This is a genomic window from Desulfosarcina cetonica JCM 12296 (genome assembly GCF_001311845.1).
Taxonomy (GTDB): Bacteria; Desulfobacterota; Desulfobacteria; order Desulfobacterales; family Desulfosarcinaceae; genus Desulfosarcina; species Desulfosarcina cetonica.
In genome coordinates, this window is sequence record NZ_BBCC01000018.1 from 1 (window position 1) to 57,179 (window position 57,179).

The 57,179-nt window shown below is 57.0% G+C and carries 56 protein-coding genes, 1 tRNA gene and 1 pseudogene (1 of these 58 running past the window's edge); 29 read left to right on the plus strand and 29 right to left on the minus strand.

What is annotated here, in order from left to right; genetic code table 11:
• Positions 1–223 precede the first annotated feature (223 nt).
• The 5 genes from JCM12296_RS06180 (at position 224) to JCM12296_RS06200 (ending at position 6,934) form a co-directional block, all read left to right on the plus strand.
• Positions 224–997, plus strand: coding sequence for a toll/interleukin-1 receptor domain-containing protein (locus tag JCM12296_RS06180; RefSeq protein ID WP_054691037.1), 774 nt, complete (start codon positions 224–226; stop codon positions 995–997).
• A gap of 56 nt (positions 998–1,053) precedes the next feature.
• Complete coding sequence (locus JCM12296_RS06185; RefSeq protein WP_054691040.1) at positions 1,054–1,548, plus strand: hypothetical protein; 495 nt, start codon at positions 1,054–1,056, stop codon at positions 1,546–1,548.
• A gap of 14 nt (positions 1,549–1,562) precedes the next feature.
• Positions 1,563–2,543 (plus strand): AAA family ATPase, encoded by a 981-nt coding sequence (locus JCM12296_RS06190; RefSeq protein ID WP_054691042.1) that lies wholly within the window; start codon positions 1,563–1,565, stop codon positions 2,541–2,543.
• 81 nt (positions 2,544–2,624) lie between these two features.
• Positions 2,625–3,662 (plus strand): hypothetical protein, encoded by a 1,038-nt coding sequence (locus tag JCM12296_RS39655; protein WP_054691044.1) that lies wholly within the window; start codon positions 2,625–2,627, stop codon positions 3,660–3,662.
• Positions 3,659–6,934: a TIR domain-containing protein gene (locus JCM12296_RS06200; protein WP_054691046.1), complete on the plus strand. Its 3,276-nt coding sequence runs from the start codon at positions 3,659–3,661 to the stop codon at positions 6,932–6,934. Before JCM12296_RS39655 ends, JCM12296_RS06200 begins: the two co-directional genes overlap by 4 nt.
• Positions 6,935–7,053: 119 nt before the next feature.
• Here the strand turns inward: JCM12296_RS06200 and JCM12296_RS06205 are convergent, their stop codons facing one another.
• From JCM12296_RS06205 to JCM12296_RS06265, 15 genes are all read right to left on the minus strand, one after another.
• The gene (locus JCM12296_RS06205; RefSeq protein ID WP_054691048.1) at positions 7,054–7,560 is read right to left on the minus strand and encodes a hypothetical protein; all 507 of its coding nucleotides are present in this window, start codon (positions 7,558–7,560) and stop codon (positions 7,054–7,056) included.
• Complete coding sequence (locus JCM12296_RS06210) at positions 7,542–7,892, minus strand: hypothetical protein (protein WP_054691051.1); 351 nt, start codon at positions 7,890–7,892, stop codon at positions 7,542–7,544. The genes JCM12296_RS06205 and JCM12296_RS06210 overlap by 19 nt, the downstream gene beginning before the upstream one ends.
• Positions 7,893–8,013: 121 nt before the next feature.
• Positions 8,014–9,393, minus strand: a complete 1,380-nt coding sequence (locus JCM12296_RS06215) for a B12-binding domain-containing radical SAM protein (RefSeq protein WP_246804031.1) — start codon at positions 9,391–9,393, stop codon at positions 8,014–8,016.
• A gap of 58 nt (positions 9,394–9,451) precedes the next feature.
• A complete protein-coding gene (locus tag JCM12296_RS06220; protein WP_054691053.1) occupies positions 9,452–10,165 on the minus strand; it encodes a lysophospholipid acyltransferase family protein in 714 nt (237 codons plus the stop codon).
• A gap of 88 nt (positions 10,166–10,253) precedes the next feature.
• Positions 10,254–11,492, minus strand: coding sequence for a beta-ketoacyl-[acyl-carrier-protein] synthase family protein (locus JCM12296_RS06225; protein WP_054691056.1), 1,239 nt, complete (start codon positions 11,490–11,492; stop codon positions 10,254–10,256).
• A gap of 25 nt (positions 11,493–11,517) precedes the next feature.
• Positions 11,518–11,784, minus strand: a complete 267-nt coding sequence (locus JCM12296_RS06230) for an acyl carrier protein (protein WP_054691058.1) — start codon at positions 11,782–11,784, stop codon at positions 11,518–11,520.
• Positions 11,785–11,873: 89 nt separating this feature from the next.
• Complete coding sequence (locus tag JCM12296_RS37890; protein WP_157067409.1) at positions 11,874–12,050, minus strand: hypothetical protein; 177 nt, start codon at positions 12,048–12,050, stop codon at positions 11,874–11,876.
• Between the two features lie 28 nt (positions 12,051–12,078).
• The gene (locus tag JCM12296_RS06235; protein WP_157067410.1) at positions 12,079–12,801 is read right to left on the minus strand and encodes an LpxL/LpxP family acyltransferase; all 723 of its coding nucleotides are present in this window, start codon (positions 12,799–12,801) and stop codon (positions 12,079–12,081) included.
• Positions 12,782–13,519 (minus strand): glycosyltransferase family 2 protein, encoded by a 738-nt coding sequence (locus JCM12296_RS06240; protein WP_054691062.1) that lies wholly within the window; start codon positions 13,517–13,519, stop codon positions 12,782–12,784. Before JCM12296_RS06240 ends, JCM12296_RS06235 begins: the two co-directional genes overlap by 20 nt.
• Before the next feature lie 18 nt (positions 13,520–13,537).
• Positions 13,538–14,743, minus strand: a complete 1,206-nt coding sequence (locus JCM12296_RS06245; RefSeq protein ID WP_218187992.1) for an aldehyde dehydrogenase family protein — start codon at positions 14,741–14,743, stop codon at positions 13,538–13,540.
• The gene (locus JCM12296_RS41460) at positions 14,707–14,910 is read right to left on the minus strand and encodes a hypothetical protein (RefSeq protein ID WP_218187993.1); all 204 of its coding nucleotides are present in this window, start codon (positions 14,908–14,910) and stop codon (positions 14,707–14,709) included. The genes JCM12296_RS06245 and JCM12296_RS41460 overlap by 37 nt, the downstream gene beginning before the upstream one ends.
• A gap of 132 nt (positions 14,911–15,042) precedes the next feature.
• The gene (locus tag JCM12296_RS06250; protein WP_054691064.1) at positions 15,043–16,377 is read right to left on the minus strand and encodes a hypothetical protein; all 1,335 of its coding nucleotides are present in this window, start codon (positions 16,375–16,377) and stop codon (positions 15,043–15,045) included.
• An 8-nt stretch (positions 16,378–16,385) separates the two neighbouring features.
• Entirely contained in the window at positions 16,386–17,501 is a 1,116-nt protein-coding gene (locus tag JCM12296_RS06255) for an ATP-binding protein (RefSeq protein WP_054691066.1), read from the minus strand.
• Complete coding sequence (locus JCM12296_RS06260) at positions 17,479–18,189, minus strand: response regulator transcription factor (RefSeq protein ID WP_054691138.1); 711 nt, start codon at positions 18,187–18,189, stop codon at positions 17,479–17,481. Before JCM12296_RS06260 ends, JCM12296_RS06255 begins: the two co-directional genes overlap by 23 nt.
• 127 nt (positions 18,190–18,316) lie before the next feature.
• Positions 18,317–18,898, minus strand: coding sequence for a DNA-3-methyladenine glycosylase I (locus JCM12296_RS06265; RefSeq protein ID WP_054691068.1), 582 nt, complete (start codon positions 18,896–18,898; stop codon positions 18,317–18,319).
• Positions 18,899–19,043: 145 nt separating this feature from the next.
• Between JCM12296_RS06265 and JCM12296_RS06270 the strand changes: the two genes are divergently transcribed.
• From JCM12296_RS06270 to mtgA, 3 genes are all read left to right on the plus strand, one after another.
• Entirely contained in the window at positions 19,044–19,832 is a 789-nt protein-coding gene (locus JCM12296_RS06270) for a TatD family hydrolase (RefSeq protein ID WP_054691070.1), read from the plus strand.
• 98 nt (positions 19,833–19,930) lie between these two features.
• The gene (locus tag JCM12296_RS06275) at positions 19,931–22,030 is read left to right on the plus strand and encodes an HDOD domain-containing protein (protein ID WP_054691072.1); all 2,100 of its coding nucleotides are present in this window, start codon (positions 19,931–19,933) and stop codon (positions 22,028–22,030) included.
• 99 nt (positions 22,031–22,129) lie between these two features.
• A complete protein-coding gene (mtgA, locus tag JCM12296_RS06280) occupies positions 22,130–22,840 on the plus strand; it encodes a monofunctional biosynthetic peptidoglycan transglycosylase (RefSeq protein ID WP_054691074.1) in 711 nt (236 codons plus the stop codon).
• A 21-nt stretch (positions 22,841–22,861) separates the two neighbouring features.
• Here mtgA and JCM12296_RS06285 read toward each other — a convergent pair whose 3' ends face one another.
• Positions 22,862–23,254 (minus strand): NINE protein, encoded by a 393-nt coding sequence (locus tag JCM12296_RS06285; protein WP_054691076.1) that lies wholly within the window; start codon positions 23,252–23,254, stop codon positions 22,862–22,864.
• Between the two features lie 228 nt (positions 23,255–23,482).
• On the opposite strand from JCM12296_RS06285, the gene JCM12296_RS06290 reads away from it, so the two are divergent.
• Both JCM12296_RS06290 and JCM12296_RS06295 read left to right on the plus strand, forming a co-directional pair.
• Complete coding sequence (locus JCM12296_RS06290; protein WP_083455896.1) at positions 23,483–24,781, plus strand: sensor histidine kinase; 1,299 nt, start codon at positions 23,483–23,485, stop codon at positions 24,779–24,781.
• Positions 24,781–26,379, plus strand: coding sequence for a response regulator (locus tag JCM12296_RS06295; RefSeq protein ID WP_157067411.1), 1,599 nt, complete (start codon positions 24,781–24,783; stop codon positions 26,377–26,379). The genes JCM12296_RS06290 and JCM12296_RS06295 overlap by 1 nt, the downstream gene beginning before the upstream one ends.
• On the opposite strand, the gene JCM12296_RS06300 is transcribed toward JCM12296_RS06295, so the two are convergent.
• On the minus strand, positions 26,367–28,229 hold the full coding sequence (locus JCM12296_RS06300) for a methyl-accepting chemotaxis protein (RefSeq protein WP_172683786.1): 1,863 nt from the start codon (positions 28,227–28,229) through the stop codon (positions 26,367–26,369). The two genes, JCM12296_RS06295 and JCM12296_RS06300, sit on opposite strands and share 13 nt — an antisense overlap.
• Positions 28,230–28,481: 252 nt before the next feature.
• On the opposite strand from JCM12296_RS06300, the gene JCM12296_RS06305 reads away from it, so the two are divergent.
• The gene (locus JCM12296_RS06305; protein WP_213183994.1) at positions 28,482–28,832 is read left to right on the plus strand and encodes a type II toxin-antitoxin system RelE/ParE family toxin; all 351 of its coding nucleotides are present in this window, start codon (positions 28,482–28,484) and stop codon (positions 28,830–28,832) included.
• Positions 28,832–29,155 (plus strand): helix-turn-helix domain-containing transcriptional regulator, encoded by a 324-nt coding sequence (locus JCM12296_RS06310; protein WP_054691083.1) that lies wholly within the window; start codon positions 28,832–28,834, stop codon positions 29,153–29,155. Before JCM12296_RS06305 ends, JCM12296_RS06310 begins: the two co-directional genes overlap by 1 nt.
• A 694-nt stretch (positions 29,156–29,849) precedes the next feature.
• Here JCM12296_RS06310 and JCM12296_RS50240 read toward each other — a convergent pair.
• From JCM12296_RS50240 to JCM12296_RS06360, 10 genes are all read right to left on the minus strand, one after another.
• Positions 29,850–30,050 carry a hypothetical protein gene (locus JCM12296_RS50240; RefSeq protein WP_157067412.1) on the minus strand — a complete coding sequence of 67 codons (201 nt, stop codon included), beginning with the start codon at positions 30,048–30,050 and terminating at the stop codon, positions 29,850–29,852.
• A gap of 95 nt (positions 30,051–30,145) precedes the next feature.
• Positions 30,146–31,216 (minus strand): dGTP triphosphohydrolase, encoded by a 1,071-nt coding sequence (gene dgt, locus JCM12296_RS36020; protein WP_083455899.1) that lies wholly within the window; start codon positions 31,214–31,216, stop codon positions 30,146–30,148.
• Between the two features lie 3 nt (positions 31,217–31,219).
• On the minus strand, positions 31,220–31,891 hold the full coding sequence (locus tag JCM12296_RS06325; protein ID WP_054691091.1) for a primase 1D-like protein: 672 nt from the start codon (positions 31,889–31,891) through the stop codon (positions 31,220–31,222).
• Between the two features lie 174 nt (positions 31,892–32,065).
• The gene (locus JCM12296_RS06330; RefSeq protein WP_054691093.1) at positions 32,066–32,485 is read right to left on the minus strand and encodes a hypothetical protein; all 420 of its coding nucleotides are present in this window, start codon (positions 32,483–32,485) and stop codon (positions 32,066–32,068) included.
• Between the two features lie 110 nt (positions 32,486–32,595).
• The gene (locus tag JCM12296_RS06335; protein WP_054691095.1) at positions 32,596–33,150 is read right to left on the minus strand and encodes a hypothetical protein; all 555 of its coding nucleotides are present in this window, start codon (positions 33,148–33,150) and stop codon (positions 32,596–32,598) included.
• A gap of 507 nt (positions 33,151–33,657) precedes the next feature.
• Positions 33,658–33,733 (minus strand) — tRNA-Arg (locus tag JCM12296_RS06340).
• A 49-nt stretch (positions 33,734–33,782) separates the two neighbouring features.
• The gene (locus tag JCM12296_RS06345; protein ID WP_054691097.1) at positions 33,783–35,078 is read right to left on the minus strand and encodes a bifunctional folylpolyglutamate synthase/dihydrofolate synthase; all 1,296 of its coding nucleotides are present in this window, start codon (positions 35,076–35,078) and stop codon (positions 33,783–33,785) included.
• 303 nt (positions 35,079–35,381) lie between these two features.
• Complete coding sequence (gene rpsU, locus JCM12296_RS06350; protein WP_054691100.1) at positions 35,382–35,588, minus strand: 30S ribosomal protein S21; 207 nt, start codon at positions 35,586–35,588, stop codon at positions 35,382–35,384.
• Positions 35,589–35,891: 303 nt separating this feature from the next.
• On the minus strand, positions 35,892–36,566 hold the full coding sequence (locus JCM12296_RS06355; protein WP_054691101.1) for an adenylate kinase: 675 nt from the start codon (positions 36,564–36,566) through the stop codon (positions 35,892–35,894).
• 349 nt (positions 36,567–36,915) lie between these two features.
• Positions 36,916–38,322: a CCA tRNA nucleotidyltransferase gene (locus JCM12296_RS06360; RefSeq protein WP_054691103.1), complete on the minus strand. Its 1,407-nt coding sequence runs from the start codon at positions 38,320–38,322 to the stop codon at positions 36,916–36,918.
• Positions 38,323–38,919: 597 nt separating this feature from the next.
• Between JCM12296_RS06360 and rho the strand changes: the two genes are divergently transcribed.
• The 17 genes and pseudogenes from rho (at position 38,920) to JCM12296_RS06440 (ending at position 55,668) form a co-directional block, all read left to right on the plus strand.
• Positions 38,920–39,849, plus strand: coding sequence for a transcription termination factor Rho (gene rho, locus JCM12296_RS06365; RefSeq protein WP_479690852.1), 930 nt, complete (start codon positions 38,920–38,922; stop codon positions 39,847–39,849).
• Between the two features lie 38 nt (positions 39,850–39,887).
• Complete coding sequence (locus tag JCM12296_RS51315; protein WP_479690853.1) at positions 39,888–40,166, plus strand: hypothetical protein; 279 nt, start codon at positions 39,888–39,890, stop codon at positions 40,164–40,166.
• A 26-nt stretch (positions 40,167–40,192) separates the two neighbouring features.
• A complete protein-coding gene (rpmE, locus tag JCM12296_RS06370) occupies positions 40,193–40,402 on the plus strand; it encodes a 50S ribosomal protein L31 (protein ID WP_054691106.1) in 210 nt (69 codons plus the stop codon).
• A 185-nt stretch (positions 40,403–40,587) separates the two neighbouring features.
• Entirely contained in the window at positions 40,588–41,664 is a 1,077-nt protein-coding gene (gene prfA, locus JCM12296_RS06375) for a peptide chain release factor 1 (protein ID WP_054691108.1), read from the plus strand.
• Entirely contained in the window at positions 41,642–42,538 is an 897-nt protein-coding gene (prmC, locus tag JCM12296_RS06380) for a peptide chain release factor N(5)-glutamine methyltransferase (protein ID WP_054691109.1), read from the plus strand. The genes prfA and prmC overlap by 23 nt, the downstream gene beginning before the upstream one ends.
• Positions 42,539–42,688: 150 nt before the next feature.
• A complete protein-coding gene (gene rpsB, locus JCM12296_RS06385; protein ID WP_054691111.1) occupies positions 42,689–43,558 on the plus strand; it encodes a 30S ribosomal protein S2 in 870 nt (289 codons plus the stop codon).
• Positions 43,559–43,593: 35 nt separating this feature from the next.
• Complete coding sequence (gene tsf, locus JCM12296_RS06390) at positions 43,594–44,193, plus strand: translation elongation factor Ts (protein ID WP_054691142.1); 600 nt, start codon at positions 43,594–43,596, stop codon at positions 44,191–44,193.
• A gap of 83 nt (positions 44,194–44,276) precedes the next feature.
• Positions 44,277–44,906 carry a uridine monophosphate kinase gene (locus JCM12296_RS06395; RefSeq protein WP_083455900.1) on the plus strand — a complete coding sequence of 210 codons (630 nt, stop codon included), beginning with the start codon at positions 44,277–44,279 and terminating at the stop codon, positions 44,904–44,906.
• Positions 44,907–44,971: 65 nt separating this feature from the next.
• On the plus strand, positions 44,972–45,529 hold the full coding sequence (gene frr, locus JCM12296_RS06400) for a ribosome recycling factor (RefSeq protein ID WP_054691113.1): 558 nt from the start codon (positions 44,972–44,974) through the stop codon (positions 45,527–45,529).
• Positions 45,530–45,593: 64 nt separating this feature from the next.
• A pseudogene (uppS, locus tag JCM12296_RS06405) lies at positions 45,594–46,270 on the plus strand (polyprenyl diphosphate synthase).
• A gap of 41 nt (positions 46,271–46,311) precedes the next feature.
• Positions 46,312–47,118 (plus strand): phosphatidate cytidylyltransferase, encoded by an 807-nt coding sequence (locus tag JCM12296_RS06410; RefSeq protein WP_054691115.1) that lies wholly within the window; start codon positions 46,312–46,314, stop codon positions 47,116–47,118.
• Between the two features lie 38 nt (positions 47,119–47,156).
• The gene (locus JCM12296_RS06415; protein ID WP_054691117.1) at positions 47,157–48,320 is read left to right on the plus strand and encodes a 1-deoxy-D-xylulose-5-phosphate reductoisomerase; all 1,164 of its coding nucleotides are present in this window, start codon (positions 47,157–47,159) and stop codon (positions 48,318–48,320) included.
• A 10-nt stretch (positions 48,321–48,330) separates the two neighbouring features.
• Positions 48,331–49,695 (plus strand): RIP metalloprotease RseP, encoded by a 1,365-nt coding sequence (gene rseP / locus JCM12296_RS06420; protein WP_054691119.1) that lies wholly within the window; start codon positions 48,331–48,333, stop codon positions 49,693–49,695.
• 10 nt (positions 49,696–49,705) lie between these two features.
• Entirely contained in the window at positions 49,706–52,702 is a 2,997-nt protein-coding gene (locus tag JCM12296_RS06425; RefSeq protein WP_054691121.1) for an AIR synthase-related protein, read from the plus strand.
• A complete protein-coding gene (locus JCM12296_RS06430; RefSeq protein ID WP_306303974.1) occupies positions 52,699–53,559 on the plus strand; it encodes a phosphoribosylformylglycinamidine synthase subunit PurQ in 861 nt (286 codons plus the stop codon). Before JCM12296_RS06425 ends, JCM12296_RS06430 begins: the two co-directional genes overlap by 4 nt.
• Positions 53,552–54,499, plus strand: coding sequence for a DUF6625 family protein (locus JCM12296_RS06435; RefSeq protein ID WP_157067413.1), 948 nt, complete (start codon positions 53,552–53,554; stop codon positions 54,497–54,499). The genes JCM12296_RS06430 and JCM12296_RS06435 overlap by 8 nt, the downstream gene beginning before the upstream one ends.
• A gap of 26 nt (positions 54,500–54,525) precedes the next feature.
• Positions 54,526–55,668, plus strand: coding sequence for a glycosyltransferase family 4 protein (locus JCM12296_RS06440; protein ID WP_054691125.1), 1,143 nt, complete (start codon positions 54,526–54,528; stop codon positions 55,666–55,668).
• A 31-nt stretch (positions 55,669–55,699) separates the two neighbouring features.
• On the opposite strand, the gene JCM12296_RS06445 is transcribed toward JCM12296_RS06440, so the two are convergent.
• Both JCM12296_RS06445 and JCM12296_RS06450 read right to left on the minus strand, forming a co-directional pair.
• Positions 55,700–56,278: a hypothetical protein gene (locus JCM12296_RS06445; RefSeq protein ID WP_157067414.1), complete on the minus strand. Its 579-nt coding sequence runs from the start codon at positions 56,276–56,278 to the stop codon at positions 55,700–55,702.
• A protein-coding gene (locus JCM12296_RS06450) for a glycosyltransferase family 39 protein (RefSeq protein WP_054691128.1) crosses the window boundary here: on the minus strand, positions 56,278–57,179 show its 3' portion. Its footprint extends 106 nt past the window's final position; the window shows 902 of its 1,008 coding nt (coding positions 107–1,008); its start codon lies off the right edge, out of view; it ends in the stop codon at positions 56,278–56,280. Before JCM12296_RS06450 ends, JCM12296_RS06445 begins: the two co-directional genes overlap by 1 nt.

The following is a 57,179-nucleotide window of genomic DNA, read 5'->3' on the forward strand; positions in this document are numbered from 1 at the left end:
ATGCGGGAAAATCCGGAGATCGGCAAAGGCGCCAACGTGGTGAACGGCAAGATCACCTACAAGGCCGTGGCCGAGGCCTTTGGGCTGGATTACACCGCTATCGACGCGATGATATAGTAGTCAAGATAAAGAGTTGGCCGCCCCCGTTGCATCCGCTTTGGCGGTCAACCCAGCGGCATGGCCCCACGGGATCTCGTGTCACGTTTTTATCGGAGCTGAATTCATGACCGAGCCGAAACCACCCAAAATTTTCATCAGCCACAGTGCCAAAAGTAAGGCGCACGAAAGCCGGCTGATGCAATTTGCCGAGCAACTCTCTAACAGCGGACTCGACCCGTGGGTTGACCGCCAGCGGATCGGGGTCGGTGATGCCTGGAATCCGGCGATTACCAAGGCATTGCAGGATTGCCACGGCGCTGTGGTGCTTTTTTCCCAGGAGGCACTTCAAAGTGACTTCGTCAAGTATGAAGTCAGCTGTCTGGCTTACCGTAAGCGAACCCAATCCGGATTTGCCCTGTTCCCGCTGATCCTCGATGAAACGCCCATTCAAACCATCCTGGACGGGTTTTTCGGTGCCATCCAATTCGGGGATTACCAGATCGGTACCATTGATGAAAAAGAGCAGGAGGTTATTGGCAAGCTAAGAGCACTCGACCTAAAATCCTGCCGACCGGTCAGTGCTATCGAAGGCGCCTTGCTGGAAATTTTTCGGCGCATGGCGCCGGAAGCCATTCGCGAGGCAGCCGTGAATCTCGGTTGGGCGACATGGCCCCATGTAACCCTTGCGGATGCCGAATCACTCCACTTCGTCCGCAGACTACTGGCCGCGTCAATCCCCGACCAGATCAAAGCGCTTCGCTTCATCAAGAAATCCATTCCGCCAGATTGTTCCGCATTCAAGGTGTTTTCAATGATCTCCCCTTCTGGGTGGATGAGGATGCGGCTCGCATGCTTGCATCGGTCTCCTTTCGCGAACCCTCCAGGCGCGCTGCGGTGATCAACGCAATCCACGGGAATTTTACCTGTGACATGTTTTTAAGACGAGCCCGTCCAATGCAGGATCCGGATTTACTCGACCTTCAGGACGCCGCATCTTCCGATCCGGCACCATTGCCGTCGCTTGCCGTGGGCGCACGCAGTGCCGCAGGCCGTCAGGCGGGTGCCGACCTCGTCGAACAGCTGCGCCGGGCGCTGTGCCAGAAATACGAGGTATCACTTCAAGCCAGTGCCGAGGATATCGACAAGGCGATCGACCGGGAGATGGCCTTTGATGAAACCAACATGGATTTCAGACCGGTGGAAGCCGTGCAACTTTCTGAATTCGATCTGCCTCTCTTAAAGTCGCTGCTCAACAGCTTCAAAAGGATCACCTTTGTTGCCATGACAGGTGAGACCATCCCCGAAATTCCGGCCGATCTGGCCGATCGGGTTCAGGTGATCGAGCCGAAACTGCAGCACGATGAAACCCAAACCCGGCACAACGAGCAGGTGGCGTTTCAGTGCTGCGATCCTGCGCGACTGAAGCGGTTGGGGATTCGCACTGAATAAAGGAGACCCTTCCAATGCAAAAGAAAAAGGAGCTGTTCCGGCCGGAGGATTACAAAAAGGACCTACCCCCCGAATCCACGGTCGACTTCGGCGAGCGGGGCAAAGGACAAATCTATGTCTGGGACGAAAAAACCGTTTTCGCGGTCCAGGTGGCCCAGATTACCGAACGTCCCCTTTTGCTACGGGGTCCGGCCGGCTCAGGCAAATCTTCGTTGGCCCCATTCGTGGCCATCACCCTGGATCACGCGTTTTATCCGTTTACCGTGACAGCGCGGACACAGGCGCGTGACATGTTGTGGGGTTTCGATGCCCTGGGACGGCTGAACGACGCCAATGTCAGCCGCGTGGACGAGGACGCACAAAAGCGGGTGACCGATTGCCGCAACTATCTGACACCAGGCCCGCTGTGGTGGGCTTTCGATCCGCAGAACGCCAGCCGGCGCGGAACCACCGGTGCCGAGACGTCGCCGGTACCGCCGGCCAAAGACCCGGCCGGTCAGAAGCAATCCAAAGGCGCGGTGGTGCTCATCGACGAGATCGACAAGGCCGACCCCGACGTGCCCAACAACTTGCTGGAAGTCCTGGGATCGCACCGCTTCACGGTACACGAGACCGGCGATGTCATCCGAGACCGCCGTTCGCCCTTGGTCATCATCACCACGAACGAGGAACGGGAATTGCCCGGGGCGTTTCTGCGACGTTGCGTGGTCCTGCATCTGACGGAAAAGACTGCGACCAGCTGGTCACCATCGCTGAAAAGCATTATGGCGGTGAGCGCAGCGGGCTCTATGAGGCCGTGGCCCAGACGCTGGTGCAACTGCGCCACGAGGCAGAGGGCCAGGGGCATCGCCCGCCCAGCACGGCAGAATTTCTGGACGCCATCCGTGCCTGTATCGATCTCGACATCCAGGTGCGGCGGCCGGGGGCGGGCGAAGAAAACGCGGACGCCGAATCCGCACCGGCATGGAAGTATTGGGACGATCTGGTCGAAATGACCCTGACCAAAAGACCTGCCCCAAAACAGCAAACCCGCTGACATATTTTGGGTGTTTCACGCGCGTCCATGAAAGGCAACCATGCCCAATTCAGGAAATAGCGATCATCTCCGGACCGGCTATGGGGATATATGGCTCGGCGATCTTCTCGCTTCACTTGCGCACACCACGGTCGGGACCGACAGCGATCGTTGCCGGTGGGCGGTCGAATTGCTGACGTTTACCGATCGTATCCAGGCCGAAGCGGCGACGGACGAAGCAGAAGCGGATGAACAGCGGTTGTCGCCCATGGACGACGGCGTTGTGAAGCCTGCAGATCGGCGGACGATCAGCGTCCCCGGACCCGAGGACCATCTGCCAGCGGACACAACGATCCCCTACGCAGTGGTCGAAACCCGTCCGGCAACGGATCCGCATGGGGAGCCCGCATGGCTGGAAGCTGCGCCGGCCCTTCCCGATGCGACCGAAGATCAGGTCATGGTTCGTCCACCACTGGCACCGCTTTGGCACCCGCGGACCGCCAGGGCGTTGATCAGTACCGCCATGGCCACACCGCAGGGGGAAGGGGCCGTGGATATCCAGAAAATTCTCGATCAGGTAGCCCGTCTGCGACCGCTGGCCACATTACCCCATCTGACCCTATCGACCTTAAGGTTCGGGGTACAATTGTTGGTCGATCGGGGGGCGGGAACCTGGCCGTTTTACAGAGACCAGGAATTGCTGCGCCGCCAGATCGAAATGGTAGTGGGACGCGACCGGGTGGAAACCCTCTTTTTCGCCGACCTGCCGCTGCATGGGATCGGGCCGGGAAGCCGCCGGACCTGGCGGCGGCGTTACACACCGCCGGCCACCGGCACGCCGGTTGTCTTGTTGACCGATTTGGGTATCGCCGGGCGGCGTGCTTTGGGTGTCGGTGCTTCTGCAGAGACCTGGTCCGTGTTCGCCGACCGGGTCCGCGACGCCGGTTGTCCGCTGCTCGCATTGGTGCCCTATGGACCGACTCGCTGGCCGGCAAGCTTGGAAAAATGCATGACCATCTTGTCGTGGGACCGCAGTACCACCGTCTCCACCATCCGCAAAACCGTCGGCTACGGCCTTGTCGCCAGGAGGGTATCGTGAAGCGGCAAACCGCCTGCGAACTGATCGAAGCCGAACGGGAACTTTGTCCCGCGGTGGTTGTCCTCGCCCGTCACCTCTCCATCGCCGTTCGAATCGAAACCGAACTGATCCGGGCGATGCGATTGCGCGTGATGCCGGGGGAGGAGGCCGGCGTGGAGTCCGACCTTTTTTTCAGCAGCCTTGTACAGACGCGCGATGTCAGTGCCATCACGCTGATACCCGAGGTCCGTAGCTGCTTGCACGATGAGCTGTCCCACCGGCAGGCGGAACTGGACCTGGCTCACCATGTGATTGCGGCGGCGCATCGGGATATGGATGCCGTCATTTCCCTGGAAGAAGCGGTGGTGTACTACAGCCTGCGCGGCGACTGGGAGGCATACCGCAACATGCAGATCGAACTGGGGACGCTGTTTCAGGCGTTGACGCAGGATTCGGTCGATTCGGATCTGGTCCGCTGGACAGCCGGGGCGTTTCTCCGGTTGACCGATCGCGCCCGCCAGTCCAGGGCCGGACAAACGTTGATGCGGACACTGGACCACCACATCGATCTGCTGCGCGGTGGAACGCCATCTTCCGATCTGCCTGGGGTAGGGGGCCTTCCGTCGGCAGTGACCATCGGTTTCCGGACCGGGCCGAAAGGAATCGAACTCAGCTTCCCACCGGCGACGGGTTGGCTTGCCCTGGAGATGCCCGGACCGCTTCCATTGAGCATCGACGTGGGATGGCCGGTGCCGGGCGGCTGGCAGACCACCTTGGTCGAGGTCCGTGATCAACATCCTGCGGTGGAGATACCGGATGCGCCAGTGGGCCTGGTGCGGCTGCGTGGCACCAACGGCGATGAAATCAAACTCAGGGTCGACGGCCCCTTCGACCGGCTGCGGCCCCGGCTGTTGGGACTCAACCACGATCCGGCCGCTGCTCCCGGCGACATGATCGAGGCTCAACTGACGGACCTTGCCTGGCAGGCGCGCTGGGAGTCGTTATGGGTTGGATCGCGTCCCCTGGTCTGGGTGGCCTATGCTGCGGCCACAGGTTCCGAAGGAAAGGTTGTCGACGCCCTCTGGCATGACCTGCGGGAGGCGGGTTTCAATCCCTGGATCGACCGGCACTCACTCAGATCCGGAGATGACTGGTCGGCCGAACTGATACGGGTGATTGACGGATGTCATGCCGTGGTGGTCGTGTTGTCGGACGCATCGATGCAGAGCAAATGGTTTCCTGTCGAATTGAACCGTATCGCTCAGCGGAAACAAACCGACGCGTCGTTGCCGGTCCATGTGCTGTTGGCGCCCGGCGTCGATCCGCAGTCAGCGCAAAGCATGCTGACGGGCGAATTGGCGTGGTTGGCAGACATCCACTGGGCTGAAAATCCTGCGGACATTATCAGTGCACTAGGTAGCGCGTGGTTCGGGGATCGCACCGACGGGACCGCTGCCGCCGGTTTGCTCGTCTTCAATGACATTAAAAGCCTGCTGCAGTACCGAAAAGCCTTGGATCGGCTTGAGTGGAGCGATCAACGCCTCATGCCGGAACTTGATGTGCTGGTCGGTGCCGGCTGCCCGATCATGGCGCGGGTGGGTGATCAAATTCGACGGCTGGCCTACACGCAAGGGCCGATTACGAAATCGGATGCCAGCGACCCGGCGGTCGGGCGGTTTCACCAACTGGTCGATGCGCTCGATCGCCTTGTCGACAGCGCTACCGGAGAGATGGCCGAGGTCGCTGATTCCCGGCGGATTTTTCGGGAAGGGTTGCTCGACGGCGAGCGGCGAGCGGTATCGGTGTGGCTGTCCCGGTTGGCCGATGCAAAGCGGGCTCGCACGCCCAGCGATCCGCCCCACGCCATGGTCATGATCCAATGGGACGCATGGTTTCCCAAGGGGGCCGATGCACCGCGGCATTTCGACACCTATCGGTCCCGCCAGGAGCGGTTGGCCCGGCTCGTGGGCAATGGCGGGACGCTGTGGGTCGTCACCAGCCGCACGGATGCCGACGGGAACCGCCGCTATCAGTTGGCCTACCGTCTCGAAGCCGTCGAAATTGTCAGCCGCCCGATGCCTGTGGAAACGAAGGCGTCCATTGCCCGTGACTATGTCGTCCGCGCACCGACGGCACAAGACGTGCTGCAATTCCCCCTGCACGATGCCACGCAAACCCTGCTACAACTCACCTTCACCACCGGACGCCCCATGGAAGCGCCGGGGGATATCGGTCGACGTCTGCAAAGTATTCCCCAATTGAGTGCTGCCGACGTGGATCGGCTCAACGCTTTCACGGCCCAGTTCACGGAAGCGGCGAGTGATGGCGCCATTCGCCTGCGCTGCCGTTTTCGCGGCGATTCGCCGGAAGGCCACCGCGGAACGGTCCGTTCCATCGTTCTCGGGGCAGATGGAAAAATGGCGCTGACGGCGGGCAATTCGCATCCGGATCAATGTGTCAAATACTGGGATCTCGATCGCGGGGTGCTGGTGCAAACCTTCGAGGGGCAGGCCCTCCCGGGTGGACGCACACCCATCGCCTTCTCGCCCGATGACCAACTGGCCGTTGTCGGCTACGAGGGATTGCTGCGCGTTCTGGACCTCGGCCGCGGCAAGATGGTACATGAGATTCGCGCTACCGAAGAGGAAATCACCGCGGTGGCATTCTTCGATGATACCGGCGTACTGGTGGGTACGGTAGAGGGGCATCTGCTGGCCGTTGATCTGAAATCGGGCCAGATCTACTGGGACGGGCAGACAGCTGTTGCAGAGGGTGCGGTGCAGCGTATTACCCTCGACGAGGGAGAGGCCCTGATCCTGGGCGCTTCGGGGGTGGCAAATGTCTTCGTCGGCGGATCACCAAGCGAAATCCGAATCTCCTGGCGTCTTGACGCCACCATCGGTGAACCCGCACTGTTCATGCAGCGCACGCCCTTGACCTTAGATCGCAAGCACAGCATCGCCATGTTCGGAAATCCGCTGCAATTTCTCAACCTGCGGGAAAACACGATTCAGCAGACGTTGGAGACGGAATGGCCGGTGGCCGAGGCGGTCAACGGACGCGTGCTGACCACAGACGGTGAGTCCGCTTTCCGGGTGTTCGACGCCCCTTACACCCAGCCACTGGACGAGGTGCGCATCGCACCCGAACGGGCAGCGTGCGCCGCACTTTCAGCCGATGGTCGATGCCTGGTGATCGCCGATTACGAGCACAACCTGCACGTGTACGATCTGCCGCCATTGCCGCCGACACGAGAATCCTGGAGACCGAAAACCCGCAGTTCGATCAAATGATGGCCGCCATCGCTGAATTCGAAGAAGCCGTTTGAATCCTTATTCTCCGCTAAGAGCAGACTTTTAAAAAGTTGAGAAGTTTAAGGCGTTCCGCTATCCCGCGCGCTATCTCGCGACCATCATCGCGGCATGAGTTCTGCCGCCAGCCCATCGATGATTGAAGTAATGCGGTCCTGGGCATTCTCCAGTGCGGCCGCCGACGCGAATCCCGAATCGAGCTCGGCCAGGATCGTTTCAACAGGCGAGGCGGGGATGGCATCATTTTCCCGCCACACCCCCGGCCGCGGATAGCGCCCATCCTCGAAGAAGTAGTTGCCCGGCCCCGGTGCGCCCGTGCGTTTATGGGGCCAGTCGGTTTTCAGGGCGGCGAATTGGTTGAGCCATGTTGCCGCCCGGCTTCCCGCCGTAAACCGGCCCGCCTCGACCGGCCGGCCGAGTCGCTTTTCCACTGCCGTGAAAAATGCCGCCAAGAGCTTTCGTTCGGTGACGATCAGCCCGTGCAGGTGCCAGTGGTCCATGCTCTGACCCAGGGCGGCCAGCCAACGGGCCGGCAACTGGCGCACGCTGGGGCAGAAGTACGTGCGGCAGGCCATGCCGCCATAATAACTCAGACCGCGCCAATCCACGCCGCCGTTGCCCACGGCCAGGGGTGCAGCAGGCAGCCCACGCGTCGCCCGTCATCGATGATCAGGCCCAGATAAGGACAGTGGTGAAAATCCGGGAAGGGCCGCTCTTGGGGCTCGGATGCCTTCACCTGCGCGGCAAACGCATCCAGCCCGGCCACGGTGCGCGGCACCGCTGCAAACCAGCGCGTGCGCCGTTCGAGCATCGCTTCTATTCCTTCGGGGGAAGCGTCGGCCACGTTGTAGAGACCGCAACACGCCCCGCAGGAGACGTTGGCGCCCACCTGGCACAGGTAGACCGCCGGTTGTTGGGTGTCGATGGGGGAAGTCGTCATGGGGTGCTAACTTCTCAGTTCTCCAGATCGGGAAAATGGTTCATGCGGGCCAGCCGCTCCAACTCGCATTCATAGCGGCCGTGCCAGCCCTGTTTCTTGAGGACATGGTCGTAGTAGAGCTTCAGAAAGGGCTTAAAGGCATAGATCCAGATGGATGTCCAGCCTTGCCCTGGCTGCGCACGCGCTTTGAGGGGGTCCACCACCCGAGCACCTTTTGGCGGTGATACCAGAACAGGTATTGGAGCCGAGCCGGCGAGAGGTGTCGGGTGCGTACGTTGGCCCACAGGCCGCTGTAGCGGCTGAGGTTGTTGGGGTTGGTGACCAGCCCCTGATTGATGAGCTGCCGGCGCATTTCGGTTTTGGGGTAGGGGGTGAGAATCTGGCAGTAAGCCGCGTCGGCGTCAATGGTGTTGAGAAATTGATAATTGTTGACGATGGCGGCCTCGTCATCATCGGGGAATCCGAAGATCAGTCCGCCGATTACCATGATCCCATGGCGATGGCAGATTTCCACGGCTTCCTGGGAGGCGGTGACAATGTCGCCCTTGCGTGCCGCGGCCAGGTTCTTGGGGGAGACATTCTCGATGCCCAGGAAGACCGAGCGGAAACCCGCCCGGGCCATCTTCTCGACCATCGCTTCGTTGCGTGAAATCGAAATGCAATCGGCTTGCACCACCAGATTGAGCTTGTGGTAGCGGCGGGCGATGATGGCGTCGCACAAAGTCATGACCCGCTGGGGGTCAAGGACCATGTTGTCGTCCACGATGAAGACCCAGCGAACCTTTTTCCGGTAATAGATGTCGTCCAGGTCGGCCAGTACGCGCTCGATGGGATAGGTGCGAAAGGTTCGCCCGTACATGTGTTTCATGCTGCAGAAGGTGCAGGCGCGGGTGCAACCGCGGGAGGTCTCGATCAGCTCGATTTTGGAATTGAGAATGTGGTATCCCCAGGTGAGCCGCCGCTTATCCCGGATGGGCAGTTTGAGGGTGGAAAGGTCCAGCGGGCCGCCCCAGGCATTATGCACGAAAGTGCCGTCGACCTTGTAAGAGAGGGAGGGGATCTCCTCCAGGCGGTCCTTGCCGCAAAGGGCGTTGACCAGGCGCCGGCAAGCCTCCTCGCCTTCGCCGCGGATGAGGAAGTCGATCAGGGCCGCTTCGGGCGAGGCGGCGATCTCCTCGCTCATCAACGTGGCGTGGTAGCCGCCGATGACGATTTTTACTTCAGGCAGGATTCTCTTGATCAGGCGCGCCAGCTTCAGGCAGGTGTCATACTGCCAGGCCATGGCCGAGAGGCCCACCAGCTCCGGCCGGATGCGGGTCAGGGTGCGGGTCAGATAGCGACGGATGTTGCGGCGTTTGCGGATCAGGTCGATCAGGTAGACGTCGTGCTCCGCGTCGATATTGCCGCCCACGCAGGCGATGCCGTGACCGGGCATGTGGACCGCCATTTCGTGGATGATGATGGGGACGACATCCGGCATGGAGATCAGGACCACTTTCATGACGAAATCCTTCCTGGCTGAGGTTATGGGTTGACGATCCGCTGGGGCATCCGTTGTTTCAGGCTGTTTCGGCCGCCATTACCATACGCTCGCGAACCTCATGAATCAACCGGCTCAGGGAAAACGCCGGATCGTCGTAGTCGGGCATGATCCGGCCCACGGCGACGACCGATATCGTGTTCGCCGAAAGGGTGTTGAACAGGAACCGGCCGGGGGTGAACAACCGTTGGGAATTGCGGATCAGGATCACCTGGATCGGCAACCGGCAGCGTCGGGCGATCTTGAAGGCGCCGGCGTTGAACGGGCCGATGGCGCCATCCCGGCTGCGTGTCCCTTCGGGAAAGACGATCAGGTTGGCTCCCCCGGCCAGATCCGCGCACAGGGTTTCCATGCGTGCCACCATCACGCCGGCCAGCTGGCGGTCGGCGGCCGAGGGGATGTAGCCGGTCAACCGCAGCATGAGGCCGAAAATGGGAATCCGGAAGAGGCGTGCCTTGACGATGGTCGTGTGCCGGGCAAAAAGCGAGATCAAGAGGATCGGATCGATATAGGAAAGATGGTTGCACACGATCACCGACGCCCGCACGGCCTTTACCATGGGGTCGATTTGCCAGCGCTGGCGGGGCATCAACAGCCGGCAGAGCTGAAAAAAAGACCGGTAAAAAAAGTGATTCAGGGTCTGCCAGATGGCCATCCGGCGGCCGGGCAGGGCTGCGCTGAAAAGGTACAGGGGGGCAAAAAAATCAGGAACCCGATGGTGAAATAGGTCCACAGCAAAAGAGTGGTCCCAAGGTCAATGGACCATCGCCACCACCGGCCGGATGTCGGGCCTCGGCTTTTCTTTGCCTGGGAATCCGGGTTCATTCCCCGGCCCGCTTCAGGATCAGGCAGGTGTTGACGCCGCCAAAGGCGAAGTTTTGGACCGCGGCCAAGCGAATGGGCGCTTCCAGGAGCTGTTGAACATGGCGAACGCCGTTGCAGCGTTCGTCCACGGTCTCCAGGTTGAGGGTGGGGGCGATAAACCCTTCCTGCATCATATAGAGGGTCTGGATCGTCTCGATCACGCCGCAGGCGGCCATGGTATGGCCCATATAGCTTTTCAGCCCGGTCACCCGGGGACCCTTGCCGTAAATCTCGGCCATGGCCATGGCCTCGATGACGTCGCCCATCTTGGTGGCCGTGGCGTGGGCGCTGATAAAATCGATGGCTTCCGGCGGAACCTGGGCATTGTCCAGGCCCAGCCGGATGGTCTGCATGATGCCGTCCTTGTTGGGCAGAATCAGGTCGCCGCCGTTGTTGTTGCAGGAGAAACCGATGACCTCGCCGAGAATGGGGGCGCCGCGTCGCTTGGCCGATTCGTATTCCTCGAGGATCACCGCGCCGGCGCCTTCGCCCACCACCAGGCCGTCGCGATGCTGGTCAAAGGGGCGTGGCGTCAGGTGGGGCCGGTCATTGTAATCGGTGGAGCAGGCTAAAAGATTGTCGAACACGGCCACCGTGGTGGTGTCGTACTCGTCGGCACCGCCGCACAGCATGGCATCCTGCAGGCCGAACTTGACCGCTTCGTAGCCGAAGCCGATGGACTGGCTGCTGGTGGTGCAGGCCGTGGACGAGGAGATCACCCGGCCGGTGATGCCGAACATGCGCGTGATGTTCACCGCCGTGGTGTGGACCATGGATTTGAGGTAGTCCACCGCGCCCACGCTGGTCAGGCGGGCGCCCGTGGCGTCGAAGAAGACCTGGTAGATTTGGCGTTGGACCGACGGGCTGCCGTGAATCGAGCCGAAGGCCACGCCCATGCGTCCCGAGGTGATGAACGCCGTATCGAGGCCCGATTCGGCCAGGGCCTCCTTGGCCACCTGGCAGGCGTAGTAGGAGACAGGCCCCATGGTCTTGCGGTGGCTGCGCTTGAATTCGTATTCGATCGGGTAGTCCACCGTGCCGTAGACCCCGGAGTGGATATAGTCGGTGAGCAACCCGTCGCTGCGTAGCGGCTTGACCCCGGAGACACCGTTTTGCATGGCTCTGACGATATCCGCCTTGCCATGGCCGATGGGCGTGATGGCGGCACACCCGGTGATGACGACTCTTCTATTCATCTGCAACATCCATTGAACGCGGGCTTCACGCTTCGGCGGGGGGCCGGGTGGCGGCCAAATCCATGACATAGTCCACAATCTGGCTCAGGGTGCGGATATCCATGGCTTTTTTTTTCTCTTCGCGGGTCAGTGGATCGCCCAGCAGGATCTCGATCTCCCGCAAAAGCTCGATGGCATCGATGCTGTCGAACTCGTAGGCTTCCCGTAGATCGACGTCCAATTCGGGATTGTCGATCTCAAATTGCCGGGAGAAGATTTCCAGCAGTTTCCCGGTGACTTCGCTACGCGTCATGTCTCCTGTTCATCCTTTGAAAATGTGACCTTAATCGGCATTGCCTGCCGGGGTGATATACAGGAAAATGCATTTGGATTCAAAGTATTTCAATTTGCCGCTACATCCTTATGGGGATCTTCGAGAAAGCGGTCGAAGTGGTACCACTCGAACGGCGCGGATTTCAGATGGGCCTGCATCTGATCGGCGTAGGCCTGGGCCGAACGCTGGATCGCGGAGCGGCGGTCCGACCGGGACGCGGCGTTGACATGCATGGGGGCCGACACGCTGAAATGATAATCGCCATGGTCTCTTTTAGCGGCGAAGAAAAAAACAGGGCGCGCCGGATACCAGGGCCAGGGTGTGGGCCGTTTCGGGCAACCGGGCCGTGTGCCCCAGAAAATCGACCGTTACAGTACGCTCGTCGGCCTGCCAGGTGGTGTCGCCGGCCAGGGAGACGAACCCGCCGCTTCTGAGGAACGACAGGGCCTCCACCAGGCTGAAGGGCGATCCGGCCGTTTGGTCCACGGCGATGATTCGGATTCCCGAGGCGGCCAGATCCTTTTTCTGCAACCGCTCGATCTCGTCCCGGGCTCGCTGGCCCATGAGCAGCATCAGGGGCAGATCGGGAATGCTGCGGCGAAGCAGGTGGGCGGCGATCTCCCAGTTGCCCATGTGGGACATGAGGATGATGCCGCCGCGGCCATTTTGCAGGGCGGCCAGCAGATGTTCACGACCGGCGAAGGTGTAGGCGATCTCGCGGCCGGTCTGGAGCAGGAAGCGGTCAAGAAAGAGGGAGGTGAAATTCTGGAACTGCCGCCAGGTGCAATACCGGTGGTAGAAACGCCCGCGATGGGGAAAGACGGCCCGGTAAAAGTCCATGCCGATCCTAACCCGGCCGGGAAAAAGGATGAAATAGCCGGCGGCCACGCACCGGGAAAGGAGCACGAAAAACCAGTCACCGATGAATCGGGCGGTCAGGGACAGGAAGTGGTAGAAGAGGCGTTGCATGGGCGGATCAGCGGCTCCGTCGGGCACGGCCGAATACCCGTGCGACGATCAGGCGGGTGAAGGTTCCGGTGTTGCGCAAAAAATCGAGAAACGGGTGAAAATGGGAAATTCGCCCGCCGTCGGGACGGTAGATCACGCTGATGGGCGTTTCGATTACCGGGATCCCGCGCCAGGCGGCCTTGACCAGGATTTCCAGTTCGAACTGGTAACGTCTGGCGGCAATGTTCAGGGTCAGCACCTCGGGCAGGGGGTAGATGCGAAATCCGCTTTGGGTATCGGTTGTGGCCGGTCCGCCGGAACAGCGGATCCAGAAATTGGAGAAACCACGACCGAACCGGCTGGTCCAGGGCGCGCCGGCATCCAGCATGCCCATGCGCCGGCCGACGACAATCGGCCGGCTACCGGCCGGGATGGCCTGGATCAGGGCCTTGCACTCCTCGGGAATGTGCTGGCCATCGGCATCCAGGGTGATGGCCCAAGGGAAGCCGGCCTTGGCGGCGGCCCTGAAGCCCGTCAACAGGGCCGCGCCCTTTCCGCGGTTGACCCCGTGGCGCAGGAGCCTTGCCCCGCAATCGGATATCTGCGACAGTCGGCCGTTGTCGAGGTCCGTGGAACCGTCATCGACGACGAACAGGCCAAAGCCCAGCGAGGCGGTGCGGCGCACCACCTCGGCCACAGTGCGGCCGTGGTTGTAAACCGGGATGACCACGGCGAATGGGAAAGTGGAAATGGAGTTGTTTTTCATGGCGTCAATGAATCCGCTTTATGACAGAAATGACCGCAAAAAGCGAAGTTTCTGCTTGTAGGGCGGGTAGGCGACGCTGGGATTGAAGGCCGTGGTCTTTTCCAGGATCGCGCGGTGGTGGCTGAACGTGTCGAAGCTGAATTTGCCATGGTAATGCCCCATGCCGCTGTTACCCACGCCGCCAAAGGGCAGGTTGGGGTTGGACAGGTGCATGATGGTGTCGTTGATGCAACCCCCGCCCGAGGATGTCTCCCGCAAGAGTCGGTCGCGATCGGCCACCGTTGATCCGAAGAAGTACATGGCCAAGGGTTTCTCACCGGCGTTGATCATATCGATGACCTCATCCAGATGGGAGAATTCGATCACGGGCAACAGCGGCCCGAAAATTTCTTCCTGCATGATGGGATCGCCCGAATGGATGTCGTCGATCAGGGTCGGTTCGATATAGCGGTCTTCCCGATCGACCCGGCCGCCGTGGACGATGGCGCCGGCCGAGCGCATCAGCGTCACCAGACGGTCGAACTGCCGCGTGTTGATGATGCGGCAGAAATCCGCGCTCGCCTGGGGATCCGTGCCGTAGCTGCGGATGATCCAGTCGCGGATCTTCGCGATCAGGGGCGCCTTCACGGACCGGTGGACGAACAGGTGATCCGGGGCAACACAGGTCTGGCCGGCATTGATGAATTTGCCGAAGGCGATGCGCGGGGCGGCGACCTCGATCTTGGCATCCTTGGCGACGATACAGGGGCTCTTACCGCCCAGTTCCAGCACCACCGGCGTCAGGTGGCGGGCGGCCTTGGCCATCACGATTTTTCCCAGGGACGGGCTGCCGGTGAAAAAGATCAGGTCGAAGCGCTCTTCGAGAAGCGCCTGGTTGACCGCCCGATCTCCCGTGACGGCGCTGACATATGCCGGATCGAAAACCTCAACTATCATGGTCCGGATCAGTTCCGATACGTGGGATGCGTAATGCGCCGGCTTGAGCATGGCGCAGTTGCCGGCCGAGATGGCTCCCACCAGCGGCGCCAGGGCCAGTTGCAGCGGATAGTTCCACGGCGCCATGATCAGGACAACGCCAAAGGGCTGGTGATAGATGCGGCTTCTCGAACCGAAATTGAGCAGATTGGTGGGCACGCGGGTCGGCCGGGCCCATTTGCCCAGCTTTTTGATGTGATGCCGGATTTCCGTCAGTACCAGTCCGATTTCCGTGCCGAAGACCTCCATGGGCGGTTTTTTAAATCGGCCCGGAAGGCTTCGTAGAACCGGTTTTCATACCGTAGCAGGGCGTCACGCAGCGTTTTGAGCTGGGTGATGCGAAAATCGATGTCCAAGGTACTGCCGGTTCTGAAAAAGGCACGCTGGGCCTGTACGGCATCGGCAATGGCTTGCATGTCGGTGTTCCTCCGGGTGGGGCTGATTGCAAAGATGAACCGATTTGAAATTAACGGGTGAATAGCAAACTGATGATGAAATGCCAAGCTGGCTTTCCATATGGATGGACAGCGACCTGGATAACAAGGGGTTTACACGGAATCCGCCGGACGTCTGCTGCCGGACTTGTCCATGGCGGCCGATTGCCGGTACACCACATCCATTTCCGTGCAAGCTTGGTCAAAGGTTCGGCCGTAAATCAGCATCAGGGCCGTTTTCTTGCCCAGCACCCATCCCACATCGGCGGCGATCCCCGGAAGCGAGAATCGTTTCAGCCGGCGGTAGAGTTTCAGCGGCCATTTGATCCATCCGCGGGCGGCGACGGCGGTCTTTAAAATGCCGCGCACCTTGGGGGTCAGCACCCGGGTACTGATCTCTTTGGCCTGCAGCAGCGTCTCGATGCGCGTTTGGTAGAGATAGCGGACAAAGAAGATCGAATCTCCCTTTCCCAAGGTGCTCAGCAAGGAGCGGGTGCGGTTGAGCAGTGGGCCGATGGCGGCCTCTTCCAGGGGATGGTCGGCATTCGGAAAATGGCGCCGGGCGATCACCTCGGCGGCTTCCCGAACAGCCGTTCGCCAGCGCTGAAAGGTCGGATCGGAGAACATGACGGTCGTCAACCCCACCAGGTGATGCCGGATCGCGGCGATCTCCGGATCGTATCCCCGGGTCGGCGTGGGATCGGCATGGGAAAGCGCCTCCAGGGTTTCCTCGATATTTTCTGGGTCTTCCGCCGCTGGACGGTTGTTTGGCTGATCGAACGTATCGATGGCCAATTTGCCAATGTAGAGGGTGATGTCCAGCAAAAGGTTTTTCAATAAAATCAGAATGACGAGCTTACGCGAAAGAAACAGGACCCACGACACCGGATCGGGAAGGATAACCAACCTCAGCCAGAAGACCCGTCTTAACCGCTTTTGATGGGCGAGATACCATTTTGCCCAGGGCCCTTGGACCAGGCCATTGGACCAACGGTAAAGGGTTTGAACGGTTTTTACATTAAGGGATTGGAGCTGTTTCAGGCCAGGCCGGTGAAGGATTTGGTCGAAACGGGACAGGGAGGCGTCGAGGCCTTTAATCAGCTGTCCCAGGGAAACCTGCAGTTCCGGCCGCTCGCTATGGGGGAAAAAGCAAGCGGCGATGGCGCGGATAAAGGCAAACAAGCGTTCCGCGTCGATGACGTGTTCTGGGGAGAAAGAATCCGAGATTTCCCTGCATGTCCCGATAACGAGGCCGATGGCTTTCTGGCGGGCTTCGCCCGAACGCTCGGCTTCCAAGGACAGGGCCGCCATTTCCTTTTGAATCGCCCGATACCAGCGCACTCCCCCCCTGGCGCGTCCAAGCACGATCAGGATCACGCCAACGGCGCCTAACCCGAGACCTCCCCAAATCAATTTTAGGATAAACCACCAGCCCGGGGTGAGCAGCATGTCAAATCTCATTGCCGCGGGGTTGGGTTGGGCAGGGTGATCGCCATGTGAAGCAACCCGTCCTCCAGCCGGGCGGCGACCGTCCCCCCATGGGCCGTTACCAGTTCCTTGACGATGGCCAGACCGATGCCGGCACCGCCGTGATGCCGTGAGCGGGACTTCTCGCCACGGTAAAACCGTTCGAAGAGATAGGGCAGGTCCAGCGGGCTGAGATCCGGTGCCGGGTTGCAGACATCCATGTACACGGCCTGTTGGTCGATGTTGATTCGGATCTTTACCTCCGTTTGCGATGGGGCATATTGCACGGCATTGTCGAGGAGGTTGCGCAGGATTCGGGTCAGACGTTCCGGATCGGCCCGGAACGGGGGCAACTCCGAGGGCGTTTTTATTTGAATGGAGAGTCCTTTTTTCTCAATTGCCGGTGCAAAGGTCGCGAGAATGGCATCCAGCAGGGGCTCGAGGACCACGTCGCGGTATTGAAGCTTGCCGCCGGCGGCATCGGCCCGGGCCAGTTCCAGGACGTCTTCGACCAACTGGGCCAGCCGCAGGGACTCGTCTTGTAGCAGGGACAGCGTCTGCGGTGCCGGCGGGAGCACGCCGTCGTTGAGGGCCTCCAGATAGCCGCGAATGTTGGTCAGGGGCGTCCGCAACTCGTGGGCCACGTCGATCATCAGCGTACGTCGCAACTGCTCGATCTTCTCCAGATTCTCGGCCATGCGGTTGAAGGCCCGGGCCAACTGCCCGACTTCATCGGCGGTGGTCACCGGTACCCGGGCGGAGAATTCGCCGGCGGCGATTTTCCGGGAGACGATGCCCATGCGGGTCAAGGGGGTCAGGATGCGTCGATTGATGACATAGCTGAGAACGATGGCCAGGGCCATGGCGCCGGCAAAAGACCAGACGAGGTACCGGTGCACCGACCCGACAAACATGGCGTGGGCCGGTTCTGGAGAGATGTGGTACTTCTCCATGAGGGTGACGAAATAGCCGGCGGCCAGGGTGTCGATGGAGAGCCAGACGACGGCCATGGCAAAACCCGCCACGAGCAGATTGACGGTCAGCAGCTTGACGATCAGGTAGCGCTTGACCATGACGATTCCCTCATCGCGCCGGCCGATCGGCAAAACGGTAGCCAATACCGCGGGCCGTGAGAATATAGCGGGGCTCGGACGGGACCGGCTCGATTTTCTGACGCAGTTTTCCGATGTGGACATCCACCACCCGGTCGATAACCACCGCCTCACCGCGCGGATAGAGCCGATCGAGCAATTCATCACGGGTGAAGGTTCGGCCCGGCGTGGTCATCAGCGTTTCCAACAAGGTGTACTCGTGGGGGGTGAGGGCCACGGTGGCATCCTGGATGGTCAGCCGCCGCAGGGTCAGGTCCAGGCAGACCGGCCCGTGGATCAGGCGTTGCCCTGCCGGCGGAGTGGCAGGTTCGACGCGGCGCAGCACCGCCTTGACCCGGGCGACCAGCTCCCGGGGGCTGAAGGGTTTGACCACATAGTCATCCGCCCCCAAGGTCAGTCCGGCCACCCGATCGATCTCCTCACCGCGGGCGGTGAGCATGATCACCGGCACGGCTGAGTCTTGCCGCAGGCGACGACACACTTCCCACCCGTCCACCTTCGGAATCATCAGATCCAGGATTACCAGCACCGGGTGATGCCGGTTGGCCAGGGCCAGCCCCGCTTCGCCGTCGCCGGCGGTCACGGCTGAAAATCCTTCCCGTTCCAGATAGACGGCGATCAGCGCGGCCGTGTTGGGATCGTCTTCGATAATCAAAATCGTGCTGCCTTTTGCTGGGTGCATGGGCCTGTCGTCTTTCGAAAGGGTGTTTCCCATCTGTGCAGACTCTAAACTGCCCCATGGCTAAAAGCAAGCTGCAGGGGCAGGGGGATCGCCTTTGCGGTTTTTACGGTAACCGCCGGGCCTCGCCTCAAGATCCCCCCAATTCGCGGTGGCGGAAACACCCTGTCAGGTGGTCGTTGACCATCCCGGCGGCTTGCAGAAGGGCATAGCAGATGGTGCTGCCCACGAAGGTGAAGCCTTTTTGTTTGAGTGCCTTGCTGACCGTGTCCGAAAGGGCGGTGGTTGCCGGGACGGCATCTGGGGTGTGCCAATGGTTTTGAATCACGCGGCCGTCGGTGAACGTCCAAATGAAAGCATCAAAAGATCCGTGGGCTTCCTGCAGGTTCAGGAAGGCGTGGGCGTTGGTCACGGTGGCGCGGATTTTGAGTCGGTTGCGGATGATGGCGGGGTTTTGCATCGCCCGGGCCATTTCCGTATCGGTGATGCGGGCCACCCGTTGCGGGTCGAAATCGTGGAACACCATTCGGAAAGCCTCGCGCCTGTGCAGGATGGTGCGCCATGACAGGCCGGCCTGAAACGCATCGAGGATAATAAATTCGAACCACTTGCGGTCATCATGGACCGGTACGCCCCACTCGGTGTCATGGTAGGCGATCATCCGTGGATCATCGCCGGGCCAGGGGCAGCGGACCGGTGAATCGCTGGACATGGGCTTTCTTCCTTTCCATCGTCAGAACACTGGATAACGATGGTGGACGGTTAGATGCGCACTGGGTCTCGGCAGCATGGACTTTTTGATCAGACAGTGCTTTATTGTGGCATCCACATCTGCCGTTTTCAAGGAGGTTTCTTCCATGACGACAACGCCGCCCATCATTGACAGCCATGTCCACCTCGACCTGATTGTCCGGCATCATCCCCAACGCATCCCATGGCTCAAGGCCAACCATTGTACGGTGGTGTCATGGGCCTATTTTGAAGGTGTTGACTCCGTGGCGCGTTTTTCGGCCTGCCTGGATCAAAAGGCGGCCTGCGTGCACACCCAAGCGGCCGGCGGTCTGAATTGCTACTACCTTGCCGGCGTGCACCCGCGATCCATCCCACCAGACTTGACGCCGGAAGCGATCGCCGCCCTATTGGCGCGGGCCCTTGATGATCCGCGTTGTCTGGGAATCGGTGAAATCGGTCTGGAAACCGGCGATGTCCGGGAAAAGGAAATTCTTTACGCCCAACTCGAGCTCGGTCGCAGCAAGCCGGCCCGGACAAAGGTTGTCGGTGTGCACACGCCCCGGGCCAACAAACCGGCGATGACCGCCCAGACCCTGACCATGCTCGAAGATTTCAGCGATCTCAAAGAACGCCTGGTGGTCGACCATTGCACCCACCATACCATCGCCCAGGTACTGGATGCCGGATTCTGGGCCGGCATCACCCTCAGCCCGGTCAAGACCTCCTGGGATGAAATGAAGCGTATCGTGGCCGGCGAGTCTGCCCGCTTCGGGCGTATCATGGGCAACACCGATTCGGGCAGCGAATTCTTCGAGGACGTGGTTCGCTGCCGCCGCGGCCATGATTTGCCCGAACCCCTTCTCGCGTCGCTGTTTCACGATACTGCCAAACGGTTTTACCGGTTACCCGGGTAACGGTTCTCTCCTTATATTTTCAGTCAGTTAAATATCTGTTCAAGTTCACCGGAAAAGGGTCGAAATGAATTCCAGCGATACTTTCCAGTGAGGTAAAGATGATATTTAACGGCGACTTGAGCAAATACCACCCTGCCGATGCGATCATGTTCCTGTCACAGCTAGGCCTGAACGGGGTCTTCTCCATTGTCGTAGACCAGCGCGTGATTGCCCTGGGTTTTCAAAACGGTAATGTCATCAATGCACAATCCAGCCGCGGCGATGCCAAAATTCTCCAGGCCTTGATCTTCCGTCGCCACCTGACGGCCGCACAGGTCCAGCGCATTCGCCGGATCCAGACTGAGGCCGGAATTCCCATCCGGACGATTCTGGCTCAGTTGGCTTTCTTCCCCCTGGCCGACATCGCCGATATTCTCCTTTTGGGAATGCAGGAAGTATTGTTGGAGACGTTTTTATTGGAGCATGGCGCGTTTCATTTTACGGATACACCCATCGACCCGGATGGCGGCCAAACCTGTCTGGATGCAGGCGCCGTGGCCATTCGTTTCGCCGCCCAGTCCGACGAATTCCGTGATTTTGAAAAGAGCATCGTTTCCCTGGATCGCGGGTATACCTTGGTGGAAAGATCCGCATCCGAGCACCTTTCGGCTGACGCGCAGATGGTGCTGCGGGTGGCTGGCGGCTGTCGGAGCGTCCGCCAGTTGATCGAAAAAGTCCCTTTGGACAGCCATGCGGCCATGGAAATCGTCAGGGAACAGATCGAGCGCGAAACCCTTGTCCTCCTGCCGCCGGCTAATGAGCGCGCGCCATCACCTTCCGGGCTATCCCTGGATCCGCTTTTCGGGGCGTTTCGACAGGCGATGAAGAAGATGATGCTGACCAGCGATCCGCTTAAACAGCTTGAGGCGCTGGTCAACTTCTGCAAGGCGTTCTACGACGGCATGCTGATCCTCACCGCCCGGGACGGACAGGTGGTTCATTGCAAGAAGATCATTCGGCTGCCCGGCCAGGGGGCTGTTCAGCGTTCGTACAAAGGTCAGCTGGGTTCGCTGGCGCAGGATGCCGTGGCCCATGCGGTATCCCAGTCCGGCGTGGGGTTTATCGGCGAAACGTTTCCGTCCGTCTTGCTCGACCGCCTCTCCGGGGAATCCCCGGCCGGTGAATGCGCCTTGATTCCCATCATCAGCCAGGGCCAGGTCAGCGTTTTTCTTTATGCCTTTACCCGCAAGACGTTCGATGGCCTTTCTCCCCAGCACTATCTGGAACTGCTCTCCTGGATGCCCGGGGCCGGCGATCAGCGTACCCACCGCAACCGCCTGAAGAATGTGGTCGGTCGGCCTTTTGATGCCACCGATACGCCTGGGGTGGCACCAAAGGACGGATCGGCACCGGCACGTTTGGTGGCCATGGTCGAAGATTTGCCGCCGTTACCCACGCTGGTTACGCGGGCCCTGGACCTTTTGGCGGATCCGGATTCCTCTGTGCAGGCGCTTGAAGCGGTGATCGAAAAGGACCAGTCCCTGGTTTCCAAACTGATCCGCGTGAGCAATTCAGCGCTTTATGGGGGGCTCAAACGGGTCGAATCCCTGCAGCAGGCCCTAACCCGACTGGGATCGAAAACCACCAAAAGCCTGATTCTGGCGGCCTCCATGCAGAGCTATTTCCTGGAGACCCATCCCCATCTCAAAAGTTGGGGGCAGGCCCTGTGGCAGCATGCCGCCGAGTGTGGCTTGGCTGCCCGGCGGATCGCCACCGCCATCGAATTCGATGACCCGGAGAAAGCCTTTGTTGGCGGGGTGGTGCATGACATCGGCAAGCTGGTGATCATGCTTACCGAAAGTGATGCCTACCGGCAGATTCAGAATCTGCGACGCCAAGATGCATGTTCCAGCATCGCGGCGGAGCGGCAGGTCATTGGCGTGCTTTTGATGGATAAATGGAAAATGCCTGCCTCCGCCAAGTTGTGCGTGGCCTACCATCATACTGTCCAGCAGGCCAATGGAGACCGCCGTCTGGCCGCCATTGCCGCCTACGCGAATCTGTTGAGTCACTGCCACGGTGCGCAGGGGCAACCGGCGACACCGGCCATGCAGGCGGAGATTGCGTCGTTGGTTAACGAACTGAGCCTTACCGAAGATCAAAACGAGGCCCTGGTCGCCTCCACGACCGTCGATTTTCAGAATTCCGGATTTCTCTGATCGATACGATCAAGTGGCCGAATCGTGCGCCGTTTTTTTCCGGCCTGTTGATCCCTGCGGGCTTGATGCGTTATAGAAGAACCCGCAGGGAAGACGGCCATGGCAATACGCAAATCGAAAAATAAATCCTTCTGGATACGCCTGCGGCGGCGATTGATCCTTGCCGCAGGCGGCGTGTTTCTGTCCAGCGTGGCGATCACCCTGCTTTTTCGCTGGGTTCCCGTACCGACTTCGGCTTTTATGTTAAGGCAATGGTTTTCCGGCACCAGCGTCGATTACCGCTGGGTTCCCATGGCGCGCATATCGCCCAATGCCGCCCTGGCCGTCATCGCTTCGGAGGATCAGAATTTTTTTTCCCATTGGGGGATCGATTTCAAGGCCGTTGCCGACGCCATCGAGGAGAACCGTACGCGCAAACGCCCCCGGGGGGCGAGCACGATCAGCCAACAGGTGGCCAAGAACCTGTTCCTTTGGTCTGGCGCCAGCTATGTGAGAAAAGGGCTGGAGGTTTATTTTACGCTAATGGTGGAAATGCTTTGGCCCAAGCAGCGCATCCTGACCGTCTATCTGAACATCGCCGAGATGGGTACCGGCGTGTTCGGCGTCGAAGCGGCGAGCCAGCGTTTCTACGGGCGTCCGGCCAGTCGGCTCTCCCGGAGACAGGCCGCCACCCTGGCGGCAATATTGCCGGCACCCCGTCGCATGTCTGCGGCGCACCCTTCCCATTACGTGGTTCGCCGTACGTGGCAGATCATGGATCAGATGAATCGGCTCGGTGGCACAGCGTTTCTTCGTCGTCATGCGGATTGAGACCTAAATCAAGCGATAGCCCTATGCACCGTTGATCACCGTGATCTGATCGTTCAGCGTCCAGAAGTCGTACAGCACCCCCACACCGAAAATTCCGCCGGTGAGCAGGTAGACGATGCCGATCAGCCATTTCCCTATGTACATGCGGTGGATGCCAAAAAGCCCCAAAAAGGTGAGCAGTACCCAGGCGACGGTATAGTTGACCGGTCCGGACCGGAAGCGGATGTCGGCCTGGCGATCCATGGCCGGGATCAGGAACAGATCCACCAACCAACCGATGCCCAGCAAGCCCAAGGTGAAGAAATAGATCGTCCCGGAGATGGGTTTGCCATAATAAAACCGATGGGACCCGGTGAAACCGAAAATCCACAGAATATAGCCGATGGATTTCAAATGGGTATCGTTGCCCTGCATCTTTTAGGCCTCCATGCATCGATTGTTTCGCGATTCTTTTGAATCTATCGGATCTTAACGAAATTGCAGAATATGTCCAGGGATGAAATGCAGATTGGCGTGTGCCATAACACAGATGGGTTGAAATATGGTTTTGACTTTTTCTTTCCAGCGTCCATTGCGCACTCCAACCAACACCCATTTGACTAATTGACAGCCACACGATCATTTGCGAACATATTTTAGGATATGGACAGAGGCAACTCGATCACCATCCGAACGCGTATCACCTTCCGTTTTGCTGTCGTGCGTACTTCGCTCCTCGCGCCTGTTATCTGCTGGCTGAGTGCCCCGCAAGGGGTAGGCTGCTTTTTACGAGTCCATCAAGTCCTGGTGCTTGACAAATTTTGCAATGCAGAACGTCAGCACGTGTTGCCTCACAGCATTCACGGGAATTCAACCGTTGCGGGCGGACAGCCACGAAGGGCCATGAACCTCATTGAACTCCTACAGCATCAGTCCAAACGCCTGCCTCACGAATGGGCCCAGCGCATCCAAACGGCGGTCGGTGGGAGTTACGCCGATCGTCCATTTGAGGAATTGCTGACGACTACCTCAAAGGCCTGTGAAGCGAATTTTGACATCATCGTCAACGAGGACTATGGCAGGATCGATCAATTTATTGAAAATATCTGCAAGATGCGATTGGCGGGTGGTTTCACCCTGTCGGAGGTACAGCGGGCGTTTGAAATTTATCGAACGATTTTAACCCCATTGCTTGTCGCTGCCTTACACGGTGATGCGCTGACCGCCGCTTTCCAAAAGCTCAACGGATGTTTGGAATACACCATCAATCGGTTTAGCGAATACTTTCATAATGCCGCGCAAGAAGCATTGCAGAAGGCCAAAGATGAAGCCGAGACCGCTAATCTGGCCAAAAGCAGATTCCTGGCAACCATGAGCCATGAAATCCGAACTCCCATGAACGGTGTGATTGCTGCGGCCGAACTGGCACTCAACGAAAAACTGCCCGACAAGACCGTGCGTTATCTCAAAATTATCCACACGTCGGCCTATTCCTTGCTAGGCATCATCAACGACATCCTGGATTTCTCCAAAATCGAAGCGGAAAAAATGGAGCTGATAGCGCGCCCCTTCATGCTGGACGAGATCCTCGACCGGGTGCTGGACGCCTTTCATTCCAAAGTGGCCGAAAGCGGAATCGAACTGCTGGTCGATATCGCCCCCGGGCTTCCGGCCGTACTGGTCGGCGATTCCCTGCGCCTGCAGCAGATTCTCACCAATCTGGTCAGCAACGCCGTCAAATTCACCGAAAAGGGCGGCGTGATCCTGGTGCGTATCGGCGCTGCGGAAAAAACCGATAAGACTGTATTTCTCAAGATTTCCGTCAAGGACACCGGCATCGGCATCGCGCCGGAGCATTTGCCGCTGCTGTTTCAACCCTTCATCCAGGCAGATGGCTCCATGACCCGTAAATACGAAGGGACTGGCCTGGGGCTTGCCATCTGCAAAAACTGGTGTGCCTGATGGGGGGCAGAATCTGGGCCGAAAGCACCCTGGGCAAAGGCAGCACGTTCACCTTCACGGCTGGCTTCGAACGCTGTGCCGGCGTGGTGCCGCCGACCTTAAAAGCACCGTCGTCCCTGAGGAACATCAGCGTGTTGGTGGTGGATGACTGTCAAGAAAACCGGATGATCATGGAGCGGATGCTGAACAGTTTCGGTTTCCTGGTCAAGACCGTCGAGTCGGCCGAAAAGGCACTGCAAATACTGCAGGCCGACGCGGTGGACGAGCAACCCTTCGACCTGATCCTGATGGATTGGAAGATGCCCGGCATGGACGGGTTAACCGCCGCAGGCCACATCCGCCGCACCATGAAGCGCGACAGGGTTATCCTGCTAATGACCGCTTTCGAGGCACCGGGAGTTCGCGAAGAGGCTGAAAAAGCGGGCATCAACGGTTTTCTGGCCAAGCCGATCTACCCGTCCGAGCTGTTCAACGCGGTGATGAACGCCTTCGGCAAAACGGCCGTGAAAAGCGAAATCACGCGTAACCGTTTCACCACCCGAGAATCCATCTACGGGGAGCGCCTGCGTGGTCGTCGTGTCCTGCTGGTCGAAGACAATCCAACCAACCGGGAAATCGCGACGGCGGTTCTGGAATCCGTCGGCATCCAGGTGGCCACCGCGACCAACGGCCGTGAGGCCGTCACTGCGGTCACGGCCGGCACATACGATGCGGTCCTGATGGATATCCAAATGCCGGAAATGGACGGCTTCGAGGCCACCCGCGCCATCCGCGACAACCCGTCTGTCCATCAGATTCCCATCATCGCCATGACCGCCCACGCCATGAAAGGCGACGAGGAACAGTGCTTGGCGGCAGGCATGGATGGATATGTTTCCAAACCCATCAACCAGGATCGTCTATTCCACGCACTCTGGCGAAACATCAAGCGCCTCGCAGGTCCCCTGCCGGTATCGGCTCCTGTGCCTGCCGGTGTTGAAAGCGATGTCGGCGTATTGCCTGATTACCTCCCGGGCATTCGCGTACGCGAAACCGTGGATGCGCTAAGGCTGGCCCCATCGACGTTTCTGAAAATCCTGGCGGGGTTCGCCGCGCACAACGCCGACACGGCTGCCACGCTGGAAATGCTTTGGGGGAGAAGGGATTACGAATCCCTGCGCCAGCTGGCGCATGCCCTCAAGGGCAGTGCTGCCAACATCGGGGCCACGGCCCTGGCAATCAGTACCCAGAAACTCGAAGAAGCCCTGGCCGATGCTGCCAAGCGCAATGAGAACAACATTTCGGTTCTGACCGCGGAAGCCATCTTGCTTCTCGCCGAGGTGCGCGGTGGCATCGAAACGCTTCCACCCGTTCCATCGGCACCCATTACCGATTCGCCGCCAGCCGATCCGGCCCAGCGATCGCAAACGCTGGACCGACTGGTCGGGGGACTTCAGTTGGCGGACCCTGAGGCCATTGCACTGAGCTTTGCCGCGGCCCGACCGTATCTGCCGGCGGCGGTGAGCGCCGAGGTCGGGGCCTACATCGATTCCTACGATTATGACAAGGCGATCGAGCGCATCCGCAGTTTCACGATCCCTATCCATCAGGCCAAATAAAGCTCATCAAGGGTCGCAAAGAGCATTTCACGCTCTTTTTCAAAGGCTTTCATTAATGCCGCCGCCTTCTCCGTTTTTCCCTGATGGAAAAGATCGACGACTTGCCGTGCATATACATGAACCTTCTCGTGGTGATGACCTGCGGCCGAAAAAGCCTGGTTCTGCTTGAGTGCCTGGCCTTCAGGGCTGTCATACCATTTGCCGAAGGCACACTCATGGTGGCTATTGACCTCTTGCGGTGTTAAGGTCCCGCTTCCATGCAGCAAGCCTTCAAGCCGTGACCGCCAATTGAGATGCGCCCCCTTGACTTCGCCGATATCAAACGATGCGGCGGGTATTTTAAATTGCGCGATCGTTTGGGTCAGTCGGCTGGAAAGCTTCAAGAGATCCTGCGCGCTGACATGAACCTGGGAACTGCTGGTGGCCATTTCCTTGGCGGACAGGTCCACACCGGCTATCTCCTTGGTGATATCGCCGGCAACCACCGAGCTTTGTGAAACATTTACATTAACCTCTTGGATGCCCTGAGACGCCTGGGACACGTTGCTGGCAATCTCCTGGGTGGCCGTTGATTGTTCTTCCACCGCCGCCGCAATGCCCGTCACAATCTCATTGACTTCGACGATAACCGCGGAGATCATTCTTATCTTCTCGACGGTGTCGCTGGTGGACGTCTGTATCCCATTGATTTTCTGTTTGATTTCGTTGGTGGCGATGGCTGCCTGCTTGGCGAGTTCCTTTATCTCGTTGGCGACAACGGCAAACCCTTTTCCAGCTTCTCCGGCGCGGGCGGCTTCAATGGTGGCGTTGAGCGCCAACAAATTGGTTTGCTCCGATATTTCGGTAATCGCTTCCGTAACTTTGTTGATGTCCCTTGCTGCCGCGCCCAATTCATCGACCTTGATCGAGGCGTCCTGGGCCTGAGCAACCGCCTCGGTGGTAATGGAACGGGCTTTTTCGGAATTCCGGGCAATTTCTCCTACCGTGGTGCTCATTTCCTCGGTGGCGCTGGCCACAATATCGACATTGCTGGCGGCCTGTTCACTGGCCGCCGCCACGCTGTTCATGTTGGCACTCATCTCCTCGGCCGCCGTGGCCACCATGTTGGCCTTGTCCGAAGTCTGCTCGGATCCTTGCCTCATCTGCCCCGAGATGCTGCTTAACTCGGTGGAGGCGGTATCCATGGTCGCCACACTGTTATTAATATTCCGGGTCATCCTCACGAGATGGGTAACCAGGACGTTCAGCGATTCAGCCAATTGGCCGATTTCATCTTTGCCGGTGATGTCCAAATGTTGCGTAAAATCACCCGTGGACATCCGTATCGGATGAGAGATCGAGACTGCAATCAGAATGGCCAGTAACAGGCCGATGGCAACGGCAACGACTGTGGATATGACAACGTTGCGACCGGTATGGCGCGCCTTTTCCAGAAGCGTGGAATTCGTCATGATTTTCTCACCGGCCGATTTTCGGATGGCATGAAAAAGATCCTGGACCTGGGCCAAGGCAGGCAGGGTCTTTTCACGCAAGACCGTCCCCGCCGCCGCCAACCCGGACTCTCTGTCCGCATGGGCCGCCATCAATCGGTTGATTTCCGTGACGGATTCGTGCAATTCGCGATGGGGTTGTTTCATCCTGCCGATCAACCCCGCCAGCTCCGGGTGGGCTGCCTCCAGTTGCCGACGGTCTTGTCCGTACAGCCATTGGCCAAACCCGCACCGGTGATCATCGGTCTCCACCCCGATTGCCTTCATTTGTGAATCGGTCCAAAGGCGGTTGACTTGGCTCATCCAATTGAGATGGTCGATTTCTTTCTGGGCAAGCAGCCTGTCCAGTTGGGTTCCCATGATCACGGCCTGTGCATTTTGGCTGATGCCACCGATTCCGTTGCTGCTTATCAGACCAATGACGATAGCCAAGATTAGTTCAATACCAAACGCTCCAAGTAGCTTGTAACGGAGCCTGATGTTTTTCCAGTGCATTTTAAAACCTCTCACATGAACAGCATTGCCGGCGAGAAGAAGACGGCCAAGCTTAACGGATCCGGCAACAAATAGCCCACTATCAACCTTGACAATGATAACATATACGTTAATAATATGAAAAAGCACGAAGAGATCGAGGTTCGATATTACGAAGATGGATCAGGCCGGAAACCCTTTGCGAGGTTTTTTAATGAGCTGAGCGGAATGGCAGCAGTCAAAATCACGGCGGCGATAACGCGTCTAAGAACCGGCAACAAAGGTGATTCAAAGTCAGTCGGCAAAGGCGTGTCCGAACTGAGGATTCATTGGGGACCTGGATACCGGATCTACTATTACGGGTGGGATGGGTTACGGTTGATAATCCTGTTGTCTGGTGGCGCAAAAGGGTCGCAGGGTGCGGATATCGAAAAGGCCCAAGCATATTGGGCGGATTACAAGAAACGCAAGCGAAAGGGGGAACAGTAATGCCGCTTTCAAGAGAATTTAAAGAGTTGGTTGTCGCCAGGGCGGAAAACGATCCCGATTTTCGTAAAGGGCTGATCGTCGAAGCCATCAACATGATCCTGGATGGTGAGATCACGGCCGGCAAATTGATGCTCCGCGACTACATTAACGCCGCCGGGGCCATGGATGACATTTGCAAAAAGCTCGGGAAACACAAACCGGCCATCAGCCGGATGCTCGGGCCGTCTGGGAATCCGACATTGGAAAGCATTGTGCCGGTTATCAAGGCGTGTGCCGAGCGTGAAAACATCACTCCCCGTATTCATATCGATCAAGCCGCTTGATTGTTTTTGACGCCAATCGAAGCAATACCCGACAAAAGCATAGACGGGCCTTCCACGGGGATCCGGTGGACCGTGGAGCTGGCAGGAATCCCCTCGAAGGCTCCCCTTCTGATGCCCGTTGCGGCGGTCTTACGCGGTGAGGGCCACAGAAACAGGTTGCTGGATACCTCGAAAAAGAGTTCCGGCAACCCAAATTCCCTTCTCGGGATCATGCATTTCCAGACCGCCATAAATTGTGCATTGTCAGGCCGCCGCTAACAACCAAGCAAACGTCCGTTTTCATCAAACGGTTTTTCGGGGAATGGACCTATCAAGAAATTGCCGATTTTTATGGGGACCATCCCCACAATATCAGCAAGACATATCACAATGCTGTTAACCGGTTGTTATCCGTGCTTGTCGAAATGGATGGGGTGAAAAAGATGACCGATGAGGAACGGAAACAAGCGAACGTTGCCAAGTCCAAGCGATACTATGAACGCAACCGGGACAAAGTGAACCAGAAAAGGTGGGAGCGGTACACAACCAAAAAGAAACGGCCCAAGAAATAAATTTTAGAGTTCTTTAACCTTGGAAAATACCTAACGTAGAGCTAAGTGGTTCTGTGGAGTTGAGCGCAGCGGAAACCCACCGAATCCGCTTGAGTGACGGGTTATGCTGTAATTATAGTTATATATTCGGCTTTGATATTTGGTTAATTAGATCCACATAAATCTTTATACATTGTTAAAGCATAAGTATCTGTCATCCCTGCTACGAAGTCTATGACCATAAGTAATTTAAGATATTTTTCATTACTATAGACCGTTTTTTCCTTTGCATATTTTGATTGATGTGAAAGCAAACTATAAAATTTCCCGTCAACAGTTTTTGAATTAGAATAATCATCAGACAATACAGCATGAGATAGTTTTTCTAAAAGATATGATATTACAGTTTCACCAAGAAGTTCTCTTTTGAGGACATCTTCATGGTTGAAATTATTTTTAGCTATATCGCTAAAAAATTTCTAAGCAATTTTGATGAAGAACATTTTAGTAACTCGTTATTGAATCTCCCATTAATAATACTTTCATGTTCATTTTTAAAACATTCAATTGCAGAATATATCATTTTTGTTTGAGCAAAAATTCTGCACTCTTGAGCGATTAAAGAATTTTTGTTTTCAAAATTTTTATAATCTTTTTTCATTTTTATAATTTTATTATATAAAACTGAGCATTCGCTATCATGTATGTATTTTTCACTTAAATTATCTAAAAGAAAATCTAAAGTTATGGTGTTTTTTTTGAAGCCATCTTCAATATCTGATACAGAATAACATATGTCGTCTGCTGCCTCTAAAAGATAGCATAAAGGGTGTCTTTCGTGAGATAATTGCAATGTATAATTTATTTCCTCATATTTATCTTTATCCGTTTGGTAAAATCCATATTTTTTAAGGCTTATATTTTTACTACTTCTTTGATTGCCTGTAATAGAATCTTTTGGATATTTAACAATTGTTGCTAATGTAGGAAAGGTTAAATTGTATGAAAACTCATCTGAGGCAAGACCAAGCCTTAACAATAATCTTAATCCCTGAACATTACCATCAAAATTCAGTAAATCAGCTTTTTCCATCTCGTTTAAATCTTTAAGTAATTCTTCATTTTTCTTAAAAAAAACTTGTATACATTTTTCACCAAAATGACCAAAAGGTGGATTCCCAATGTCATGAGCCAAACCGACACTGGCAAGAATAGATGGTATGTGGCCTATTTTATCTTGACTCAAATGACCATTTTCCAACAACCATTTTTCTGCGAGAACACCTATACTTCGAGCAACACCGGAAACTTCAATAGAATGTGTTAGCCTAGTTCGCACAAAATCATTTGGTTCTAATGGAAAAACCTGTGCTTTGTCCTGTAATCGTCTAAATGGTGCAGACATTGATATACGAGAATAATCGCTGTTAAAAGGATTCCAGTGTTTGGGGACTTTTGTTGATTTTGAAGGTCGGAAACGTTTGGGATCTAGTTTTTTCATCCATTCTTTTTCATATCTTGTCTCGTTCATGGTTTAAACCTTATTAATAACAGTCGGTGTGATATTGTGTTTTTCCCCCACTCGTAAAGAACAGGAACGTTCAAGTATTTGATGGGCAATCCATGCCCTGTCAATTATGGGGGAAAACAACAAAGCTTTTGCAAGTAAATCGAGTAAAGAGTCTAATTCATAAAAAGAATTACTTACAAAATGATATGACTCACCACTATCTAATATATAGCCATGTACATTAAGAATGCATAAAATATCATAGACAATTTTGAAATTATTTGTTGATGGAAAGATGTGAAAATCAAGTAATAAAAGATGTTTAATAGAATTGTCGTTTAAAAAAATTTCAGAATTTAAAGATAAATTATCTTTTGGATTGTTGTCTAAAAAGATTCTTATATCTTCTATTTTACGAGTTCTTATTTTATCTGTATTTTTATTGTGTAATAAGGCACTTGATAATAACTCAATGGATACATTTTCTTTGTCAAAAAAAGATAACATTAAAGAATCCCAAAATGGGAGGCTAAAATTATTTCGAATGCTTTGAGCAGCAGAAATGAATTTTTCATCTATCACATTTAACTTAATTCTATTCTGAATAAGGATTTGCTTTGGATATTTTGTAAATGTTAGCAAATTGATATTTGGATTTTTATTGATAATTTCATTAACTGCGTCAAGTACGTCCATAATTGTTCCTATTTCAAGCTCCAGCTACTGATATTTTTCCTAAATATTTAGAAATAAAATATTATTAACAGACCAATTTTTAATCTAAATCCATAACATTATAATTTTTTAAGTCATGTATGTTTATTTTGTAAGCATAATGGTTAGCCGTCCTCACCAGCGACGCGTTATAACTTACCCACCATATTCAATGGTGATTCTTAAATTTTTACTTACTTTTTTCATTTCATCATAAATCTTTGAGGCCGACTCAGCCGCCCCTTTATCATCCTTAATTACTTGATAAGAGATAATGTTTAATGAGCCACAAGACTTTAGGAGCTCCTCTTCGTTTGGCATACGCAAAATAAAAGCGAAAAAGCCATAATAAGGAATTGATTGTTTGTTTGCCAAAATTGAAGCTGAAAGGCGTTTGATCTCATTTTGTATTTCTTGGGAACAGTTTGCGTTTGTAATTTTAGCTTGCTCTCTAAGAAATAAAGCTGAAATTTCACCAAAAACTGTTTTTAACGATACGATTGGTTCTAAAACTAGTTTCAAAATGAATTGTCCCAATATAAATACTGCGACACCTGAAAGAATTGTTAGAAACATCGTTTTATTCTCTTATCTCGCTTAAAAGTTATAACGACTGGTTGTGGGACCGCGTTCTTTTGCGGTCCCACACTAACCAATGGTTAAGTGGATCTATCCCCATATGGTTATTAATTATTGCTCATATTCATTAACTTTTTCTGCACCTCACCGACCATTTTTATTGCTTCACTTCTTTTATTTTGTAAAAAGTTATATTTATCTTCAAGATCACTTCCATCATTTATCCTTTTATGTATATATCGTAGTTCATCGCTATATACTTCAATTACATTTGTAAGGGCATTTAATCTTGCAGTATGTTTCATAATATTTGCCTGATATATGCTTGCTTTATGCAATTGCTCTTGTGCATCAGCACTTCGTTTCATTTCAGATCTTGAAAGCTCTAGTTCGTGTCTTTGTAATTCAAGCTCTTTTCTTTGGAGCATAATAGTGTAAATAATGCCACCCAATGCCAGACCGGCAAAAAGAGAATTAATTGCGCCGAACATGTCACCAAATATTCCACGGACATTCCAGTCCGGGATAAAAAATAAAATACTTATTCCGCTTAGAATCCATATGCAAAAAATAGAGACGAATAATACAAAAAGTGGTAAAAAATTTGCTTTAGAGATAGAAACATTCTCATAATCTTTATTGAACATTTTTTTTCTAAGCATTATGGTACCACTTAATCATTGATTATCAGGTAATTTTTCCCTGATATATATGATATCGAAGGGATTTTCGGGAAAATTTTCCCTATTTTAATATCAACCTTGCCCTGCAATACACACCCAACACAATTTTACAGTAAAATCAATGAAATTCACCTTTTGACAGGTTCGGAAATTTCAGAGAGTTCGAAGCCTACCAATAAGTTGACACCTCTCGGCCCTAATCTTAAAATCGATCCATGGAACCCCGGCCCCCATATCTGCAAACGATTGCAATTTGGATCAGCCCCGCCCCTGGACCGGATGGATGGATGGTGGGGGACGAATCTATCCCCCACCACACTTTTAGATCTGAGTGCATAGCTTTACAGTCAAGGAGGTGGGCAGGGTCCCCCAAATTTAAGCCTGAAACGCTTAAAATTAGCTTTTATGGGTGGGGGATAGGGTGGGGGACAGCTAAAGCATGAAATCAAAAAGGGCTTAGAAATTAATCTAAGCCCTTGATTTCATTGGCGCGCCCGGCAAGAATCGAACTTGCGACACCCAGCTCCGGAGGCTGGTGCTCTATCCACTGAGCTACGGGCGCAACGTGGTGAGGGAAAATAGAGGATAACGTCCCTTAAGTCAAGGTCGTTTTATATTGGATAAAGCGAATCAGCGGATTTCTCAAGCTCGGCCTTGGCTTCTCCGACCACATACAAGGACCCGGCCACACAGATGGCATCGTCGGGTCCGGATGTGTTGATGGCATGGCGAACGGCCGTGCCCACATCGGTGATGATTTCGACTTCCGATACCAACGGTCGCGCCGCCGCCTCCAGGGTTTCGGGGGGGAGGGAACGGTCGATCTTGGCTTGGGTGATGATCAGCCGGGCGCAGGGGGCGACCAAATCCTTCAGGATGGCTTCGTAGGGTTTGTCGTCGAGGATTCCGGCGACCATGGTAACGCGTCGGCCGGCCAGGGTGTCTTGTAGATAGCGGCCCAATTGCCTGGCCGCCATGAGGTTGTGTGCCCCATCCAGGATGACGATGGGATTTTGGGAAACCACTTCCAAACGGCCCGGCCAACGGGCCTGTTCCAGACCATACTGGATGTGATCCTTTAAAAGATTCTCGTCATTGCGCATGAGAAGTTCACTGACCGCCAGGGCCAGTGCGGCGTTGTCCACCTGGTGCTTCCCCAGAAGACCGGTTTGCAGCCCGGACCACCAGTGATCGATACCCGCATATGAAAAACGGCCATTGTTGGACCGGCGGACCCGAAAATCGCGGCCTTTGAGAAAGAGAGGGGCGGATTGGCGAATGGCTTCAGTTTCGATCACAGCCTTGGCCGCCTTTTGTCCGACCCCGGTGACGACGGGAATACCCGGTTTGATGATGCCCGCCTTCTCACCGGTGATGGCCTTGATGGTGTTGCCCAGATAGGTTTTATGCTCGAGGGAGATATTGGTGATCACGCAAACTTTCGGCTCGAGCACGTTGGTGGCGTCCATTCGCCCGCCCATGCCGGTTTCGATCACGGCCCAGTCCACCTGCTGGCGACTGAATTCATGAAATGCCATGGCGGTGGAGAATTCAAAGAAGGTCGGTTCGCGCTCGCCCACATGAACCGATTTGACCGCCTCCCATGACGCCACCACGGCATCGTCGGAGATGGGCGTCCCGTTGATGCAGATGCGCTCATTGAAGCGGATCAGATGGGGGGAGGTGTAAAGTCCGACACGGTAGCCGGCTTTTTGCAGAATCGTTGCCAGGGACGATGCCACGGATCCCTTCCCGTTGGTGCCGGCAATGTGGATTGCCGAAAAGGTCTGTTGGGGATTGCCCAGACCCGCCAGGATATTGCTGATGGTTGAAAGACCGAGAATGATACCGAATCGGCGCATGCTGTACATGGCTTTGAGACATTCGGCGTAAGCGTGGGTCGTCATACGGGCAACTCCTTGATTACAAAGGAACTTACGGTTAAACGGGTTATGCGCTGACAGGGTTGGACGCGGGTTGGCTTTTTTTTATTCAGGCAGATATGGACAGGCTGGATGAGCCTGGTGTAAGCCCATTTGTATGTTCAAACAAACCTTGTGGCACCACGGAAAAAACTTCCGCCCGTCACCAGGCCTCTGCTTGCGATGAGATGGCTTCGCTCAAGATGATTTAACGGTCGTTGGCGCAAAAACAAAAACCCGGCGGGAAAACTCGGTCCCAGCCGGGTCGTTGGGTCTAACGGGCTGTCACTAACGATATCTCCGGCTTCTTGCGGCGGCGATGCGCTGCCGACGAAGCGCCTCACGTTCCTTGCGGCGGCGGTATTCGCTGGGCTTTTCGTAGCTTTTCTTCAGCTTCAGCCGCTTGAACAGACCATCGTTCTGAATCTTTTTTTTCAGAATCCGCATGGCTTTTTCGAGATCGTTATCGAAGACTTTGACTTCAATTGCTTTCAAACTGGATCAACCCCCCTTTTTCCCATCGGATCGACGCTGTTCAGGATCGTTTCAACCATGATGGTTATTTATTTTTTTGGTAAACTTCTTCTTTAACAAATGTGGGACGCGATTGCAAGTCAAAGGTTGACAGGCCCATAAAAACCGTCGACGGGAAAGACACATCCCGGCCAGAGAAATCGACCGGCGGTTGGGCAAAAAAAACGCTTTTCCGCAATCGTCGTGTCGGATCGTCGAAACATAAAGCGGTGAAGCTCGCGCTATGGAGCTTCACCGCCGGTGTTTGGACGCGGATGGATCAATCTACAGTTTGGAAACCAGTTCGGCGGTAACATCCTTGACGCTGGGCGTACCGTCCAGGGTGATGTATTTCATGCCGGTCCCCTTGGCAGCCAAATCTTTAAAGTAGTAGGCCGATGCCAGTGTGCCATCGGTGGTGTTGTAGTAGATGTCGTGGCGTTTGTTGATGGCCGATTCATCCTGATCGTCGCTGCGGGTCTTCAGATCGCCGCCGCACACCCGGCATTTGTCGCCATTGGGTTTGATGGCGTCAATGTAGATGTTGTTGGGATGGTTGTTGTCATTCACGCACAGACGACGGCCCATGATGCGATTTTTGGCGATTTCGCGGTCCAGCAGGATCTCGACGACGATGTCCAGCGCCATGCCGGCACTTTTCAGGGCTTCGTCCAGTTTGATGGCCTGGTTCTTGTTTCTGGGGAAACCATCCAGCAGCCAGCCGTTCTTGCAGTCGTCCTGTTTCAGGCGGTCGAGAATCATGGGGATGGTGATTTCATCGGGTACCAAATCGCCCTTGTCGATGTAGGCTTTGGCTTGGGCGCCCAATTCGGTTCCCTTGCCGATGTTTTCACGGAAAATGGCTCCGGATTCGATGTGGGGGGTGTTGTATTTGTCTTTCAAAATCGCGCCCTGGGTGCCTTTGCCGCTGCCATTGGGACCAAAAAACAAGATGTTCATTCACCTTCTCCTTTCTGTTTCCTGCTCGCAAAAGACAGGATTATTGAAAATACCAATCGCACCGCGATGTCGGCATCTGGCGGTCATGGGACCTGATCATTGCCGGTCGCTCACCGGGTGCCGTGCTTTTCTATGTATTGTGGCGGTCGGCCACATTCATTTGCAATGATTGATGATAGGTGGGCTGGTACCGAAGCATCAAATCTCCAGCTATAGTGTTCAAGATAATATTTGGGGGCTGCGTTATCGGTCGTCGCGGTATTGTTTATACAGCTTCCTCCTTTGGCCTTGCCAAAAACATTATCTTGAATACTATAACCCGCGTTCGTACAGGAATGCTGCATGCTTGTCAAGCATCGGGGTCGAGATGCCTGTCGGTCAGGTGGCGACGGACCCATGCCAGGGCCTGCTCCCGGCTGGTCAGTGTTCCGGCAAGCCGCTGTTCGTCGACGCGATTGAGGATCTGTTTGAACTGGGGACCCGGCGACAAACCCAGTTCGGTGATCAGGTCGCGACCGTTGATCAGGGGCCTGCTGGTGCGTTGCCGCTGCCGATAAACGGCGAAGGCTTTTCCCAGGTGGTAGCAGAAATCGATGAGAGCGGCGTCCTGCCGGGTCGGTGTCGTATGCTTGGCCAGGGTGTCGGCCATGGCGTGGACAATGATTGGCAGGCAATGCCGTCCGCAATGCCTGAAAAAACGGATCTGACCATTGGGGCCAAGGGTGCTCTTCTGCCAGGCGATGAAAAGGAACAGGGGACGGATGTGATGGCGGATGATGGCGTCGCTGAATTGCTGTTGGTCGGCGGACAGTCTAAGGCGCCGACCGATAACGGCGGCCATGTCGGCGCTGCTTACCGCATGTCCGGGAAAATGCACCGCTGCGCTGGCATCGCACTGTCGGGTCGGCGGTTTGCCCACATCATGGAGCAGGGCACTATACTTTAAAAGGTAAACGTCGTTTGCAAGATCGGTCTCGCTGGCGATATCGGCCAAGTCCGGGAAACGGGTGTCGAATTCGGAAAAAAGGCCTTCCACGGCTTCATAGGCCCTGAGGCTGTGCTCGAAGACATCGAAGCGATGATGCCGGTTTTGGGTGCAGCCGATGGTGGGCTTGAGCTCGGGGAAGATGGCTGTCAGCAGGTTGCTGGCCGCCATGCCGCGAATCGTGCCGGCGGAGTCGTCAACCTTGAAAATTTTTACCAGTTCGGCCCAGACCCGTTCTCCGGCGACGGTGGCGATCCGCTGGCGGTGCCGGGTAATTACCGCCTGGGTCTGGGGATCGATGCTGAAGCCGAGCTCGGCCGCCAGGCGATAGGCCCGTACCAAGCGGGCCGGGTCATTGACGAACGCGGTCTCGGCGACCATGCGGATGATGCCTTGCCGGATGTCGTTCAGTCCGCCGGTGCAATCCACCAGCCGCCGGGACTTCAGATCGAAGGCCAGGGCGTTGAGCGTGAAATCCCTGGCGGCGAGGTCCGATGCGATGGTGGCACCCGCCAGCGGTGTGATATCGATGACCGCCGATGCGGAGACGATCCGGAAGACGGAGAATTCCTTTTTGCCCAGATCGATCAGCCGGCCGCCGGTCCGTTGGGCGATCCGTGCGGCCGTCCGGGCGGGATCGCCTTCAACCACCAGGTCGATATCCCTGGGCGGGCGCCCGATCAGCATGTCACGCAGGCAGCCGCCGACCAGGTAGATGCCATCGATCGGATCGGGGAGGAAGTCAAAGTGGATGTCAATCAATTTTTGCATATGGGTTCATCGGTCAGGATCTTCGGTTGGCCGCCAATAAGTGGCTGCAACACCGAAAAAAAGGCTTTTTTCGGAGCTTCCAAATTTGCTTGACACTGACCAGTGCATAGTATAACAAAATTGAAGAAAATCGCGATCAGCCCCCACTGATGGGGTAATTCAAGTAACTTCTATCGCATAAACACGCTTATTCCTCCACAAAAACCAACAGCCCGATTTTAACCACCCGAAAGGCACCGTTTCATCATGCTTTCGATTTGCCGGAATAGGGCAGAATCTTACTGCCGTCACAGGCTGCGGGAAACGGAGGACTGTTGCTTTTTGTATACAGGAAGATCGTCGTGTGTTGCCGAAGATGGCTGAGCGCGGTGGGCGGGGGCGATAACGAAGCGGGGCAGGGGGAATAGTCAACGACTGCAGCAGGCTGCCGATATGCATGATTGCTGTGAAATTTCTTAGGTCCTGTCTGAAACAACCGAAACATACACAGAATCGTAAGATGGCGATGCGGACGGGGTGCATGGACGGACAGCCTTCCCATGTCTGTTCTCACCGTACGGGGTGCGGGTGAAAGACTACTAAAAATGGGGTGTTTTGATGAACATCGTTGAACTGAAAAACAAAAAGATCAATGAACTGACCAAGCTGGCCAAGCAGCTCAACATCGATGGTGCGGCCGGCATGCGCAAACAGGAGCTGATTTTCTCCCTGCTTCAGGCGCAAATCGAAAAGAACGGGTTGATCTTCGGCGAGGGAACCCTGGAAATCCTGCCCGACGGCTTCGGGTTTTTAAGGGCGCCGAATTACAACTACCTGCCCGGTCCGGACGATATCTACGTTTCGCCATCGCAGATCCGGCGTTTCAATCTGAGAACCGGGGATACGGTTTCCGGTCAGATCCGCCAGCCCAAAGAGTCCGAGCGCTACTTCGCCCTGCTCAAGGTGGAGGCCGTCAACTACGAAGACCCCGAAGTCGCCCGCGAAAAGATCCTCTTCGACAACCTGATTCCGCTCTATCCGGACCACAAGATCAATCTGGAAACCGAATCGGAAAACTACTCCGCCCGTATCATGGATCTGCTGACGCCCATCGGATTCGGCCAGCGCGGGCTGATCGTTTCACCGCCCCGTTCCGGTAAGACCATGCTGTTGCAGTGCATTGCCAACTGCATCGTCAAGAATCACAAGGACATCGTTCTGTTCGTGCTGTTGATCGACGAACGTCCGGAAGAGGTGACCGACATGCAGCGCTCGGTGAAGGGGGAAGTGATCAGTTCGACCTTTGACGAACCGGCCGAGCGGCACGTTCAGGTGGCCGAAATGGTCATCGAAAAGGCCAAGCGCTTGGTGGAGCATAAGAAAAACGTGGTCATCCTTCTGGATAGCATCACCCGTCTGGCCCGTGCCTACAACTCGGTGATGCCGCCCAGCGGCAAGATCCTTTCCGGTGGTGTGGACTCCAATGCCCTGCAGCGGCCCAAACGTTTTTCGGCGCCGCCCGGAATATCGAGGAAGGCGGCAGCCTGACCATCATCGCCACCGCTCTAGTCGATACCGGTTCGCGCATGGACGAAGTCATCTTCGAGGAGTTCAAGGGCACCGGCAACATGGAGATCCAGCTGGATCGCCGCCTGGCCGACAAGCGAATCTTCCCGGCCATCGACATCAAGAAATCCGGCACCCGCAAGGAAGAACTGCTGCTCGATGAAAATACCCTGAACCGGGTCTGGATCCTGCGCAAACTCTTCGCCTCCTTGAATCCTTCGGATAGCCTCGAATTTTTGCTTGAAAAAATGAACGGAACCAAGGATAATAGCGAGTTCTTGGATTCCATGAATGCCTAAATTATTCACAGGGGGTTGAAATACCAATGAAAACCGACATCCATCCGGATTATCAGAAGACGACCATTCAGTGCGTCTGCGGCAACACCATCGAAGTCGGCTCGACCAAGCAGGACATTCGTGTGGAAATTTGTTCCAAATGCCACCCGTTTTTCACCGGCAAACAGAAGCTGGTGGATACGGCCGGCCGTATCGAGCGGTTCAGAAAAAAGTACGAAAAATTCCAGAACCAGTAGCGCCTTCGTCCTGTCTTCCTTCAGGCTGCATCCGGTGTCCGTGTCGCAGGCCGGCACCGGAGCCTGCCCGCCCTGGACCCGTCTGTCCCGATTTCAATCATTTTTTGACCCAGTGAACGGCCGACCGTTGCTACAACCGCTGGAGGGTGTAAAGGCGGTCTCCCGTCAACCCTTGATGGTGGGATATGTTCGACAAACTTAAAGGCGTAGAAGACCGTTTTCAGGAATTGGAACGGCTCTTGTCCGATCCGAAAGTGGTTCAGAACCGCGACTTGTACCAAAAGTATATCCGCGAGCATGCCGAGATCGCCCCGATCGTTGCCGCCTTTCGGGAATACAAGCGCACGGATCGGGAGCTCGATGACAGCCTCGAGATGCTCCATGACGAGGACCCGGAAATCAAGAAAATGGCCGCCGAGGAAGTCGATCGTCTGGAGCAGGAAAAGACGCGGCTGCAGGACGAACTCAAGATCCTGTTGATCCCCAAGGATCCGCTGGACGACAAAAACGTGATCCTGGAGATCCGGGCCGGCACGGGCGGGGACGAAGCCGGGCTTTTTGCCGGTGACCTGTTCAAGATGTACCAGCGTTATGCCGATGCCCGCGGATGGAAGGTGGAGGTCCTGGATCATCACACCACCGGTGTGGGCGGACTCAAGGAGATCATCGCCAACATCAACGGCAAAGGCGCCTACAGCCGTCTGAAGTTCGAAAGCGGCACTCATCGGGTTCAGCGGGTGCCCACCACCGAGACCCAGGGCCGCATTCATACCTCTGCGGTGACGGTTGCCGTGCTGCCCGAGGCCGAGGAGATCGAGCTCAGCATCGACCCCAACGACTTGAAGGTGGATGTCTACCGCTCGTCGGGGCCAGGCGGCCAGAGCGTCAACACCACGGATTCGGCCGTCCGGATCACCCACCTGCCTTCCGGGCTGGTGGTGACCTGCCAGGATGAGAAATCCCAGCACAAGAACAAAGCCAAGGCGCTCAAGGTGCTGCGTTCACGCCTGTTGGATCAGATGGTGCGCGAGCAGAACGCGCAGCGCTCCGAAAACCGACGCAACCAGGTCGGCAGCGGCGATCGCAGTGAGCGGATCCGGACCTATAACTTTCCCCAGGGACGGGTGACCGATCATCGCATCGGGTTGACCCTCTACCGTTTGGAATCGATCCTCCAGGGCGATGTAGACGAAGTCATCGATGCCCTGACCACCTACTACCAAAGCCAGGCCCTGCAGCATGCCGAAAGCGTCGACGGATAGCCGTCCCTCCTGGACCATTCTTGAACTCGTGCGCTGGACGACCGGCTACTTTGCGGACAACGGGTTCGACAGTGCCCGCAGCGAGGCCGAGATCCTTCTGGCCCACGCCCTCGGCATGCGACGCATCGATCTTTACCTGAACCACGACAAGCCCCTCGGCGAAGCCGAACGCGGCGCTTTCAAACGCCTGATCCGCCGCCGCCTGGGAGGCGAACCGGTGGCCTACATTACCGGACGGAAGGAATTCTGGTCCCTGGATTTGGCCGTCAATTCGGCGGTGTTGATTCCCCGGCCGGAGACCGAGTGTTTGGTCGAAGCCGTGTTGCCGTTCCTGGCGGCGGACACTGCGACGCCCAAACGGGTGCTGGATCTGGGATCGGGCAGCGGCGCGATCATCATCGCCCTGGCCCATGAGCATCCCCGGCACCGTTTCGTGGCCATGGATCGTTCCATGGCCGCCTTGGCCACGGCACGCCACAATGCCTGTGCCCACAACCTTTCCGATCGCATCGACTGGTTCTGCGGCGACTGGCTGTCGGCCCTTGCGCCCCAACGGGCGCGCTTCGACCTGATCGTTTCCAACCCGCCTTACATCCGTAGTGCGGATATCGCCGGCTTACAGCGGGAAATCCGTGATCACGAGCCGCGCGGTGCCCTGGACGGCGATGCCGACGGGCTGGCCTGCCTACGTCGGATTATCGACGCGGCGCCCGACTATCTTCAAGACGACGGCGTGCTGGCCGTCGAGTTGGGTTTCGATCAGGCCGATGCCGTGCGCGCCCTGGCCGACGCGGATGGCCGCTACCGGTCTTGCCGAATTATCAAGGACTATAGCGGCCTTGACCGCGTGGCGGTGATGGAGCACCATTTTTAGCTTGCAGCCCATAGTGTTTTTGGTAACTAAACTCGTTTTTAAAACCGCACGTCCGTGGACCGGATCCCGGTGCTCTTCGTGGTCTCCCAGGAGAGTCGGATTCAGGGTCGAAGCGGGCGCAGGCAAAACCACCCCATCAAGGAGAAAATCATGGCGTATGTGACAATGAAAGAGCTGCTCGAAGCCGGTGTCCATTTCGGCCACCAAACCAAGCGTTGGAATCCCAAGATGAAACCCTACATCTTCGGGGCCAGAAACGGGATCTATATCATCGATCTGCAAAAGACCGTGAGAATGTTCCGTGACGCCTATGACTTTGTTGTCAACACGGTGGCCGACGGCAAGTCGGTGCTTTTCGTGGGCACCAAGAAACAGGCCCGCGAATCGATTTACGAGGAAGCCAACCGCGCCGAGATGTTCTACGTGCACAACCGCTGGCTGGGCGGCATGCTGACCAACTTCCAGACCATCAAAAAAAGTATTGATCGGCTCAACTACCTCAATACCATCGAGAATGACGGATCCATCAATCTTTTCCCCAAGAAAGAGCGCCTGAAGCTGGGCAAGGAAAGGGAAAAGCTGGACAGCACCTTGGGCGGCATTCGCAGCATGACCAAGCTGCCGGGGGTGATTTTCATCATCGATCCGAAAAACGAAGCCATTGCCGTGCGTGAAGGCCGGCGTCTGGGCATTCCCATCGTGGCGATCGTGGACACCAACTGCGATCCCGACGAAATCGATCACGCGATTCCCGGCAACGATGACGCCATCCGGGCCATCCGCCTGGTGGCTTCCAAGATCGCCGATGCCTGCATCGAGGGACGCGATCGCTATAAAGAACGTCAACAGGCCCATACCGACAAGGGCGAGGAGGAAAGCGCCGAGTTGGAAAACGCCGCGGCCGACCTCAAGCCGGGTGAACGCAAGGTCATTTCCGACGGCACCGACGGGCCGGTGGTCGAAATCATCCGCAAGGGCGCCGCTGCCGGCGAAACCACAGAAACATCTGAAGAGGCGTAAGCCTTTTAAGCATAACGGACGGGAGAGTGATTCAGATGGCAGATATCAGTGCAGCAAAAGTAAAAGAACTCCGTGAAAAATCCGGCGCGGGCATGATGGACTGCAAGGCCGCGCTGGTCGAATGTGAGGGCGACCTTGAAAAAGCGATGGACTTTCTGCGTAAGAAAGGCATCGCCACCGCCGCCAAGCGGGCGGGCCGGGCCACTTCCGAGGGCACGGTGCAGTCCTACATCCACATGGGCGGCAAGATCGGCGTCATGGTGGAAGTGAACTGCGAAACCGATTTCGTGGCCAAAACCGACGACTTCTGCGAATTCGCCAGAAACATCGCCATGCATATCGCGGCCACCAATCCGGTGGGGATCGCCGCCGAGGATGTTCCCCAGTCGATCATCGACCGGGAGCGCGAGATCTACCGCGCCCAGGTGATCGAAATGGGCAAGCCGGAACAGATGGTCGAAAAGATCGCCGAGGGCAAGATGAATAAATTCTTCAAGGAAAACTGTCTGCTGAACCAGCAATACGTCAAGGAGCCGGACAAGACCATTGCCGACTACCTTAACGAAGTCATTGCCCGGACCGGCGAAAAAATCACCATCAAACGCTTCGCCAGATTCCAGATTGGGACCGAATAGCGTGGCCACCCGATTCAAACGGATCTTGCTTAAGTTGAGCGGAGAAGCCTGATGGGAGATCAGGCTTCGGCATTTGTCCCGACATGCTCGCCTTTGTCGCCGAAGAGGTCCGTTCGATTGTCGGGTTGGGCGTCCAACTGGCCGTGGTGGTCGGCGGCGGAAACATTTTTTCGGGGTGTTGCCGCCTCCTCCTTTGGCATGGAGCGTACCTCGGCCGATCACATGGGCATGCTGGCCACGGTGCTCAACAGTTTGGCCCTGCAGGATGCCCTGGAAAAAAAGGCATCCAGACCCGGGTGCAGACGGCCATCACCATGCATCAGGTGGCCGAACCGTACATTTTGCGACGGGCCCTGCGACATTTGGAGAAGGGGCGCGTGGTGATTTTCGCCGCCGGCTCCGGAAACCCCTACTTTACCACCGATACGGCGGCGGTGTTGCGCGCCAAGGAGATCCACGCGGAGATCCTGCTCAAGGCCACCAAGGTCAACGGGCTGTACGACAGTGACCCGGAACGCAACGCCGATGCCCGTTTCATCAAAACCATCAGCTACATGGAAGTGCTGGAACGTCAGCTCAAGGTGATGGACATGACCGCCATCTCCCTGGCCATGGACAACCAGCTGCCCCTGATGGTGTTCAATCTCAAGGAAAAGGGAAACATTTTTCGAGTGGTCTGCGGAGAGGATGTGGGAACCACCATCAGCGGTTGAAGCCGCAGCGAACGTTCCATCCTCTGACCCGTCAACGCGCTAACCCCGTTCCAACGAGGTACCTCATGATCGATGAAACCCTTCAGGAAACCAAAGAGCGCATGGCCAAAACGATCAGTGCGCTGGAAAATGAACTCAAACGCATTCGCACCGGACGCGCCTCCCTGTCCCTTTTGGACGGAATCCGGGTGGATTATTACGGCACCCAGACACAGCTGAATCAGATGGCCTCCCTTTCCGTTCCCGAGAGCCGCCTGATCGTCATCCAGCCCTGGGACGTCTCGGCGATCAAGGAGATCGAGAAGGCCATTTTGAAGTCCGATCTCGGCCTGACCCCCTCCAGTGACGGCAAGCTGATCCGTATCTCGATTCCGCCGCTTACCGAGGAACGGCGCAAGGAGTTGGTCAAGGTGGTCAGCAAGATGTGCGAGGAGCACAAGGTTGCCACGCGCAATATCCGGCGAGATGCCAACGAACTGCTCAAGGGGTTCAAGAAGGACGGCGATATCGCCGAGGACGATGCTTTCAAGGCCCAGGATCAGGTTCAGAAGATCACCGACGAATACATCGCCAAGATCGACCAGATTTATAAAAACAAAGAGAAAGAGATCCTTGAATTTTAGTTCATCCTCCGAGATGCGGATTGAACTGGATCCCCAGCGGATGCCCCAACATGTGGCCATCATCATGGACGGCAACGGACGTTGGGCGAAAAAACGCCTGCTCAACCGCATCAACGGGCATGAAAAAGGAGCCGAAGCCGTGCGCACCGTTGTGCGTACCGCCCGGCGCCTCAACATCGCCGCTCTCACGCTCTACGCCTTTTCGACAGAAACTGGCAACGTCCGAAAACCGAAATTGCGGGGTTGATGGCGCTGTTGCAACGTTTTTTGGCGTCCGAGCGCCAGCTCCTGCTCGACAATGAAATCCGGCTCAACACCATCGGTGAGACCGACCGGTTGCCGAGCGGCGTGCGCGACACGCTCCGGGCGGTGATGGCGGAGACCGCCGCTTTCGACAAGATGGTGCTGACCCTGGCGCTCAGCTACGGCGCACGCTCGGAGATCGTGTCCATGGTCCGGCAGATCGCCGTCGCCGCCAAGGCCGGCACGCTCGATCCGGATGCCTTGGACGAGAAGATCGTGGCCGGCCACCTGGCCACCCGCGATCTTCCCGATCCGGACCTGTTAATTCGCACCAGCGGCGAGATGCGCCTGAGCAATTTCCTGCTTTGGCAGATCGCCTACGCGGAACTGGTGTTCACCCCGACCCTCTGGCCGGATTTCGGCGAAAGCGAATTCATCCAGATTCTGAAGGATTACCAGAATCGTGAACGGCGCTTTGGCGCGGTCATCTCACCCTAAACCGGAGCCTATTTACGATATTACAGGCTGCAGGAATGCCGATGCACCTGAAACGCTGGATCACCGGAATCGTCGCCGTTCCCCTGGTTTACTTCCTGGTCGCCGCCGGTGGCACGGTTTTTCTCCTGCTGATCGCCGCCGTGGCGGTGTTGACCCTCTGGGAGTACCATCAGGCGGTTTTTAAAACACTGGATCCCGGCTTGGCAAGCGCCATCCCCGGCCTGGGGATCTGCCTGGCACCGCTCATCATCCTGGTTGCCGCTCGCTGGGGAATGGCGTATGTGCCCCTGGTGCTGGCCGTGGACCTTGTCGTGGTCGCCGGCCTGACCCTACCGCTTTTCAAAACCGATTCCCAGGCGCCCTTTCTCGTGGCCAAGCAGGTCCTGGGGCTGGTTTATATTCCGGTTTCACTGGCCTTTTTGATGCTTTTGCGGGAAGATACGGCCGGCGCCCGATGGATTTTTCTGCTGCTTGTAACCGTTGCCGCCGGGGATACGGGGGCGTTTTATACCGGCACCTACCTGGGCCGGAACAAGCTTTGTCCCTGGGTCAGCCCCAAAAAAACCATCGAAGGCAGTCTGGGCGGGCTGACCGCCAACATCGGGGTGGCCCTGGTGTTTAAATGGTTCTTTCTGCCGGCCCTGGCAATCCTGCCGACCGTCCTGTTCGCCCTGGTGATCGGCATTGCCGGCCAGGTGGGCGATCTCTTTGCCTCTGAATTCAAGCGCTGGGCCGGCATCAAGGATTCGGGCCGCCTGCTCCCCGGACATGGCGGTTTCCTCGACCGGCTGGACGCCCTCTTGTTCGCCACGCCGCTTGCCTATCTGCTCAAAATCAGTATATTCTGATCGGAATCGCCATCAAGACGCCAAGAAACGAAGCAGCCATGAAAGCACTTTCCATTTTAGGGTCCACCGGCTCGATCGGCACCAATGCCCTCGACATCGTGCGGCAGTTTCCCGACCGGTTCCGCGTCATGGCCCTGGCGGCCAAGACCAGTGTCGCCAAACTGGCCGAGCAGATCGTTGAATTCTCGCCCCGTGTGGTTGCCGTCTACGACGATGTCCATGCCGTCCGGCTCAAAGCCCTTTTGCCGTCGGACGTCGACGTGGACATCGTGTCTGGCGACGATGGCTACTTGACGGCCGCCACCCTGCCCGAGATCGATATGGTGTTGGGTGCCATGGTCGGCGCGGCCGGGCTGAAACCCACCCTGGCGGCCATCGATGCGGGCAAGGACATCGCCCTGGCCAACAAGGAGACCCTGGTCATGGCCGGGGAGATCGTCATGGCGCGGGTGGCCGCGCGCGGGGTGAAACTGATGCCCGTGGACAGCGAGCACAGCGCGATTTTCCAGAGCATGGCCGGCCATCAACATGCCGAGATCCGCGAGATCCTGCTGACCGCCTCCGGCGGGCCCTTCCGGCAGAAACCGGCCGCCGAGTTCGCCGCCATCACCCCGGCCATGGCCCTGCGCCATCCCAACTGGTCCATGGGCAGCAAGATCACCATCGATTCGGCCACCTTGATGAACAAGGGACTTGAAGTGATCGAGGCACGCTGGCTTTTCGACGTGGATTTCAGCCATATCAAGGTGGTGGTTCATCCCCAGAGCATCATCCACTCCATGGTCACCTACCAAGACGGGGCCGTGATTGCCCAGTTGGGCATCCCGGACATGAAAGGGGCCATTGCCTACGGACTTTCGCATCCCCAGCGGCTGCCACTCTCCCTGCCGGCCCCGGATTTCGCCGCCCTGGGACAGCTGACCTTTGAAGAACCGGACCTCGACCGTTTCCCCTGCCTGGCCCTGGCCTTTAAGGCCGGTGCGGCGGGCGGTACCGGACCCGCCGTGCTCAATGCGGCCAACGAAATCGCCGTGGCCGCCTTTCTGGATGGCCGTCTGCCATACACAGGGATCTACCCGCTGATCGCACAGACCCTGGATCGGCACCCGATGGTGTCCCATCCGGATTTGGACCAGCTCATCGCGGCGGATCGCTGGGCTCGGGAGACGGCCCACGACCTGATCCACCGACAGGAGTCTTAAGGTTTCGCCTATGACCACCAGCATTTTTGCCTTTATCGTCGTTCTCGGCGTTTTGATTTTTTTCCATGAACTGGGTCATTTCCTGGTGGCTCGGCTTTTTGGTGTGGGCGTCGAAAAATTCTCCCTGGGGTTTGGTCCCCGCATATTCGGGAAAACCGTTGGAATCACCGACTACCGGATTTCCGCCATTCCTTTGGGCGGCTATGTCAAGATGGTGGGCGATGAGCCGGACGTTGAGATTGATCCGGACCTGATTCCCCTTTCGTTCACCCACAAACATGTTCTCAAGCGCATCCTGATCGTGGCCGCCGGGCCAGGCTTCAACCTGCTTTTGGCCGTGATCATCTACTTCGGATTTTTCTTCTTCATCGGCACCGAGGACATCCGGCCGGTGGTCAACCAGGTGGTCGCCGAAAGTCCTGCGGCCCAGGCTGGTATTCGCACCGGCGACGAAATCGTCGCCATTGACGGCAAGGCCGTGACCGCCTGGGGCGACATCGACCGCCTGATCGCCGCCGACAAGGGGGCACCGGTGCACATCACCGCCCGGCGCGAGGGCGCCCTGTACGATGTCACGATTACGCCCCAGACCAAAGTGGCCAAGGACATCCTGGGTGACGACACCCCCTATTACGATCCCGGCTTTTCGGGGCTGCCACCCCTGAAAGCCCTGGTGGGCGAGGTGGCCGACGGCTATCCGGCCAAGAAAGCCGGCCTTAAAAAAGGGGACCTGATCGTCGGCATCAACGGCCGTCCGGTGGACAGCTGGAACACGATGAAGACGATTATTTCCCAGAGCAAGGGGGAGCCGCTCTCCGTGCGGGTGCGGCGCGGCCAGGAGAGCCTGACCGTCCGGATCGTGCCGGTGCTGTATAGCGAAGAGAATATGCTCGGTGAGAAGGTGGACAGTTACCGCATCGGCATTTCCACCCCGGGCATCACGATTCCCGCGGGCGACCGCATCGTCGTCAAGCGGGGTGTCGTCGATGCCTTTGTGGAAAGTGTCAGCCAGACCTATCAGATCTCGCGCCTGACGATCCTGAGCATCGGCAAGCTGATCAAGGGCACCGTTTCCACCAAGACCCTGGGCGGACCGATCATGATTGCCGAGATGGCCGGGCAGCAGGCCAAAGCGGGGCTGACCAACCTGATCTTCTTCATCGCCGTTCTCAGTATCAACCTGGCCGTGCTCAATTTCCTGCCCATTCCGGTGCTCGACGGCGGCCATCTGTTGTTTTTCTTCATCGAGGCGGTCACCCGCCGGCCGGTCAACACGCGCATGCGCGAGATCGCCCAGCAGGCCGGCATTTTTATTTTGCTTCTGTTGATGATTTTTGTGTTCTACAACGATATTACGCGCTTGTTTGCGAGTTAGAAGGGTACCCATGCCGCAGCGAATAGAAATCACGCTCAACGAAGACCTCGTGGATGCCGAGGGCGAGGCCCTGCGCCACAAGGCCAGGAACTATTTCGGCATCGACCTTGAAACGGTGCGCACGATTTCGATTGTGACCATCGATGCGGACCTGAGCGAGGCGCAGGTGGCGATGGCGCGCCGGGAGATCTTCACCAATCCGGTGACCCAGGTCTCTTCTTTGACGCCACTGCCGGTGGATTTCGACTGGATCATTTGGGTCGGTTTTCGGCCCGGGGTGCGTGACAATGCCGGGGCCACGGCCGTTGAGGCGGTGGAAGACCTTTTGCATATGAAGTTCTCCCCCGGCCAGGCGATCTACACCTCCAAGCGCTATTGTCTCAAGGGCGGCGGCATCACCCGACAGGATGCGGAGAAAATCGCCGGCGAAATCCTGGCCAATGACATCATCCAGCAGTATGCCGTGTACGATCGCAATGCGTGGGATCCGGCGGTTGGCATCGGTTTTGTGATCCCCAAGGTGATTCTCGACCACACCCCCGAGACCACCACCCTGTCCATCGACAGTGACGCCACCCTGGCGCGGCTCAGCGACGAGCGCAGCCTTTCGCTCAACCCCAACGATATTCCCACCATCCGGGCCTATTTTCTCGATCCGGCGGTGAAGCGCCAGCGACGGGCGGTCAACCTCGGCGACCCCACCGACGTGGAATTGGAGTACATCTCCCAGGGGCGCAGCGATCACTGCAACCACAACACCTTCGGCGGAAGATTTCATTACCAGGATCTTTCCACCGGCGAGGGCGAGACCATCGAGAGCCTCTTCAGGACCTATATCGAGCGGCCCACCTTGGCGCTGAAGCAGCGCAAACCGTGGGTGATCTCGGTTCTCTGGGACAACGCCGGCGTGGGGCAGTTCGACAATGACACCTACTACACGATTACCGGTGAGACCCACAACTCGCCCTCCAACATGGAGGCCTATGGCGGGGCCATCACCGGCATCGTCGGCATCTACCGTGATCCCATGGGCACCGGCAAGGGCTCGCGCCTGATCATGGGCAGTTACGGCTTTTGCGTCGGGCCGCGGGACTACGCCGGCGATCTCAAACCGCGCCTGCATCCCAAACGGCTGTTGGACGGCGTGATCGAGGGGGTGCGCGACGGCGGCAACAAGAGCGGCATCCCCACGCCCTTCGGCCAGGTGATGTTTCATCCGGGATATATGGGCAAATGCCTGGTCTTCGTGACCGCCCTGGGAATCATGCCGGCTGCCATCAACGGCGAACCTTCGGATCAGAAGACCATTTTCCCCGGCGATTTGGTGATCATGTGCGGCGGCCGGGTGGGTAAGGACGGTATCCACGGCGTTACCGCTTCCTCGGCGACCTTTTCGGCCAATACGCCGGCCGGCCACGTGCAGATCGGCGATCCCTACACCCAGAAGAAGATGCACGACTTTCTGCTGCAAGCCCGGGACGAGGGCTTGATCCGCTTCATCACCGACAACGGCGGGGGTGGCCTCTCCTCCTCGGTGGGCGAGAGCGCGCGCTTTTCGGGCGGCTGCGAGATCCAGCTGGAGAAGGTGCCCCTGAAATACGACGGCCTGGACCAGTGGGAAATCTGGGTCTCCGAGTCCCAGGAGCGCATGACCGTGGCTATCGACCCCCGACACCTGGCGCGTTTCATGGAACTTTCCACCCTGCACGCCGTGGAGAGCACGGTGATAGGCACCTACACGGACAGCGGCAAGATTCACATCACCTATAACGGCGTCACCTGCGCCTACATCGATCTGGCCCTGCTCACCTCGGCCTTTCCCAAATGGGAGTTCGAGGCCGTCTGGCAGCCGCCGGCCCTGCGCGGCCTTACCGAACCGGTGCTGGGCGTTCCCACGGATGTGGCTGGCCTTCTGCTCGATCTGTTGGCCCGGCCGAATATCTGCTCCAAAACGTGGGTTGCCCGCCAGTACGACCACGAGGTTCAAGGCACCAGCGTGATCAAGCCCCTGGTCGGCGCTGCCCAGGATATTCCCAGCGACGCCGCCGTGATCCGGCCGGTGCTTTCATCCGACCGCGGGCTGGTCTTCTCCCAGGCGCTGATCCCCATGTATTCGGCCATCGACGCCTACCCCATGACCACCTGCACGATCGACGAAGCGGTGCGGCGAGCCATTGCCGTGGGCGCGGACCCCGAGCATCTGGGCGGGGTGGACAACTTCTGCTGGCCCAGCATCCAGTACGATCCGCAGACCAATCCCGACGGCCGCCACAAGGCCGCCCAGCTGGTGCGTAGCTGCAAGGCCCTGGAACGGATGTGCCTGGCCTACGGCATTCCGCTGCTCTCGGGCAAGGACTCCATGTATGTGGATGGGCATCTTCCGGGCCGCTACGGCGAGACTCACAAGGTGTCGGCCCTGGAAACCCTGCAGTTTTCCGTTACCGGCGTGATCGATGATGTGTGCCGCTGCATGACCCTGGATGCCAAGCTGACCGGGGACCGGGTCTGGGTCGTGGGCCTGACCCGCAACGAATTGGGCGGGTCCGAATATTACGAGCGCCTGGGCAAGATCGGCCTGAATGTTCCCGAGGTGGATCCCGAGGCCTTTGCCGAGCGCTACCGCCGTGTGGCCGAGGCGGGGCGCAAGGGGATTTTGGCCTCCTGCCATGGGATCTATCGCGGCGGCCTGGGCGTTCATCTGGCCATGGTGGCCATGGCCGGCGAACTGGGAATCCACGTGGATTTGTCCAAGGTACCGGCCGACGGCGCACTGCGCGACGACACGCTGCTCTTTTCCGAGAGCGCCGGCCGGTTTATCGTAACGGTGGCGCCGCAAAACGAGGCCGCCTTTGCCGCTATTATGGACGGCCAGCCGGCCGCCTGCGTGGGCGAGGTCACCGAGGTTCCGCAATTGACCATGACGGGCACCGATGGCAATCCATTGGCAACCTTGACCGTAGAGCTGATGAAGGCGGCCTGGAAACGGCCGTTTGGGGATCTGATATGAGTGCGAAACCGAAGGTACTGGTGCTGACGGGCTTCGGCCTGAACTGTGATCATGAAACGGCGTATGCCTTCGAGCTGGCCGGGGCCGCGGCCCAGCGAGTGCACATCAACACCTTGATCAAGGGTGACGCGCTGCTGGACGATTTTCAGATCCTGGTTTTCGGCGGCGGCTTCAGTTGGGGTGACGATCACGGTGCCGGGGTGATCCAGGCCCTGCGCCTGAAGACCAACCTGGGCGACCGGCTGCTGGCCTTCGTGGCTGCCGGCAAACTGGTCATGGGAATCTGCAACGGCTTCCAGACCCTGGTGAACCTGGGGCTGTTGCCGGGCAATGACGGCGACTACACCCGCCGCTCGGTGGCCCTGACCAACAACGACTGCGGCAATTTTCAGGACCGGTGGGTGCGCCTGGCCATCAATCCCGATTCGCCCTGCATCTTCACCCGCGGCATCGCTGCCCTGGATCTTCCCGTGCGGCACGGCGAAGGCAAGTTTTACACGGATGCCGCAACCCTCAAGACCCTGGCCGGCGGCAACCAGATCGCCCTGCGCTATGCGCTCGCCGATGGCCAGCCGGCCGCCGGTGCCTTTCCCGACAACCCCAATGGCTCGCTGATGGACATCGCCGGTATCTGCGACCCCACGGGGCGGGTCTTCGGCTTGATGCCCCACCCGGAAGCCTACAACCATATCACCAACCACCCGCCTGGACCCGCCGGCTGGAAGCGGACCGGCGGCGTGGTGTCACACCGGAAACCACGGTGGGCGAGGGGATTCGCATTTTTGAAAACGCCGTGGCGTATTTCGGCAGCTGATGCCGGCATGACGGATTTTTTTATTGCAGGCGTCCATGCATAAAACCAATACCACGTGTGCCTTTATCGTTCTCTATTTCGGCGCGTTGCCCGACTACTTTGATTTCTGGGCGCGCTCCTGTGAGAGCAACCATACGCATTTCCATTGGTTTGTGTACAACGACAGCATCACCGAAACGATCCCGTTCAATCCGGCGGTCACCCTTGTTCCCTATGGCTTCGCGCAATTATGCCAGGAGATCGAAGCCGCCTACCAGCTTCCCGTGCCTTCGGAAAGCCGCGGCCTGGTCTGTGACTACGAATTGTTGCTCGCCACTTTGAAACACGATGACGACGCCTTTCATGGGTTTGACTTCGTCGGATTCACCGACCTTGATGTGATCTATGGCGATATCCGGCGTTTTCTTCCAGACGATGCCTTGGACTACGCCATGATCAGCGCCGACGATGATCGGCCTTGCGGTCCGTTCATGCTGTTCAATCGTAAATACGCGGATCGGATTTTCAGGCACGATGGGGTTTCCGCCTGGCTGAAATCCACACTCGAAAAAGAAGTCTGGCAGTTAACCCACTCCACCGAAGCGGGCGCCTTCGAGCCCATGACCGGCAGCCGCAAGAAAGACGCGCTGGTCAAGCAAACCCGATTCAGGCATCTTGACGAATCCGAGACCTTGATGAAAATCGCCGCCCGATTCGCGCCGGTGCTTTGCCGGGCCGATCCGCTTCAGCCGACCATGACCAAGGGATTCAACTTCCGCAAGGCATTTGCCGTGTGGGAGAAGGGGACGCTGAAGGTCTATGATAATCGCGGGCATGTCCGGGAGGGGGCCTTTTTCCATTTTTCCCGATTTAAAAAACGGGCGCGTTTCAAGATCGATCCGGCGGTCAGCCGATCCCATCGCTGGGGAATCTACAAGTACGGCATTCGCGAAATTGCATCGCCGCTGACCTTGATGAAGATGTGGGGGTCACTTCTTTATTAAACCGGACGATTGCGGGGAGGGCGTGGTTGAAGAAGAAAATTGCGATTGTACGCTCCACCTATTCGCCCTTCGGTGGCGTCGAACGGGTGGCGCTGAGTCTGGTTGAAGGCCTTTTACAAAAGGGCCTTGCGGTGACCTTGCTGACCTTCCCCGGTCAATCCTGGCCCATTGACGACCCGAACCTGCAGTTGGTGCCCTTGGGCCTGTTCCGTACTCACCGGCTGATCCAGGCCTGGTCCTTTGAAACGGCCGTCCGGCGTTATCTGCGGCGCCATGACTTCGACTGCATTTTCTCCCTGGACAAGGTCACCTGTTTTACGCATCTGCACGCCGGCGGCGGCACCCACAAGACCTTCCTGCGCATCCGGGCCGGCTATTCGAATCGGCTGTCACGCTTTTTCAGGCGGTTGAGCCTGTACCACCGCTATATCCTCCATCTTGAGAAAAAGGGCTTCGAAAATCCGCGGCTTCAAAAGGTGCGCTGCAACGCCGGGATGGTGAAGCGCGATATCCAGGCCGACTACGGCGTGCCTGAAGAGCGGCTCAGTGTCATCCACAGCGGCATCCGTTGGAAGTCCATGGAGCCGGTTTTCGACGACCGGGTTGCCGTGGCCGAGGATTTGCGCCGCCAGCATGACCTCTCGCCGGACTGGGCGTGCCTGCTATTCCTGGGCAGCGGGTTCGATCGCAAGGGCTTGGATATTGCGATTCAGGGATTGGCCGCCATGCCGCCGGTCTGTCATTTACTCGTGGTGGGCAAGGGGGCGACCGGCCCCTATGAACGCCTGGCGGAAACCCTGAACCTTACCGGGCGCGTTCATTTTCTCGGCTCTCAACCCCAGGGATGGCGCTATGCCACCTGCTGCCGCGCCCTGGTATTGCCGTCCCGATACGATCCCTTTGGCGGCGCCGCCGCCGAAGGCCATGCCATGGGAATTCCCGTTCTGGTGAGCGATACCACGGGGTTTGCCGATTATGTGGTGCCGGGTGAAAATGGCATTATCCTGAACAACCCAATGACGGCCCAAACCATTCAGCGGGGATTCGTCGCGCTGTGGGAGCTGATCCGCCACCCCCGGCAAACGCCGGCCGAGCTGCATGCGCATGTGCGCTGCCTGGACGATGACGCGATTCTGGAGCGGCTCCTGGCCGAGTTTCTCTCGCTCTGAAATCCTCGATGGTCGGAATGCCGCCGAACCGTCAACCCGCCTTCCGGCGCAGCAGCAGGTAGTCTTCCTTGCCGTCGTAATTCCATTTTCCGATTGTTTGGAAATCAGCGGCCCACGACTCCGTCATCAGGTCGAAACTTTCCTTGGGCCATGTTTTTCTGGACCACAGAACATAGCGGACATTCTCTTTTTTCAGGCGGGAGAGAAAAACGGGATAACTTTTACCGATGACGACCGACTCGGTTTCATCACAGAGTACGCCGCTGACATCCCGGTTGGCATAGAAAAAGACCCAGTTGTAAGCCTTAGAGCGCCCGGCGGCGATTCGGACCCGTTCGCCGGGTGCCTTGCCGTTGATGATCGCTTCGGCCATTTGGGGGAAGATCGCTTTTTCGGCATAGCGGGGGTGAACGTTCTTGCCCAGACCAAAGGCCAGAATACCCACGGCCAGAAAGATTGCCGCGCGTTTCGGGGAGATCCGCCATCGCGCCGTCAGCCATTGAACCAAATTCTCGCAGCCGAAGCCGACGATCAGAACCGCGGGCAGGATCAGGTTGATCAGAAAACGATCATACATCAGCCATGTCTTGAGGATGTACAGATACAGCATCACCGTCGCCCCAAGCACAGCCAAACAAAATAGGCGATGCGCGGATCCGTTTTCATTCTTTGGCGCAGGCCGGCGAACCCGAGTAAAAAAATCAGTAAATAGGGGTAGAAAAATTTCTCTGCCAAACAGTCCAGAAACGGGCCGAGGGGAACAATCCATGCAAATTTGCCGGCCTGATTGAGAAATTCAGCCACCAGGCCGTGTTGAGAATTAGCCAGGCTGTCGAGGCTGGCGCGAAGGCCGTGGTAGTCATCCATGAAGTGGGCCAACACCTCGACAGGTTTGTCCAGCCGGAACAATCTTGTCAACGGCAGGTCCAACGCGAGTGCGGCCACAATTCCCATGGCCGCCATGACGATGAGCGGCAGCAGGAAAATCGTCAGCGATTGGATTCGCCGGCCCTTCTCACGGTAGAACAGATAGCCGGCGGTAATACAGAGGTATAAAATCGATTCGATGCGGGCCCACGCGGCAACCATGAGGCATAGGCAGGCCAGGATCAGGTTGAGCCCCTTGCGTCCGTTGTTACGTTCCGAGCGGTTGGCATCGCCTGTGTCATGATGGCGCAGCACCATCCAAAGCGCCGTCAACAGAAAGAACCAGAAGACCGGCCCTCGGATGACTTCCGCGCTGCGTCCGGCCAGGGCCGGAATGAAGGCATAGACCAAAAGGGTCAGGCGGGTGATGCGAGCATCGAAAAACCGCTTGAGAATGAAATACAAGGGCACGAACATGCCGCAGCTAAAGAGCAATCCGATGAAGCGGCCCGCCACCACCCAGTCGTGAAAAACGGCAAAGGCGCCCGCGATCAGCGGCGGCAGGATGGACAGGTATTTCATGCCGCAAGCGTTGATCGCCGACCACTGCTGAAAATAGATCGCCCGGGCCTGCTGGATATAGA

Excerpts from the sequence above, each read along its gene's own strand:
- JCM12296_RS06180 (WP_054691037.1), top strand. The coding sequence starts at position 224 with ATGACCGAGCCGAAACCACCCAAAATTTTCATCAGCCACAGTGCCAAA.
- JCM12296_RS06185 (WP_054691040.1), top strand. The coding sequence starts at position 1,054 with ATGCAGGATCCGGATTTACTCGACCTTCAGGACGCCGCATCTTCCGAT.
- JCM12296_RS06190 (WP_054691042.1), top strand. The coding sequence starts at position 1,563 with ATGCAAAAGAAAAAGGAGCTGTTCCGGCCGGAGGATTACAAAAAGGAC.
- JCM12296_RS39655 (WP_054691044.1), top strand. The coding sequence starts at position 2,625 with ATGCCCAATTCAGGAAATAGCGATCATCTCCGGACCGGCTATGGGGAT.
- JCM12296_RS06210 (WP_054691051.1), bottom strand. The coding sequence starts at position 7,892 with ATGACGACTTCCCCCATCGACACCCAACAACCGGCGGTCTACCTGTGC.
- JCM12296_RS06215 (WP_246804031.1), bottom strand. The coding sequence starts at position 9,393 with ATGAAAGTGGTCCTGATCTCCATGCCGGATGTCGTCCCCATCATCATC.
- JCM12296_RS06225 (WP_054691056.1), bottom strand. The coding sequence starts at position 11,492 with ATGAATAGAAGAGTCGTCATCACCGGGTGTGCCGCCATCACGCCCATC.
- JCM12296_RS06230 (WP_054691058.1), bottom strand. The coding sequence starts at position 11,784 with ATGACGCGTAGCGAAGTCACCGGGAAACTGCTGGAAATCTTCTCCCGG.
- JCM12296_RS06240 (WP_054691062.1), bottom strand. The coding sequence starts at position 13,519 with ATGAAAAACAACTCCATTTCCACTTTCCCATTCGCCGTGGTCATCCCG.
- JCM12296_RS06245 (WP_218187992.1), bottom strand. The coding sequence starts at position 14,743 with ATGGAGGTCTTCGGCACGGAAATCGGACTGGTACTGACGGAAATCCGG.
- JCM12296_RS41460 (WP_218187993.1), bottom strand. The coding sequence starts at position 14,910 with ATGCAAGCCATTGCCGATGCCGTACAGGCCCAGCGTGCCTTTTTCAGA.
- JCM12296_RS06250 (WP_054691064.1), bottom strand. The coding sequence starts at position 16,377 with ATGCTGCTCACCCCGGGCTGGTGGTTTATCCTAAAATTGATTTGGGGA.
- JCM12296_RS06260 (WP_054691138.1), bottom strand. The coding sequence starts at position 18,189 with ATGCACCCAGCAAAAGGCAGCACGATTTTGATTATCGAAGACGATCCC.
- JCM12296_RS06265 (WP_054691068.1), bottom strand. The coding sequence starts at position 18,898 with ATGTCCAGCGATTCACCGGTCCGCTGCCCCTGGCCCGGCGATGATCCA.
- JCM12296_RS06270 (WP_054691070.1), top strand. The coding sequence starts at position 19,044 with ATGACGACAACGCCGCCCATCATTGACAGCCATGTCCACCTCGACCTG.
- JCM12296_RS06275 (WP_054691072.1), top strand. The coding sequence starts at position 19,931 with ATGATATTTAACGGCGACTTGAGCAAATACCACCCTGCCGATGCGATC.
- mtgA (WP_054691074.1), top strand. The coding sequence starts at position 22,130 with ATGGCAATACGCAAATCGAAAAATAAATCCTTCTGGATACGCCTGCGG.
- JCM12296_RS06285 (WP_054691076.1), bottom strand. The coding sequence starts at position 23,254 with ATGCAGGGCAACGATACCCATTTGAAATCCATCGGCTATATTCTGTGG.
- JCM12296_RS06290 (WP_083455896.1), top strand. The coding sequence starts at position 23,483 with ATGGACAGAGGCAACTCGATCACCATCCGAACGCGTATCACCTTCCGT.
- JCM12296_RS06295 (WP_157067411.1), top strand. The coding sequence starts at position 24,781 with ATGGGGGGCAGAATCTGGGCCGAAAGCACCCTGGGCAAAGGCAGCACG.
- JCM12296_RS06300 (WP_172683786.1), bottom strand. The coding sequence starts at position 28,229 with ATGGGAACCCAACTGGACAGGCTGCTTGCCCAGAAAGAAATCGACCAT.
- JCM12296_RS06305 (WP_213183994.1), top strand. The coding sequence starts at position 28,482 with ATGAAAAAGCACGAAGAGATCGAGGTTCGATATTACGAAGATGGATCA.
- JCM12296_RS06310 (WP_054691083.1), top strand. The coding sequence starts at position 28,832 with ATGCCGCTTTCAAGAGAATTTAAAGAGTTGGTTGTCGCCAGGGCGGAA.
- dgt (WP_083455899.1), bottom strand. The coding sequence starts at position 31,216 with ATGAACGAGACAAGATATGAAAAAGAATGGATGAAAAAACTAGATCCC.
- JCM12296_RS06325 (WP_054691091.1), bottom strand. The coding sequence starts at position 31,891 with ATGGACGTACTTGACGCAGTTAATGAAATTATCAATAAAAATCCAAAT.
- JCM12296_RS06330 (WP_054691093.1), bottom strand. The coding sequence starts at position 32,485 with ATGTTTCTAACAATTCTTTCAGGTGTCGCAGTATTTATATTGGGACAA.
- JCM12296_RS06335 (WP_054691095.1), bottom strand. The coding sequence starts at position 33,150 with ATGCTTAGAAAAAAAATGTTCAATAAAGATTATGAGAATGTTTCTATC.
- JCM12296_RS06345 (WP_054691097.1), bottom strand. The coding sequence starts at position 35,078 with ATGACGACCCACGCTTACGCCGAATGTCTCAAAGCCATGTACAGCATG.
- JCM12296_RS06355 (WP_054691101.1), bottom strand. The coding sequence starts at position 36,566 with ATGAACATCTTGTTTTTTGGTCCCAATGGCAGCGGCAAAGGCACCCAG.
- JCM12296_RS06360 (WP_054691103.1), bottom strand. The coding sequence starts at position 38,322 with ATGCAAAAATTGATTGACATCCACTTTGACTTCCTCCCCGATCCGATC.
- rho (WP_479690852.1), top strand. The coding sequence starts at position 38,920 with ATGAACATCGTTGAACTGAAAAACAAAAAGATCAATGAACTGACCAAG.
- JCM12296_RS51315 (WP_479690853.1), top strand. The coding sequence starts at position 39,888 with ATGGACGAAGTCATCTTCGAGGAGTTCAAGGGCACCGGCAACATGGAG.
- rpmE (WP_054691106.1), top strand. The coding sequence starts at position 40,193 with ATGAAAACCGACATCCATCCGGATTATCAGAAGACGACCATTCAGTGC.
- prfA (WP_054691108.1), top strand. The coding sequence starts at position 40,588 with ATGTTCGACAAACTTAAAGGCGTAGAAGACCGTTTTCAGGAATTGGAA.
- prmC (WP_054691109.1), top strand. The coding sequence starts at position 41,642 with ATGCCGAAAGCGTCGACGGATAGCCGTCCCTCCTGGACCATTCTTGAA.
- rpsB (WP_054691111.1), top strand. The coding sequence starts at position 42,689 with ATGGCGTATGTGACAATGAAAGAGCTGCTCGAAGCCGGTGTCCATTTC.
- tsf (WP_054691142.1), top strand. The coding sequence starts at position 43,594 with ATGGCAGATATCAGTGCAGCAAAAGTAAAAGAACTCCGTGAAAAATCC.
- JCM12296_RS06395 (WP_083455900.1), top strand. The coding sequence starts at position 44,277 with ATGCTCGCCTTTGTCGCCGAAGAGGTCCGTTCGATTGTCGGGTTGGGC.
- frr (WP_054691113.1), top strand. The coding sequence starts at position 44,972 with ATGATCGATGAAACCCTTCAGGAAACCAAAGAGCGCATGGCCAAAACG.
- JCM12296_RS06410 (WP_054691115.1), top strand. The coding sequence starts at position 46,312 with ATGCACCTGAAACGCTGGATCACCGGAATCGTCGCCGTTCCCCTGGTT.
- JCM12296_RS06415 (WP_054691117.1), top strand. The coding sequence starts at position 47,157 with ATGAAAGCACTTTCCATTTTAGGGTCCACCGGCTCGATCGGCACCAAT.
- rseP (WP_054691119.1), top strand. The coding sequence starts at position 48,331 with ATGACCACCAGCATTTTTGCCTTTATCGTCGTTCTCGGCGTTTTGATT.
- JCM12296_RS06425 (WP_054691121.1), top strand. The coding sequence starts at position 49,706 with ATGCCGCAGCGAATAGAAATCACGCTCAACGAAGACCTCGTGGATGCC.
- JCM12296_RS06430 (WP_306303974.1), top strand. The coding sequence starts at position 52,699 with ATGAGTGCGAAACCGAAGGTACTGGTGCTGACGGGCTTCGGCCTGAAC.
- JCM12296_RS06435 (WP_157067413.1), top strand. The coding sequence starts at position 53,552 with ATGCATAAAACCAATACCACGTGTGCCTTTATCGTTCTCTATTTCGGC.
- JCM12296_RS06445 (WP_157067414.1), bottom strand. The coding sequence starts at position 56,278 with ATGCTGTATCTGTACATCCTCAAGACATGGCTGATGTATGATCGTTTT.